The organism is Shewanella sp. SP1S2-4 (assembly GCF_031932075.1).
Classification (GTDB): domain Bacteria; phylum Pseudomonadota; class Gammaproteobacteria; order Enterobacterales; family Shewanellaceae; genus Shewanella; species Shewanella baltica.
Genome location: NZ_JAUOET010000008.1, coordinates 1 through 57671 on the forward strand (window position 1 = coordinate 1; position 57671 = coordinate 57671).

At 46.3% G+C, this 57671-nt stretch carries 54 protein-coding genes and 3 tRNA genes; 33 read left to right on the forward strand and 24 right to left on the reverse strand.

The genetic code is table 11. From position 1 onward, the window contains the following. Window positions 1-708: 708 nt before the first annotated feature. Window positions 709-1560 carry a CDP-diacylglycerol--serine O-phosphatidyltransferase gene (pssA, locus tag Q4Q52_RS09710; protein ID WP_311990490.1) on the reverse strand — a complete coding sequence of 284 codons (852 nt, stop codon included), beginning with the start codon at window positions 1558-1560 and terminating at the stop codon, window positions 709-711. Between the two features lie 94 nt (window positions 1561-1654). On the opposite strand from pssA, the gene Q4Q52_RS09715 reads away from it, so the two are divergent. Then, complete coding sequence (locus Q4Q52_RS09715) at window positions 1655-2122, forward strand: DUF4124 domain-containing protein (protein WP_006080594.1); 468 nt, start codon at window positions 1655-1657, stop codon at window positions 2120-2122. A 270-nt stretch (window positions 2123-2392) separates the two neighbouring features. Here the strand turns inward: Q4Q52_RS09715 and clpB are convergent, their stop codons facing one another. The 3 genes from clpB to rluD form a co-directional block, all read right to left on the reverse strand. Next, a complete protein-coding gene (gene clpB / locus Q4Q52_RS09720; RefSeq protein WP_105249964.1) occupies window positions 2393-4966 on the reverse strand; it encodes an ATP-dependent chaperone ClpB in 2574 nt (857 codons plus the stop codon). 199 nt (window positions 4967-5165) lie between these two features. After that, a complete protein-coding gene (gene pgeF / locus Q4Q52_RS09725) occupies window positions 5166-5900 on the reverse strand; it encodes a peptidoglycan editing factor PgeF (protein ID WP_311990491.1) in 735 nt (244 codons plus the stop codon). After that, on the reverse strand, window positions 5901-6875 hold the full coding sequence (rluD, locus tag Q4Q52_RS09730) for a 23S rRNA pseudouridine(1911/1915/1917) synthase RluD (protein WP_105249966.1): 975 nt from the start codon (window positions 6873-6875) through the stop codon (window positions 5901-5903). A gap of 122 nt (window positions 6876-6997) precedes the next feature. Here rluD and Q4Q52_RS09735 point away from each other — a divergent pair, with 122 nt between their 5' ends. The 6 genes from Q4Q52_RS09735 (at window position 6998) to hmpA (ending at window position 11625) form a co-directional block, all read left to right on the forward strand. Further along, on the forward strand, window positions 6998-7759 hold the full coding sequence (locus Q4Q52_RS09735; protein ID WP_006085778.1) for an outer membrane protein assembly factor BamD: 762 nt from the start codon (window positions 6998-7000) through the stop codon (window positions 7757-7759). Window positions 7760-7988: 229 nt separating this feature from the next. Further along, window positions 7989-8064, forward strand: a tRNA-Phe gene (locus tag Q4Q52_RS09740). A 54-nt stretch (window positions 8065-8118) separates the two neighbouring features. After that, a tRNA-Leu gene (locus Q4Q52_RS09745) sits at window positions 8119-8205 on the forward strand. A gap of 86 nt (window positions 8206-8291) precedes the next feature. Further along, window positions 8292-8378: transfer RNA gene (locus Q4Q52_RS09750), tRNA-Leu, on the forward strand. Between the two features lie 166 nt (window positions 8379-8544). Beyond that, complete coding sequence (locus Q4Q52_RS09755; RefSeq protein ID WP_220592229.1) at window positions 8545-10170, forward strand: methyl-accepting chemotaxis protein; 1626 nt, start codon at window positions 8545-8547, stop codon at window positions 10168-10170. A gap of 261 nt (window positions 10171-10431) precedes the next feature. Next, entirely contained in the window at window positions 10432-11625 is a 1194-nt protein-coding gene (hmpA, locus tag Q4Q52_RS09760; protein WP_311990492.1) for an NO-inducible flavohemoprotein, read from the forward strand. 165 nt (window positions 11626-11790) lie between these two features. Here the strand turns inward: hmpA and Q4Q52_RS09765 are convergent, their stop codons facing one another. Further along, window positions 11791-12498: a 16S rRNA pseudouridine(516) synthase gene (locus Q4Q52_RS09765; RefSeq protein ID WP_311990493.1), complete on the reverse strand. Its 708-nt coding sequence runs from the start codon at window positions 12496-12498 to the stop codon at window positions 11791-11793. A 161-nt stretch (window positions 12499-12659) separates the two neighbouring features. On the opposite strand from Q4Q52_RS09765, the gene Q4Q52_RS09770 reads away from it, so the two are divergent. Beyond that, window positions 12660-13586 (forward strand): TPR end-of-group domain-containing protein, encoded by a 927-nt coding sequence (locus Q4Q52_RS09770; RefSeq protein ID WP_311990494.1) that lies wholly within the window; start codon window positions 12660-12662, stop codon window positions 13584-13586. A 123-nt stretch (window positions 13587-13709) separates the two neighbouring features. On the opposite strand, the gene Q4Q52_RS09775 is transcribed toward Q4Q52_RS09770, so the two are convergent. Next, entirely contained in the window at window positions 13710-14333 is a 624-nt protein-coding gene (locus tag Q4Q52_RS09775) for a metalloregulator ArsR/SmtB family transcription factor (RefSeq protein WP_311990495.1), read from the reverse strand. Window positions 14334-14480: 147 nt separating this feature from the next. Between Q4Q52_RS09775 and Q4Q52_RS09780 the strand changes: the two genes are divergently transcribed. Beyond that, window positions 14481-15095, forward strand: a complete 615-nt coding sequence (locus tag Q4Q52_RS09780) for an NADPH-dependent FMN reductase (protein ID WP_259562774.1) — start codon at window positions 14481-14483, stop codon at window positions 15093-15095. Between the two features lie 56 nt (window positions 15096-15151). Beyond that, entirely contained in the window at window positions 15152-15568 is a 417-nt protein-coding gene (locus Q4Q52_RS09785) for a VOC family protein (protein ID WP_259513272.1), read from the forward strand. A 109-nt stretch (window positions 15569-15677) separates the two neighbouring features. On the opposite strand, the gene Q4Q52_RS09790 is transcribed toward Q4Q52_RS09785, so the two are convergent. Further along, window positions 15678-16004, reverse strand: a complete 327-nt coding sequence (locus Q4Q52_RS09790) for a DUF1971 domain-containing protein (RefSeq protein WP_311990496.1) — start codon at window positions 16002-16004, stop codon at window positions 15678-15680. 279 nt (window positions 16005-16283) lie between these two features. Between Q4Q52_RS09790 and Q4Q52_RS09795 the strand changes: the two genes are divergently transcribed. Continuing rightward, the gene (locus Q4Q52_RS09795; RefSeq protein WP_311990497.1) at window positions 16284-16754 is read left to right on the forward strand and encodes a YcxB family protein; all 471 of its coding nucleotides are present in this window, start codon (window positions 16284-16286) and stop codon (window positions 16752-16754) included. A gap of 73 nt (window positions 16755-16827) precedes the next feature. On the opposite strand, the gene Q4Q52_RS09800 is transcribed toward Q4Q52_RS09795, so the two are convergent. After that, the gene (locus tag Q4Q52_RS09800) at window positions 16828-17391 is read right to left on the reverse strand and encodes an acetate uptake transporter (RefSeq protein ID WP_006085788.1); all 564 of its coding nucleotides are present in this window, start codon (window positions 17389-17391) and stop codon (window positions 16828-16830) included. 780 nt (window positions 17392-18171) lie between these two features. On the opposite strand from Q4Q52_RS09800, the gene Q4Q52_RS09805 reads away from it, so the two are divergent. From Q4Q52_RS09805 to Q4Q52_RS22205, 6 genes are all read left to right on the forward strand, one after another. Next, the gene (locus tag Q4Q52_RS09805) at window positions 18172-18408 is read left to right on the forward strand and encodes a hypothetical protein (RefSeq protein WP_012088493.1); all 237 of its coding nucleotides are present in this window, start codon (window positions 18172-18174) and stop codon (window positions 18406-18408) included. A 363-nt stretch (window positions 18409-18771) separates the two neighbouring features. Next, entirely contained in the window at window positions 18772-19635 is an 864-nt protein-coding gene (locus Q4Q52_RS09810) for a MipA/OmpV family protein (RefSeq protein WP_311990498.1), read from the forward strand. A 5-nt stretch (window positions 19636-19640) separates the two neighbouring features. Continuing rightward, a complete protein-coding gene (locus tag Q4Q52_RS09815) occupies window positions 19641-20051 on the forward strand; it encodes a DUF3019 domain-containing protein (protein WP_028759258.1) in 411 nt (136 codons plus the stop codon). After that, window positions 20051-20764 (forward strand): response regulator, encoded by a 714-nt coding sequence (locus Q4Q52_RS09820; protein ID WP_006080570.1) that lies wholly within the window; start codon window positions 20051-20053, stop codon window positions 20762-20764. Before Q4Q52_RS09815 ends, Q4Q52_RS09820 begins: the two co-directional genes overlap by 1 nt. A 372-nt stretch (window positions 20765-21136) precedes the next feature. Beyond that, window positions 21137-21205 carry an AgrD family cyclic lactone autoinducer peptide gene (locus Q4Q52_RS22200; protein ID WP_373317072.1) on the forward strand — a complete coding sequence of 23 codons (69 nt, stop codon included), beginning with the start codon at window positions 21137-21139 and terminating at the stop codon, window positions 21203-21205. A gap of 137 nt (window positions 21206-21342) precedes the next feature. Then, on the forward strand, window positions 21343-22044 hold the full coding sequence (locus tag Q4Q52_RS22205) for a sensor histidine kinase (RefSeq protein ID WP_409373418.1): 702 nt from the start codon (window positions 21343-21345) through the stop codon (window positions 22042-22044). Window positions 22045-22174: 130 nt separating this feature from the next. On the opposite strand, the gene Q4Q52_RS09830 is transcribed toward Q4Q52_RS22205, so the two are convergent. Beyond that, window positions 22175-22480 (reverse strand): DUF1289 domain-containing protein, encoded by a 306-nt coding sequence (locus tag Q4Q52_RS09830; protein WP_006085794.1) that lies wholly within the window; start codon window positions 22478-22480, stop codon window positions 22175-22177. A gap of 205 nt (window positions 22481-22685) precedes the next feature. On the opposite strand from Q4Q52_RS09830, the gene Q4Q52_RS09835 reads away from it, so the two are divergent. Then, a complete protein-coding gene (locus Q4Q52_RS09835; RefSeq protein WP_006085795.1) occupies window positions 22686-23222 on the forward strand; it encodes a DUF4136 domain-containing protein in 537 nt (178 codons plus the stop codon). Window positions 23223-23315: 93 nt separating this feature from the next. Here Q4Q52_RS09835 and cysM read toward each other — a convergent pair whose 3' ends face one another. After that, complete coding sequence (cysM, locus tag Q4Q52_RS09840) at window positions 23316-24197, reverse strand: cysteine synthase CysM (RefSeq protein ID WP_311905249.1); 882 nt, start codon at window positions 24195-24197, stop codon at window positions 23316-23318. Window positions 24198-24405: 208 nt separating this feature from the next. Between cysM and cysP the strand changes: the two genes are divergently transcribed. The 4 genes from cysP (at window position 24406) to Q4Q52_RS09860 (ending at window position 28457) form a co-directional block, all read left to right on the forward strand. Next, on the forward strand, window positions 24406-25413 hold the full coding sequence (gene cysP, locus Q4Q52_RS09845; RefSeq protein WP_311898942.1) for a thiosulfate ABC transporter substrate-binding protein CysP: 1008 nt from the start codon (window positions 24406-24408) through the stop codon (window positions 25411-25413). A 195-nt stretch (window positions 25414-25608) separates the two neighbouring features. Continuing rightward, on the forward strand, window positions 25609-26454 hold the full coding sequence (gene cysT, locus Q4Q52_RS09850; RefSeq protein ID WP_012088487.1) for a sulfate/thiosulfate ABC transporter permease CysT: 846 nt from the start codon (window positions 25609-25611) through the stop codon (window positions 26452-26454). A gap of 9 nt (window positions 26455-26463) precedes the next feature. Next, window positions 26464-27330 carry a sulfate ABC transporter permease subunit CysW gene (cysW, locus tag Q4Q52_RS09855; protein WP_011846041.1) on the forward strand — a complete coding sequence of 289 codons (867 nt, stop codon included), beginning with the start codon at window positions 26464-26466 and terminating at the stop codon, window positions 27328-27330. After that, entirely contained in the window at window positions 27327-28457 is a 1131-nt protein-coding gene (locus Q4Q52_RS09860; RefSeq protein ID WP_311905099.1) for a TOBE-like domain-containing protein, read from the forward strand. Before cysW ends, Q4Q52_RS09860 begins: the two co-directional genes overlap by 4 nt. A 352-nt stretch (window positions 28458-28809) precedes the next feature. Here Q4Q52_RS09860 and Q4Q52_RS09865 read toward each other — a convergent pair whose 3' ends face one another. The 4 genes from Q4Q52_RS09865 to Q4Q52_RS09880 all read right to left on the reverse strand — a co-directional run bounded on the left by Q4Q52_RS09865 (window position 28810) and on the right by Q4Q52_RS09880 (window position 32746). After that, window positions 28810-29445 (reverse strand): DUF2625 family protein, encoded by a 636-nt coding sequence (locus Q4Q52_RS09865; RefSeq protein ID WP_311889509.1) that lies wholly within the window; start codon window positions 29443-29445, stop codon window positions 28810-28812. A 135-nt stretch (window positions 29446-29580) separates the two neighbouring features. Further along, on the reverse strand, window positions 29581-31092 hold the full coding sequence (locus tag Q4Q52_RS09870; RefSeq protein ID WP_311990500.1) for an AAA family ATPase: 1512 nt from the start codon (window positions 31090-31092) through the stop codon (window positions 29581-29583). 126 nt (window positions 31093-31218) lie between these two features. Next, a complete protein-coding gene (locus Q4Q52_RS09875) occupies window positions 31219-32364 on the reverse strand; it encodes an HlyD family secretion protein (RefSeq protein WP_311990501.1) in 1146 nt (381 codons plus the stop codon). Window position 32365: 1 nt separating this feature from the next. Then, complete coding sequence (locus tag Q4Q52_RS09880) at window positions 32366-32746, reverse strand: DUF3302 domain-containing protein (protein ID WP_106651780.1); 381 nt, start codon at window positions 32744-32746, stop codon at window positions 32366-32368. Between the two features lie 266 nt (window positions 32747-33012). Here Q4Q52_RS09880 and purT point away from each other — a divergent pair, with 266 nt between their 5' ends. From purT to Q4Q52_RS09900, 4 genes are all read left to right on the forward strand, one after another. Further along, window positions 33013-34188 carry a formate-dependent phosphoribosylglycinamide formyltransferase gene (gene purT / locus Q4Q52_RS09885; RefSeq protein WP_006085805.1) on the forward strand — a complete coding sequence of 392 codons (1176 nt, stop codon included), beginning with the start codon at window positions 33013-33015 and terminating at the stop codon, window positions 34186-34188. A gap of 364 nt (window positions 34189-34552) precedes the next feature. Then, entirely contained in the window at window positions 34553-36277 is a 1725-nt protein-coding gene (locus tag Q4Q52_RS09890; protein WP_311990502.1) for a pseudouridine synthase, read from the forward strand. A 170-nt stretch (window positions 36278-36447) separates the two neighbouring features. Then, window positions 36448-37908 (forward strand): DUF3142 domain-containing protein, encoded by a 1461-nt coding sequence (locus tag Q4Q52_RS09895; RefSeq protein WP_311990503.1) that lies wholly within the window; start codon window positions 36448-36450, stop codon window positions 37906-37908. Then, a complete protein-coding gene (locus tag Q4Q52_RS09900; protein WP_311990504.1) occupies window positions 37898-40174 on the forward strand; it encodes a hypothetical protein in 2277 nt (758 codons plus the stop codon). The genes Q4Q52_RS09895 and Q4Q52_RS09900 overlap by 11 nt, the downstream gene beginning before the upstream one ends. A 61-nt stretch (window positions 40175-40235) precedes the next feature. Here the strand turns inward: Q4Q52_RS09900 and Q4Q52_RS09905 are convergent, their stop codons facing one another. The 5 genes from Q4Q52_RS09905 to Q4Q52_RS09925 all read right to left on the reverse strand — a co-directional run bounded on the left by Q4Q52_RS09905 (window position 40236) and on the right by Q4Q52_RS09925 (window position 44474). Continuing rightward, the gene (locus Q4Q52_RS09905; protein ID WP_311990505.1) at window positions 40236-41189 is read right to left on the reverse strand and encodes a D-2-hydroxyacid dehydrogenase; all 954 of its coding nucleotides are present in this window, start codon (window positions 41187-41189) and stop codon (window positions 40236-40238) included. Window positions 41190-41224: 35 nt separating this feature from the next. Further along, window positions 41225-41857, reverse strand: coding sequence for a porin family protein (locus Q4Q52_RS09910; protein WP_311990506.1), 633 nt, complete (start codon window positions 41855-41857; stop codon window positions 41225-41227). Between the two features lie 41 nt (window positions 41858-41898). Continuing rightward, window positions 41899-42687 (reverse strand): co-chaperone DjlA, encoded by a 789-nt coding sequence (gene djlA / locus Q4Q52_RS09915; RefSeq protein ID WP_311990507.1) that lies wholly within the window; start codon window positions 42685-42687, stop codon window positions 41899-41901. Window positions 42688-42756: 69 nt separating this feature from the next. Continuing rightward, window positions 42757-43434 (reverse strand): N-acetylmuramate alpha-1-phosphate uridylyltransferase MurU, encoded by a 678-nt coding sequence (murU, locus tag Q4Q52_RS09920; RefSeq protein ID WP_311990508.1) that lies wholly within the window; start codon window positions 43432-43434, stop codon window positions 42757-42759. Beyond that, a complete protein-coding gene (locus Q4Q52_RS09925; RefSeq protein WP_311990509.1) occupies window positions 43431-44474 on the reverse strand; it encodes a phosphotransferase in 1044 nt (347 codons plus the stop codon). Before Q4Q52_RS09925 ends, murU begins: the two co-directional genes overlap by 4 nt. Window positions 44475-44633: 159 nt before the next feature. On the opposite strand from Q4Q52_RS09925, the gene lptD reads away from it, so the two are divergent. From lptD to Q4Q52_RS09960, 7 genes are all read left to right on the forward strand, one after another. After that, on the forward strand, window positions 44634-46931 hold the full coding sequence (gene lptD, locus Q4Q52_RS09930) for an LPS assembly protein LptD (RefSeq protein ID WP_311990510.1): 2298 nt from the start codon (window positions 44634-44636) through the stop codon (window positions 46929-46931). Between the two features lie 243 nt (window positions 46932-47174). Further along, on the forward strand, window positions 47175-48479 hold the full coding sequence (surA, locus tag Q4Q52_RS09935) for a peptidylprolyl isomerase SurA (RefSeq protein WP_311990511.1): 1305 nt from the start codon (window positions 47175-47177) through the stop codon (window positions 48477-48479). 6 nt (window positions 48480-48485) lie between these two features. Beyond that, on the forward strand, window positions 48486-49472 hold the full coding sequence (gene pdxA, locus Q4Q52_RS09940; RefSeq protein WP_311889521.1) for a 4-hydroxythreonine-4-phosphate dehydrogenase PdxA: 987 nt from the start codon (window positions 48486-48488) through the stop codon (window positions 49470-49472). A gap of 15 nt (window positions 49473-49487) precedes the next feature. Continuing rightward, entirely contained in the window at window positions 49488-50294 is an 807-nt protein-coding gene (gene rsmA / locus Q4Q52_RS09945) for a 16S rRNA (adenine(1518)-N(6)/adenine(1519)-N(6))-dimethyltransferase RsmA (RefSeq protein WP_006085825.1), read from the forward strand. 48 nt (window positions 50295-50342) lie between these two features. After that, window positions 50343-50723, forward strand: coding sequence for a Co2+/Mg2+ efflux protein ApaG (gene apaG / locus Q4Q52_RS09950; protein WP_311990513.1), 381 nt, complete (start codon window positions 50343-50345; stop codon window positions 50721-50723). A 21-nt stretch (window positions 50724-50744) separates the two neighbouring features. Next, the gene (locus Q4Q52_RS09955; RefSeq protein ID WP_311990514.1) at window positions 50745-51569 is read left to right on the forward strand and encodes a symmetrical bis(5'-nucleosyl)-tetraphosphatase; all 825 of its coding nucleotides are present in this window, start codon (window positions 50745-50747) and stop codon (window positions 51567-51569) included. A gap of 96 nt (window positions 51570-51665) precedes the next feature. After that, entirely contained in the window at window positions 51666-53687 is a 2022-nt protein-coding gene (locus Q4Q52_RS09960) for a methyl-accepting chemotaxis protein (protein WP_259522828.1), read from the forward strand. Window positions 53688-53996: 309 nt separating this feature from the next. Here Q4Q52_RS09960 and Q4Q52_RS09965 read toward each other — a convergent pair whose 3' ends face one another. The 5 genes from Q4Q52_RS09965 to cgtA form a co-directional block, all read right to left on the reverse strand. Further along, entirely contained in the window at window positions 53997-54410 is a 414-nt protein-coding gene (locus Q4Q52_RS09965; RefSeq protein ID WP_006080534.1) for a DUF3718 domain-containing protein, read from the reverse strand. A gap of 222 nt (window positions 54411-54632) precedes the next feature. After that, the gene (gene folA / locus Q4Q52_RS09970; protein WP_006085830.1) at window positions 54633-55115 is read right to left on the reverse strand and encodes a type 3 dihydrofolate reductase; all 483 of its coding nucleotides are present in this window, start codon (window positions 55113-55115) and stop codon (window positions 54633-54635) included. A gap of 27 nt (window positions 55116-55142) precedes the next feature. Next, entirely contained in the window at window positions 55143-55616 is a 474-nt protein-coding gene (locus Q4Q52_RS09975; protein ID WP_311898960.1) for a threonine/serine exporter family protein, read from the reverse strand. Beyond that, window positions 55613-56374 (reverse strand): threonine/serine exporter family protein, encoded by a 762-nt coding sequence (locus Q4Q52_RS09980; protein WP_311989066.1) that lies wholly within the window; start codon window positions 56372-56374, stop codon window positions 55613-55615. Before Q4Q52_RS09980 ends, Q4Q52_RS09975 begins: the two co-directional genes overlap by 4 nt. A gap of 27 nt (window positions 56375-56401) precedes the next feature. Continuing rightward, window positions 56402-57571 (reverse strand): Obg family GTPase CgtA, encoded by a 1170-nt coding sequence (cgtA, locus tag Q4Q52_RS09985; RefSeq protein WP_311989067.1) that lies wholly within the window; start codon window positions 57569-57571, stop codon window positions 56402-56404. Between the last annotated feature and the right edge of the window lie 100 nt (window positions 57572-57671).

Sequence of the window (57671 nt, forward strand, 5' to 3'; positions counted from 1 at the left end):
TTCCGTCTTGCGACTTCAGCGGCTCAATGAATTCTGTCATTTGTTTCCGCTTTTAAAAAAGCGAAACCCAAATTATGTACATATTGCTATGAACACTCATTCATTGATTTAATTCTTTGATTACTCACTCGAAAGTAAAGTAATTTCGATTAACTCAACACCTGTGAGTGTCCACACAGATTTCTTGTTTTATCTTGTTAAAGAGCAACTCAATATCCGTAAGAGGACGTGAGTACCACACTGAGCGCCGAACGCTTCCAGTTGACTAGGGCTGCGTATTCTACGCATTTTCCGTTTCGCGTCAAGGAGTTTTTACAAACTTTCTCAACACTCATCAATCAGTAAACTCATCGATGAACTGTCACATCAGGCTGCTTAACGCTGTCTGCCGTGTCAGTGGATGCGCATTATAGGGAGCAGAAGATTTTGTGCAAGGGCTTTTTTAACAATCAGCGCCAAGCGAATGAATAACCACCAAACTGCAGAAATATACTGCAATATTGAGCAATATCGCTGTTTGGGTTGATAAGTCTGGCAGAAGAAATAGCCTATTGCTGGGGTTTTAATAGATTGAATGGGCATAAACAGAAGTTGATAGCAATTTTTAGCTATATCTATCAGCAAACCTCTAAAAACGTTATGCCCTGTGTGATGCCTTACTCTTGTTCGCAGCTAGCTAATGATAAGCAATGATCAAAAGCACGAACCCTAAGATTTATGCTCATCTTGTTTCTCTTTCTCGAGATCTGTTACACCATGAGTTTGTGCTGCGGCTTGGGCCGAGGGAACCGTCTCTACATTCGCCGCGACATCATCTCCAACAACGTGGGCGACTTTGAGTTTTCTCACCGTTCTGATAGTAATGATCGGGCCTGAAATCGCATATAAGTAGAAGCCGACACATAAAATCAATGCAGGTTGCACCGACACCACCACAAACACACCGACGACCAGTAAGATCACGATAAAGTTAACCTTGCCGCGCCAGTCAATTTCTTTAAAGGAGTGATAGCGGAAATTGCTGACCATCAGTAAACCGGTTGCTGCCGTAACAAGGGCCGCAATCCAACTGATGTTTCTTCCATCGAGGCTGTATTGGTTACCAAGCCAAATACTGCCAGCAATAACAGCGGCGGCAGCCGGGCTGGCGAGACCTTGAAAATAACGCTTATCGGCAACGCCAACTTGCGTATTAAATCGAGCAAGCCTGAGTGCTGCACCTGCGCAATAGATAAATGCGGCCAGCCAACCAATTTTACCTAAGTCAGCTAAGGCCCAATTGTAGGCGAGTAGTGCTGGCGCCATTCCGAAGGACACCATATCGGCCATACTGTCGTACTCAGCACCAAAATCACTTTGGGTATTAGTCAGTCTTGCCACTCGTCCATCGAGCCCATCACTAATCATGGCAATAAAAATGGCTATCGCTGCGGCTTCAAAGTTAGCATTCATGGAAGCAATTACGGCATAAAAGCCAGAAAATAAACCCGCGGTGGTAAAAAGGTTCGGTAATAAATAGATACCTTTATTCTTTACTGTTTGATTTGAAGAATTTTGCATACACTTATTACGCTAGTTCAGTGAAGAGAAGTTAGCTTTCAAGATAACATATTTTATTATCATGTCGATGAGAGACCAGTTAGGGATGATTTCGATGTTAAAAGTGAACACGTTCAGCACTATGCTATGCCGCTGGTTTTGGCTCGGCCTTTTCATTGGCCCCGTTTCTGCGGGCGTTATCTATACTTGGGTCGACGAAAATGGGGTGACGCATTACAGCCAACAAGCCCCGCAACAAGAAAACATCAAAGCAGAAAAGCTCTACAGTGAAGATTTAGAGCAGGCGAAAGTGGGTTTTATCGCACCGGTAAAGAAAGCAGAAGCCACTTCTGAAGCCAATGAATTAGAAAAGTCAGCGGCGCTGATCAAAGAGAAAGATGCTAAACAGGCTCAATCCATTTGTGAGAGTGCTAAACACAATTTAGATATTCTCACAACGCACACTAAGCTTATCCGCCAAACTTCCGATTCGGGTGAATCTGTCGCTATGACAGAGGAAGACCGCCAAGCCTCGATTGCTCAGCAACAGGAAAGAATCAAACTCTTCTGTGATAAGAAGTAGCCAAATTTACTATGCCACTACATTAACGAACAACGATTAACGCTGATGCAATAAAAAAGGAGCCGAGTTAAAAACTCGGCTCCTTTCGTTTTAGTACTTGAAGCGGGAGCGATACTGACTAAGAAAGCGCTATCTCTTATTGCAAGATAGTTTATTTCAAGCTCGTTCATTCAAGAACGCTTATTTCAGTTCGCCTATTTCAACCTATCCAACTTCAAGCTTGCTGTTAACGTATCGCATTCAAACAACACACTAAGTTACAGCTACTGGTTATTGCTCGAACACTAATTCGCCACCCGCACAGCTAACCTTGATCGGTTTACCCGGTAACAAGTCGCCACGCAGTAATTTCTGCGCCAGCGGGTTTTCGACTTCTTGCTGCAATGCCCGTTTCAACGGTCTTGCGCCATACACAGGATCGAAACCAATTTCCGCAATCAGTGATAATGCGTCGTCGGTGATTTCCAATGTATAGTCCTTTTCCGCCAAACGTTGGCGTAAGGAAGCAATCTGTATCGAAGCAATACGCTTGATATTGGCAGCATCCAATGGATGGAACACCACAGATTCATCGATACGGTTTAAAAACTCGGGTCTGAAACTGTGAGTGACCACATTCATTACCGCCGCTTTCATCTCTGCATAGGTCACTTGACCAAATCCTTCTTGGATAATGTCAGAGCCTAAGTTCGAGGTCATGATGATCACTGTATTTCTAAAATCTACAGTACGACCTTGACCATCGGTTAAGCGTCCATCATCAAGCACTTGCAGTAAGATGTTAAACACATCGGGATGCGCTTTCTCGACTTCGTCGAGCAATATCACCGAATACGGTTTACGACGAACGGCTTCCGTTAAGTAACCGCCCTCTTCATAACCTACGTATCCTGGAGGCGCACCCACTAAACGCGATACTGAGTGTTTCTCCATAAACTCAGACATATCAATGCGCACTAAAGCCGATTCGGTATCAAATAAGAACCTCGCCAGTGATTTACACAGCTCAGTTTTACCTACACCTGTTGGGCCTAAGAACAGGAACGAGCCAATCGGGCGATTTGGATCCGCCAGACCCGCGCGGCTACGACGAATCGCATTCGCGACCGCATCGACGGCTTCGTTTTGGCCGATCACTCGTTCATGCAGTGCCACTTCCATTTGCAGTAATTTTTCGCGCTCGCCTTCAAGCATTTTCGATACGGGTATTCCCGTCGCTTTCGACAATACTTCGGCGATTTCGAACTCAGTAACCTTGTTACGCAATAACGTCATGTCCTGCATTTCGGCTTGCGATGCCAAATCGAGCTGTTTTTCAAGCTCAGGAATACGACCGTATTGCAGCTCAGACATCCGAGTTAAATCACCCGCACGACGCGCCACTTCTAAATCCATTCGAGCCTGTTCGAGGTCGGCTTTTATGTGCTGAGTGCCCGCTAATGCGGCTTTTTCAGTACGCCAGATTTCGTTCAACTCTGAAGCTTTCGCTTCAACGTCACGTAATTCCTCTTGCAGATGGTCAAGCCTGCGACGACTCGCCTCATCATTTTCTTTGGCTAACGCCTGCTCCTCCAGTTTGAGCTGGATAGCACGACGTTCGAGCCTGTCGAGTGACTCAGGTTTTGAGTCCATTTGCATACGGATACTCGATGCCGCTTCATCGATCAAATCGATCGCTTTATCAGGTAACTTACGGTCCGACACATAACGGTGCGACATGGTCGCTGCCGCCACAATCGCCGGATCGGTAATTTCCACATGGTGATGCAGCTCGTAACGTTCTTTCAGGCCACGCAAAATAGCAATGGTGTCTTCAACGCTTGGCTCATCCACCAGCACTTTTTGGAAACGTCGTTCAAGCGCCGCATCTTTTTCAATATACTGTCGATACTCATCAAGCGTTGTCGCACCCACACAGTGCAAGTCACCACGCGCTAACGCAGGTTTGAGCATGTTACCCGCATCCATTGCGCCTTCACCTTTACCGGCGCCGACCATAGTATGCAGCTCGTCGATGAAGAGGATCACTTGACCTTCTTCCTGTGACAACTCATTAAGTACCGCTTTTAAACGCTCTTCGAACTCACCACGATATTTAGCACCCGCAATCAATGAGCCCATATCGAGGGATAAGACACGCTTATTTTTAATGCCCTCGGGGACTTCACCATTAACGATACGCTGGGCGAGTCCTTCAACAATCGCCGTTTTACCCACACCCGGTTCACCGATAAGGACGGGGTTATTTTTACTGCGACGTTGTAACACTTGGATCGTACGGCGAATTTCATCGTCACGGCCGATCACAGGATCTAACTTGCCTTGTTCGGCTCGCTCGGTGAGATCGATAGTAAACTTCTTCAACGCTTGGCGTTGATCTTCAGCGTTCGGATCATCCACTTTTTGGCCGCCGCGCATTTGTTCAATGGTTTGCTCCATCAACTCTTTGGTCGCGCCGGCTTTTTTCAGCGCTTGCGCAAGGGCATCGGCACCTTCTAACGCAGCTAATACAAATAATTCGCTAGAGATATATTTGTCTTTACGCTTTTGCGCCAATTTATCACACAGGTTTAATAAACGGATTAAACCTTGGGATAATTGCACATCGCCGCCAGTCCCTTCAACTTGAGGTAAGCGTTCCAGCTCTTGACTCAAGAGCGATCGCAGCGCACTCACTCGAATGCCAGCTTGGGTCAATAAGGGATGGATTGAACCTGAATCTTGGTTCAACAATGCCATCATCAAATGCAGCGGTTCAATAAACTGATGATCACGCCCAAGTGCGAGTGACTGGGCATCAGAAATGGCAAGCTGAAATTTATTGGTCATACGATCGAGTCGCATACAGCCTCCTAACACTCATACAGTAGAGATATGCCAATCCACAAGATATCTTGCCAATTTAGTGGCTTTAAAATCAGTACCGCTAATGGAGAGATCTCAATAGGATTGGTATTACATTTCGTTAGTTAAAAGATGGGGGCTATTTAGCCAAATTCAAGCGAATAACGCGCAAATAAATACAAACTGTAGGGGAATTAGCTTAAGACTTAAGCCAGATCAATGAAGCCATGCGTCCCGTCACCTTATCGCGACGATAAGAGAAGTAATCCGTGTCGCTGACTGTGCAGATATCTGCGCTATAAATATGGTTTATCCCGAGTAAACTCAAGCGTAATTTAGCCAAGCCAATAATATCGGCAAGATACTTGTTACCACTTGGAATAAAACACGCTGCCGACTGCGAATGTAAAGTACAAAAAGCTTGCTGTACTTCAACGCCGACTTCAAATTTTTGTGGACCAATTGCCGGGCCGAGGTAGGCAATCAACTCATCCATAGGTGAACTAAACTGCGCCGCGGTGGCCTCAATCACGCCATCACATAAACCACGCCAACCGGCATGAGCTGCAGCCACTTCGGTTCCCGCTTGATTACACAACAACACAGGTAAACAATCGGCAGTCATTATAGCGCAAACTAGGCTCGCGGTTCGGCTGTAACAGGCATCGGCAATCGGTGTATCCACAGCAGGAGCTAAGCTCAGCCCGTCTAAATTAAGCACATGAGTACCATGCACTTGCTCGAGCCAGACAGGCTCAGCGGTTAACGCTAATTGTTTGCAGAGTAATTCACGATTAGCCATCACCAGCTCAGGCGCATCACCGACGTGCAGTCCAAGATTCAAACTGTCATAGGGATGCACGCTCACACCGCCATGACGATTTGTCATAGCGATGCCGACATTAGCGGGAACAGGCCAATCGTGATTAAACACTTACAAATACTCGATAGGATGCTCGACTGTGTCTTGACGCAGTGCTTTCGTCAAAATCACCATGTCTTCAGGAATTGGCGCGTGCCAGCTCATGATTTCACAACTCACAGGGTGCGCTAATTCAAGACGCACAGCGTGCAGAGCTTGGCGCTTGAAGTTTTTCAGAATATCAAAAAACTCTGGGCTGGCCCATTTCGGCGGTTTTGGACGACCACCATACACAGGATCGCCCACTAATACGTGGCCTATGTATTCCATGTGCACACGAATTTGGTGAGTACGACCAGATTCAAGGCGCAATCTTAGACGAGTGTGATTACGGAATTTTTCCGCCACACGATAATGCGTCACAGCAGGTTTACCTGAGTGATGCACCGCCATATGAGTACGTTTCGTTGGATGACGACCAATCGGCTCATCCACAGTACCGCCACCTGTCATAGTCCCCATCACAATCGCTTCGTATTCACGAGTGATTTCACGGGCCTGCAAGGCGGCAACTAAATGGGTTTGCGCTTCAACGGTTTTGGCTACAACCATTAAACCTGTAGTATCCTTGTCCAGACGGTGCACAATACCAGCACGTGGTACATGCTCAATATCGGGACAATGGTGCAATAGTGCATTCATCAAAGTGCCATCGGCATTGCCTGCACCAGGGTGAACCACGAGTCCCGCTTGCTTGTTGATCACAATAATGTCGTCATCTTCATAGACGATATCCAGATCAATGGCCTGTGCCGCTGCGTGAACTTCTTCTTCAAGAGTGGCATCTATGAGTATCTGTTGCAGCTCATAAACTTTCTCTCGGGGCTTATTAACGACAACGCCGTCAACATAAACTGCATCAGATAGGATCCATTCCTTGATGCGCGTGCGCGAGTAATCTGGGAACAACTCTGCTAGGGCCTGATCTAATCTCAGTCCAGTTTGTGTTGCCGAAATCTCGCTTTTTAGATTAATCTCTTGTGTCATAGGAACCGTATCCCCATTTAGGGGTCAAAAAATGTGTGCTATCTGTTACAATCGGATGTTTTCTATTTTATAGTGAAATGGAAAAATTCTTAACTACAACTTAAAAAGAATTGAATTCAAGTATGTATAAATTTTCCAAAGGCGTTACCTTAGTCCTATTTTCACTAGCGTTATCAGCCTGTAGCAGCAGCCCTGATGATAACGATATTGCCGCCAAAACGTCACCTGATGTGCTTTACACTCAGGCAAGAACCTCTATGGAACTTGGCAATTACTCTAAAGCTGTCCGTTCTTTGGAGGCGTTAGACTCACGCTTTCCCTTCGGACCTCACAAAACTCAAGTCCAATTAGACCTGATTTATGCTTACTACAAAATGGACGATGTCGCTTCGGGGATTGCGAACATAGACAGATTTATCCGTCTTAATCCTACCCACCCTGATATTGACTATGTGTTCTATATGCGTGGTTTAGTGAACATGCAAGCCGACAACTATTTGTTCCACGATATGCTTAATATCGACCGCACCGATCGTGATCCTAAAAATGCTCAAGATGCTTTCAAAGATTTTGATCGTCTTATCAAAACTTACCCTAACAGCAAATATGCCGCCGATGCGCAAAAACGCATGTTAGCGTTGAAGAATCGCTTAGCAAGATATTCAATCCAAGTTGCCGAATATTATCTCAAGATGAATGCATGGAGCGCCGCAGCAATCCGAGCACAATCTGTAATGGAAACATATCCTGGCACCCCTTCAAATGAACGGGCATTAGAGATAATGATAGAAGCTTATGGCGAATTAGGTCAGAGCAAGCTGAAGCAAAACGTGCTCATGGTAATGCAAGCTAACTATCCAAACAATGAAATCTTATCAAACTAGCCGAGAATGCCCCTTTAATAGGGGCATTTTTTTGCTTTGCTAGCCAAGATAACCCATCACTGGATATTGCTAAGTCCCCAGCGTGGATAGTGGTTTGACTATTTTTAGCTCGCCACTTGCAGCGTAAATGACACTTTCGTGTAAATCTTATCCAACCGAGTCACTTTTTACGTTATTTAGTAAAAATCTATTGACTCAAAACCCGAAAAGCCTTTAAATTGCGCCCGTCGCCCGAATAGCTCAGTCGGTAGAGCAGAGGATTGAAAATCCTCGTGTCCCTGGTTCGATTCCGGGTTCGGGCACCATCTTTAAATTGGTTGCTACAGCGACTAATGTTAGAGAACTGCAATAGGTACAGTGCAGGTGTGGTGGAATTGGTAGACACGCCAGCTTCAGGTGCTGGTGCTCGCAAGGGCGTGGAGGTTCAAGTCCTCTCACCTGTACCAAATTGCAGTTCAACGAGTGAAACAAAGCATTAAGATTGTTTCTTTGGTTTTAAGATTACTCATTCGATGAAATTTCGGATAGCCATGCAGATGTGGTGGAATTGGTAGACACGCCAGCTTCAGGTGCTGGTGCTCGCAAGGGCGTGGAGGTTCAAGTCCTCTCATCTGTACCAACATTTAAACCTCGCTTAGCGAGGTTTTTTTGTATCTAAAACAAAATAAATCCTCTGTTACTCTCCCCTCTTTCCGCTGATTTGCTATACCTAATGTTACAGACTCATCGTAGGGATAGCTCGAGCTCTGCCTAAAGGACTCTTTAGTTCACTGAGGCTATCCCATATGAACGGTCTACAAATAAAACAAAAAATGTTTATCGGTATTTTGGTCCCCCTTGCAATGTTACTGACGATTGGTTTTCTCGCCATTAATATGATGGGCAACATTGAGTCGGGTGTTGAACGTATCTATAACGACAGAGTGGTGCCGCTGGACGATTTAAAAGTCATTGCCGATAAATATGCGGTCGATGTTATCGATGCGGTCAACAAGGCGAACGCGGGTGGTTTCACCGCCTCGCAAGCGGCTGAAGCGCTAGACAGTGCCAAATCGACTATTACTCAGCATTGGCAAAAATACCTATCTACCGAGCTTACCTCAGAAGAATCCAGACTAGTAAAACAAGCCGAAGTGCTGTTCTCTCCCGCCAATCAACAGATTGATACCCTGATCTCACGCTTAAGAGGATTAAATGGTGATGTTTCAAGCCAACTCTCAGCCAATATCCTGCCGCTGTACCAAGCTATCGATCCCATTAGTAACCAAATATCTGAACTGATTGCACTGCAAATCCGCGTAGCGGGCGAAGAAAAAGAGAGTGTAAATGCCATCTACCAATCTTCAATCACTATTTTTGTAGCATTAGCCTGTACCGCCATGATTGTCAGTATTGTGATTGGGCTCTGGGTGAATCAAAGCGTGATGAATCCCATTAATGACATCCTCGGTAAATTAAAGATGATCCATCAAGACTCTGATCTCACCGTCAGATTCACCACTTTTAATCACGATGAGCTAGGGCAAATATCCACTAGCCTCACCCAAGTAATTGAACACTTACGGGGGATTCTTCATTCCATTGCCGAGGCGGCAACTACGGTCAACAGTTCGGCAAATGAGTTAAGTAGCTTCACCCAAGCCACCAATAAACGAATGCAACAGCAACAAGCCGAAACGGAGCAGACTGCAACGGCCATGAATGAGATGACGGCCACCGTTGCCGAAGTCGCCCAAAGCGCATCTGCCGCAGCGGATTCAGCCAAAGATGCCGATACCTATGCCGCTAACGGCAATAATATTGTGATGCAATCGATTAGCAGTATGTCGCAGCTTTCTGATCAAATTCAAAAAACGGCGCAGGTCATTGGATTTTTATCTAATGAAAGCCAAAATATCGGCCGCGTACTCGATGTGATTAAGAGCATTGCCGAACAAACCAATTTACTGGCACTCAATGCCGCCATTGAAGCCGCACGGGCGGGAGAGCAAGGCCGCGGCTTTGCGGTCGTGGCCGATGAAGTGCGCACCCTAGCGCAACGCACTCAAAAATCGACTCAAGAAATTGAGGCCATGATTGCCACCCTACAACAAGGGGTTAAAGAAGCCGTCAGCGCCATGGAAATCGGTATCAATCAAGTAGATGATGCCAATGATAAAGCCAATCAGGCGGGTCAAGCACTGAAAGAAATTGTCACCTCAGTAGACAGCATCACCGAGCTGAATACCCACATTGCGACCGCAGCTGAAGAGCAAAGTAGCGTTGCCGAGAGTATTAATCGCAGCATTATTGCCATCAGCGATATCGCCGAGCATTCCACAGCTTCGGCGGCTGAATTAAGTGAATCTGTGATTAATTTGACTAAGCTTGCCAGCAGCATGCGCAATCAAGTGAGCGCATTTAAGCTCTAATTTAACTCAATCAACCACCAAACGACTGCAACCATTTTTGCTGTTGCAGTCAAACTCCCCTCTATTTACATCATATGTAACCCATTGAAATAGAATATCCGTTTCATTATTTCTCGATTTAATTTCTCCTTTTATTGAACACTTCAAATGATCTCAGCCTCGTTATCGATAGCACAGATAGCGATAATCTCTATTGATCCAAATCAAATAGATCTTTAAAATCATAAAACATTCATAATATTTACACGTTAAGGATTTTCTATGTTGGACAGCCGTACTATCCAAGTTATCAAGAGCACCATTCCCTTACTCGAATCAGCAGGCCCTGCGCTGACGACCCATTTTTATCAACGCATGTTCAAACATAATCCTGAACTAAAAGATGTATTTAATTTGGCGCACCAACATTCTGGTGGTCAGCCTGTAGCCCTGTTCAATGCCGTCGCAGCCTATGCGAAAAATATCGAAAACTTAGCGGTACTGAGTTCAACGGTCGAACGCATTGCCCAAAAACATACGGGGTTTTTGATCAAACCTGAGCAATATGCGATCGTCGGCGGCCATTTATTGGCAACGCTTAAAGAATTAGGGGGCGATGCGGTAACAGAAGAAGTGTTAGAAGCTTGGGCACAGGCCTATGGATTTTTAGCCAACATTTTTATTCAGCGAGAAGCACAGATTTATCAAGCGCATGCAGAACAAGATGGTGGCTGGTTGGGTGAGCGTCAGTTTATTATTAGTGCGAAAAATACCGAGTCAGCAGTCATCACCTCCTTCATATTGACGCCCGCAGATGGCAAGCCAGTTAAAGATTTTATTCCCGGTCAGTATTTAAGTTTGAAGCTAACACACCCGAATTTGGCATATGAAGAAATCCGCCAATATTCCTTATCCGATGCGCCTAATGGCACCAGCTACCGCATCAGTGTGAAACGCGAACTCGGCGGCCAAGTGTCGAACCTGCTGCATGATGCGATACACGTCGGCGACAAAATCGCGGTAATGCCACCCGCGGGAGACTTTACCCTAGAAGTCGCAGCGGACACGCCGGTAGTACTTATTTCAGCTGGTGTAGGCCAAACACCGATGAAAAGTATGCTCAATCAATTACTCAAGCTGCAACATCCAAGTACTATCACTTGGCTGCATGCCTGTGAGCAAGGCGCCGTACACGGGTTTAAACAGGCGATTCACACCAAGCGCCAACAACATCATAATCTGACGAGTCATGTTTGGTATCGTGAGCCAGCCCCAACCGATAAGTTGGGTGATGATTATGATTTCGAAGGGCAAATGGAGTTAAGTAAAGTCGCCGAGTTGCTGCTTCCACACGCACGTTATTATTTCTGCGGCCCCCTTGGATTCATGTCAGCCATCAAGCAACAACTACTAGCTCTGGGTGTCGCGGCAGAAAACATGCACTATGAAGTGTTCGGCCCCCACGCCGATCTTTAATGGCATGGCACGGACTTGAGGGCATTCACGCTCAGGTCCGTTTGACTGCTTAGCTTTTGCACTTAGCTTTTGTACTTAGCTTTTATGCTTAGCTTTCATTGTTAGCATGGCAAACAATAACGATAAGAACGATGAATGCCTGATGTGCTTTTCTGTTCATCATTTTTAACGGATAGAGGCCACTTCAGCAGCAGTGAGTGCGCGACTTTCACCCGGTGCCAGCTTTTCATCCAACACAATATCGCCTATCGACAATCGATGCAGGCCAACAACCGGATTGCGGAACCGACCAAACATCCGTTTGATTTGATGATACTTACCTTCATGTAAAGTCACTTCAGCCACGTTATCAGCGAGGATAACCAGCTTAGCGGGTTGGGTTATAATATCTTCAAAGCCAAAATACATCCCTTCGGCAAATGCAGCGATGTATTCTTCGGTTATGGGATTCGCTAAGGTAACCCGATACACTTTGTCGACCTTGTGTGTGGGTGACATCAACGCATCAGACCAGCGGCTGTCATTGGTCAATAACAACAAACCCGAAGAGTTTAAATCTAGTCTGCCGGCGATATGCAACTCATCACGGGCTTCGCAATCAAGCAAATCAATCACAGTTTTATGCTGAGTATCTTTGGTGGCACTTACTACACCTATCGGCTTGTGGAGCATCACATAGACGGGCGCATTGGCCTGCAGTATGTGCTCATCGAGTTGGATGCGGGAAAACTCATCCACTTGCCTATCCATATCTTTCACTATCAATCCATCGACGCACACTCGGCCCGATAATAGCAGTTCACGCACCGCTTTACGGTGAGTGTGTAACTGGATACAAAGATAACGATCGAGTCGGCCGCGCTTAGATTGCATAACACCACAAATGACGAAATATGAATGAGATAGCCATTCTAGCAGGATGCAAGTTCGGCTCATAGCAAGCCGAACTAGAGGGGCATCACAAAGGCTATTCTGGGCTAAATTGGATCGAACGAGGTAAAATTTGTTAAGCTAGGCGCTCAATTCATCTTACTGTGAGTGGTTACCGCATCAAAAACTTATCCGCAAGTCCCGCTTTAATACGTTCGAACCTGCTATTTTTAGCCTTATTTTTAGTGACGCTAGCGAGCTCTTTTTTCGCCCAAGCGAGCGATACAGTTAATCACCCAAAAGCGGCTCGCACTTCTGCTATCCATGATAAACCGCTGATCGAGCGTTACGTCCTCGATGAACTTAAATCCCTTAGACACGATCAACAGGATCTCGAGCGTCGTCTCACCATCGACATCACCGACCGCGAACTCGCCGTAGCTGACAAATCGATGAATTACGCCAATGTCACTGTGACTTACTTCTTCTACATCATCGCGGGTGTCGCCTCGTTAGTCGCCTTTATCGGTTGGCAATCCCTGCGAGAAATCAAAACGCACACCGCCAAACTGGCTGCTAACCAGCTGCAGAGTATTGCCGAACAATACGAAGAAAAATTCAAAGTACTTGAGCAAGAACTCAAGCGTAAGAGCCGTACTATCACGGACAATAATCGCGAGATTGAGATTATCAATGAAATCCATAACCTCTGGCTACGGGCGCAAAGTGCGCAAACGCCAGAGCAGAAAATTGAAGTCTATGATGAAATTCTCACGATTCGACCAGGGGATTTAGAAGCGCTGACCTACAAGGCCGACGCCGCAATGGAAATGCGCGAATTTAACTGGGCACAAAGCCTGTGTAATCGCGTTCTGGAAGTTGATCCAACAAACGCCCACGCTTTTTATCAAAGAGCTTGTGCTTTTGCGTGCTTAGGGGTTGAAGATAGAGCGATTTCTGATTTAGAGCGCGCCATTCATAACAGTGCATCCTTCAAGGAACTGGCCTTAGATGAGGCGGATTTCTCACAACTTAAAGGACATGCTCGCTTCGAGACCTTACTGGCCTATCACGAACCTGAAAAGCCCTAAGTTCTAAGTTCTAAGTTCTAAGTTCTAAGCTTTAAACTCCGCACTAACGCTTGATATACCGTTAGCACTTAGTGGCGTTTTATCCTAAAGATAAAGCGCCATAATTGAGCGGCTTAAGTCCCACTAGTGAGAAATAGCCTCAATCTTATATGCACAGCGGCGTGCACCTTCGATGATATGTTCTTCGCGGCTCACCACCGCGATATCGGCGAATAACTGCTGGAAAAGTTGCAACTCTGAGCGACAAAAGTTCAAACACTTAGTCGCTGCGGCGCAGATAGGACAATGATTTTCGAGTAAAAAATACACGCCATCTACCTGTTCCATCGTCGCCATATAACCTTCGTTCGAACGTAATTTCGCAAGGATGGCCAAACGTGTCGGAATATCTGTCGCCCCTTCCATAGCGGCACGATATTGGGTTAACGCACTTTGCTCCCTGTAATCAATAAGCTTATCCAAGCCTTGGTCGCCAAAGATCATTTTCACCGAATCAATAAGCTGCACCGTCAATTCCTCATGGCGATCGGCAAAGTGACTGCGGCTCTGTTCAGTTAATCTCCAGTAACGCGTTGGGCGACCACGACCTTCAACTCTATCTTCGATGTCCACATCGCCTGCGTCTTCCAATGCCTGAAGATGTTGACGCACGCCCATCGTCGTTAACGCCAATTCCTCCGCTAAGGTTTTAGCGGTAAGCGGGCCATGTAACTTGAGCAATTGAATAATCTTATCAGTGGTTTTCATCTGAACTCTCCGATGTTAGCCAGCGCATTATCTCCGATCCAGTACCGCTTTAACAGATTAAATAAACTTTTTTATTTACTTTATCCTTTACAAGATTAAATAAAGTAATTACCTTATAAATAATTTATAAACAAATAGGTTTACTTAATGAAATTACTCATCATCAGCACCAGCCAAAGACCCGACTCCCAAAGTGCTAAAGTCGGTCGCTACATTGCAGAAAGCAGTTTCTCATCTCCCCATGCTATGGGTTACGCCAGCATACATCACTTAGAGTTATGCCAATTTAACCTGCCGTTTTGGGATGGAGAGGAAGACAACAAAGGGGAGCACTGGCCCGAAATAGAAAAAAACGTCGACGAAGCCGATGCGCTGGTGCTTATCACCCCTGAATGGGGCGGCATGGCATCGCCACTACTGAAGAACTTTTTATTGATGTGTACTCGCGAAGAAACCGCCCATAAACCGGCACTGTTAATTTCTGTATCGAACGGGATTGGTGGTACCTATCCCATCGTTGAAGTGAAGATGAATGCACTCAAAAACAATAAATTAGTGCCTATTCCCGATCACTTGATCATCCGTAATGTCAGCCATGTACTCAATGCCATACCCGAGGGAGCCCGCGATATCGCACTCAGGGAAAGAGTGCAGTACAGCTTGTATATGCTGCATCAATACGCCCAAGCATTAGCGCCCATTCGTCAACAACATGCCGGACAAGCGTACCCAAAGCAGCAGGAATACTGTTACGGTATGTAAGCGGCTTGAGATTTTAACCACCAGCAACAGACTAAAATCATTACAAGGAACGCATTATGATTCATTTAGAGCATATCAACTTAGTCGTAGACGACATCCCCGCAGCACTGCGCTTTTATCAAGCGGCTTTTCCCCACTGGCGTGTTCGTGGTGGCGATAAAGGCACTTGGTACGGCAAACCTCGCAATTGGATTCATTTTGGCGATGATTATCAATACATTGCTTTTAGTGACAATGGTGAGGGAGAAAACCGAGATTTAACGGGTCATCAAATTGGACTGGCGCATTTTGCCTTTGTCACCGACAACTTAGATGCTGTGATAGCAAGATTGACCCAAGCAGGCTTCCCGATTGCCAAAGATGGCATGGAAGATCCCTATCGGCGTAATATTTACTTCTTTGACGCCCATGGTTTTGAAGTGGAATTTGTCGAGTATATAACTGATATTCCGGCGGAGCGAAATCGCTATTAGCGTAAATCGTTATTAAAAAAGTGGCCAACTGCAGCCGCGAACCGTGCGAATTGGACTGAGTGTTAGTTGCTAGATGTTAGGTGCTAGGAGCTAGACACTATTCACTTCGCTAGGATTGTTGCTGCGCCACTATGGCGGAATCTTTATGGGCATAAAAGTGGAGTCTGAACTGGGTATCTTCGGTCAGTAGCTCCACTTTGTGCCAATACTCGGGATGAGAAATGGCCGTTTCACCGGCGCGAATGATGATCTCTTTATCTAACTCGCCTCTACTGCCCGTAAAGCCATAGAACTTTAAGCTGCCCGTTAGCACTTGGATCTGCCCATACACGCCAGCCTTAGTATTATGCATGTGCAACAACATGTTAGGGACGTTGTCACGGCTGAAAACCGGCGTTGATTTGTAATTAACAAAATCTTTAGGGACTAAGGCCATTATGCTTTCGCACTCCTTGAGGGACTCATGGGATCGAATAACGCTGACGTCAAGACTAATATAGCCGTTGCAGCATTTCTGTCCAACTCAAAGTGTTAGCTTCATCGAGGAGATCCTTCCAACATTGGCATAGGACACGACAGCACACTTACCCATACTCACGCGAGCGACCTTAGCGCTTTATACACAACAACTTTATGCATTCGTTACTTTAGTTACTTTTATCACTGTAATCGCTACACTAGCCCGCATTAAGCAGCACCTAAAATAGATGACATTATGCCGACGCCCTATTCTTACTCAACGACCTATATTTTAGATAAAGCCCATTTCGATGAGTGCTATACCCAATCTGTCGTGCCTGATCCCACGCTCAAACCTTACTACAAAGCCATAGGGTTGGCCCTGATAGGTATCGCGCTGATCTTCGCTGACATTAGCCTCTATTTAGCTTACTTTTTCGTTGGACTCGGCGTTATCGATGCGCTCAATGTGAAGTATCACAAGGCATGGTGGTTAATGCGTCAAATGATGAGTAAAGCGGCCAGCAATGAGGTCACGCTCACCATTGATGAGCAAGGGATTCACACTCAATCCATGTCAGTGACCAGCCAAATTTTATGGACCGACATTTACCGGATTAAAGAAACTGAAAAAGGCTTCTTGATCACGCACAAGGCAGGCACGAGTTATGTATCCTTGCGTAGCTTAGATGATGCGGCTGCGGCCTATATTAGAACTAAAATCTAGTCCCGCTAAAAAACACCCATAAAAAAAGGCTGATCTGCATCAGCCTTTTTCACTACCATCCATCGCTGAATCGTTACTTTTTCAATTCTCCAACCGGTAAAATCGTACGGCCATACTCATTATTGAGCACCTGCGCCATCGCAAAATAAATCGCACTCGCACCACAGATGATCCCTTCAAAGCCAGCAATAGTGCCAATCAAGGCGCTGCCCGTGAAATCACGCGCCGCTAATAGGAAAAATAAGACAGTCAAAGAAGCAAACACAAATTGCTTAGCTCGTGGATAACGTAAAGAACCCACAAACATAAATGCGGTGAATATGCCCCAAAGCGTTAAATACCAGCCCATAAAATACGTTGGACTCGCCGCAATGCCCGCATTAGGCATTAGGATTAATCCCACTAATGTTAACCAAAACAACCCGTAAGAGGTAAATGCCGTCGTACCGAAAGTATCGCCGCGCATAAAACACATAATACCCACAATCACTTGACCAATGCCGCCGTAAAAAATCCCCATGGCTAAGATCATAGAATCAATAGGGAAATATCCCGCGTTATGGATGTTTAACAAAATCGTTGTCATACCAAAGCCCATTAAACCTAATGGCGCTGGATTAGCCAGTTTTGTAGACACAGAGTTCCCCTAGAGAAAAATCAATAATTCAATAAAAATCAACGGCATTAACCGCAGACTTTATGTTCACGCACCTGCGAGAGCCGCGCATTCTAGAGGATAGCCATAACCTTGGCAACGAAATCATTTAAAATGAATAAGTAGCAATAAATACAAAATAAAAACATACACTTAAAATAAAAAATGTTAAAAATATACCGAATCCTAAGTTTGATTAAAAATTAATTCTTTTCAATTCAATATTCTAGGAAGAAAGTCGGCTACAACCTGCGTCATATCGCATTTTATGCAATTTTTTATAACTTCTGCATAGTTTGGTATTAAGCGCCCTTAAAACCTTAATCAAAATGAGGGCTAAAACAGCAAGAATACTGCACTTAATCGCAAATAAGTGGTTAAGGTGATGTAAGTGGCACTTTGGGAAAAAACCAACTCTGGGATGCCAGATTTAGCCTATTTTAGCCTACGAAGCTAATGCAGGAGTTAAGCACAACTCACTCTGCACATAACCTTTGCACAAAGCCCTTTGCGCTGAAGCCAAACTCAACAGGTTCATCTGTTGGGAGAATGGCTAAATCGAAGTCAATGGCTCTGCACTTAAGCTGGTCATTTACTTGAAGCGAATCAAGGGAAAACAAGCTAAAAATCCTTAACCCAAAAAGGTAAAAATTATTTATATCTAAAACAGAATAGCAGTGATAAATTGCTGATGTTGGCGCAGTGGTATTAAGAGAATGCTTCTTAATCTGTAGTTAACAATACATAACTAAAGGAAATAAAATGAATAAGTTATCAGCTGTTTTCACCCTGTTGGCATTAGTGAGCTTCACGACCTTTGCTGACGACTCATCTTTACCGCCTGCACCAGCAGCCGATATCGCTCAGCTGAAAGAAGTGTGCCAGCAGATGGCCTCTGAAGATCAAGTCGAGAATGCAGAGCTAAAACAATATGTGCTTGATTGTGTAAACGATCAACTGACAGAAATGGGCTACAAGTCGGTTACTGAGGTTAATTAATCTTCATTCTAATCTCTGTGTTATTACAGCAAAGCGCGTTTTTCAGCTTCATTCAATGCCATTCACATCTGCGAATGGCATTATTATTTTCAAGCAACACAGCTATTCAGCTCACAATTAATATCATTTCCGTTACAGACGAAACGTATCGAATACAAAACTTAACATCCACAATTAACCGTATGAAAGCCACCAAAATAGGCTTTTAGCATGACTATCAAGGTATTGTGCGATCTACAAATTTACTATTTAATTGATAGCTGTATCATTTTGCATCCCTGCGAATGAAACCACTGTTGAATTGGGCATAAAATGCTAATCTATTTTCCTGTATTATTAACCTCAGCCCTTAATCGTTAAATCATGTATCGCATCCTTTTTGTCCTCATTACAAGTTTAAGTATTTTGCCTTCTGTCGGAATGGCGAAAGAAATCTGCGCATCAGAAAATCAATGCATTGAGATGAACAACTGGGATCTAGGCGTCGCCATTGGCTGGGGACAAAAAAGCAATCCACTCAAGGATTTTGACGATATTCCACTGTTCTTTATTCCTACAGTGGCCTATTACGGCGAACACTGGTTCTTCGATAATGGTAATTTAGGCTACACCTTAGCCGAGCAAGAAAGCTTCACGTTCAATCTAGTGACCAGTTATAGCTTAGATAGAGCCTACTTCTATCAATGGGACCCATCAAATATCTTTTTGAATCGTGGTACTCAAGTTGAAGCCAAAGCCATAAATAGTATGACTTTGTCGACTGAGCCCGAGCCTGAGTTTAATTCCTTAGAGACGCGGAACTTCACCCTACTTGGTGGTGCCGAAGCATTCATCTATACACGGCTCGGTATTATTAGATTGGCGTACACTCATGATATGTTTAATGTTCATCAAGGTTCGGAAGCACAAATAAAATGGACCTATGGCTGGGATTACGACCGTTTCATTTTTGAGTTTGCATTGGTATTTGATTGGAAAAGCCAAGATGTAGTGGATTATTATTACAGCGTTAGACCCAGTGAAAACGCCTATTGGAGCGAAAGATATCAAGCAAAATCAGGTTGGGATAAAGGTGCGGAAATGACGGCCCGTTACATATTAACTGACAATTGGGATCTACTGTTGGCAGTTCGTTACACTCTAATTGCCGATGAGATTGCCGCCAGTCCCTTGTTAGACCAAGACTATAGCAGCACCTACTTTATCGGCGCTGCCTATAGGTTCTAACGTTAGTGACACTGCCTCAGTTAAGCTTGCTTTGCTTTATAGGTCTAAGCCTCGGCTTGATGGGCCAAAGTTCAGCACAAGCCAAAACTCGCGACTCGGCACTCAAACTCACACCCGAAATTTGCATCACAAGTTCAGAAACTGAGGCCTGTGACGTCTATATAGAACTACAGTGGGAACTCGCTAAAGATGAGCTTATCTGTATCTTGTCCGACAACGCTGCCTACCCCAAATGGTGCAGTGATTCAGTTTCAACCCATACGTTAAGCATGAAAATCCACACTATGACGGATATTCAATTTGTCATGGTGAGTAAAGACAGTAACCAAACTTTGGCTGGTGCCAAACTTAAAATCACTTCTGCATCACAACCTCAGGTTCGCAGACGTTACCGCAACCCTTGGAGTTTATTTTAATGACAAGCCCACAATCGAACCACAGAGTATTATTGGTTGAAGACGACGTTCGCCTAGCAAACTTGATTGTAGATTACCTAAAATCCCATGGTATGCATGTTGAAGTTGAACGCCGTGGCGATACAGTGCTAACACGATTAATCAATTACAAGCCAGATATCATACTGTTAGACATTATGTTACCGGGCATGGATGGCCTCACCCTGTGTGAGAAACTGCCCGATTATTTTGCAGGTCCAATCCTATTGATGAGCGCACTTGGCTCAAGTGAAGATCAAATCAAAGGACTAGAACTCGGTGCCGATGACTATGTAGTCAAGCCTGTCGATCCTGCTCTGTTAGTTGCGCGGATCAACAACTTACTTCGCCGTCAGAATCAGCCACCACAGGCAGAATCACACTGTCTAACCTTCGGTAAATTGAGTATCGACCCGCATACCCATGCGATTCGTCTTAATGAAACTGAAATTGATCTCACCAGCCATGAATTCGAATTGCTGTGGTTACTGGCCTCACAAGCGGGCCAAGTGCTCAGCCGTCAGTATATTTATCAGTTGTTACTCAATATTGATTTCGATGGTAAAGATCGAAAAATTGACGTGCGGATCTCTAGATTACGTAAAAAACTCAACGATAATATTGAGACACCTTTCAGAATTAAAACCGTTTGGGGACAAGGTTATCTCTTTGCTCCTGAAGCTTGGAATAACTAAGCACAAATACAGTGAAACGTCTCTTTATCAGTTTATATCTGCTACTCAGTCTCAGCGTGCTTGGGATTGGCTGGACACTCGACAGCCTGTGGCAGAAGAATGTTGATGACAATAATGCCCTCGATGCGCCATTAGTGGCCTTGGCGCAATTGTTAGCGGAACTGCCTCCCGATACCCGCCAAAGGTATCTGGAGGCGATCCCAGCCAATCCTGTTATGCCGTTGCAATTGCTCAGTGCCGATCAAGTAGCGCTGGCAGACAATCAAGCGCTAAGCACAAGCAAGGTGTTCACTACCACGACCAATGACGATATTCTGCTGCAATTTATCCGAGTCGGCGATCAAGTCTTAATGGCAGGGCCGCTGGACATCGATCCTAGAGGCAACCTTCGCAGCCTGTTCACCCTGTTCTTTTATTTATCACTCGCCCTCGTTGCGCTAATTTGGGTTGGCCCGCTTTCTCGGGATTTGAGCATACTACGTAAGGCCACTAAAGAGTTTGGCGAAGCGAAATGGGACACGCGAATTACTCTATCAAATCGTTCCCAAGTTAAACCCTTAGCCAATACCTTTAATGAAATGGCGCGGCATATTAGTGCCTTGATAGAAAACCAAAAACACCTGTCTAATGCGGTATCCCATGAGATCCGCACGCCGCTGGCGAGGCTCAAATTCGCCCTTGCACTCATGCCCATGTATTGTCAGCCTGATTCGGACGAACAAAAGCGCCAAGACTTTCTCGATGAAATGCAGCTCGATATCAAAGAAATGGAAGACTTGCTTCAGGAACTGCTAACCTACGCCAGTTTAGAGTCCCAGCGAGAAGGTATCCAGTTGGATGAATACGATCTAATTAATCTCATCAATCAAAGCATTAAGCGCCTAGAAACCTTAAGTCCAACGCCTATTATCTTAAAGACAGAAGTCGAAAAACTGCCCTTGTTTGGAGAGCCGGCATTGATTGAACGTGCGCTGCAAAATTTACTGACCAATGCCCAACGCTTTGCCCGTACTGAAATCATTATTGAAGTAAAGCAGACACAGCACAGGGTCAATTTAAGTGTGAGTAACGACGGCGAACCTATCCCCTCGGTGGATTTACCGAAAGTGTTCGAGCCTTTTTATCGCAGCCAATCGGTGCAAAATGGCAATAAAGGGCATGGTTTGGGGCTTGCGATCATCAAACGGATTATGCAGCGACACCAGGGGAATGTCAGCGTCACCAGCGATGAGCAACATACCCGATTTAATTTAATCTGGCCGAAGAAGCGCAAGCTGTAATAGGGATTGGGATAGGGATTAAACGGCTGCGCATCTGTTATTCATCTAACGCGCTAATTCTACAAGCGAGTAAAACAAGTCAGTTAAACAAGACTATTTAACTGGCCTATTTAACTTGCAATTCAAAATATTAGTCTAGCTCGAAGCCACCAAAATCGAGATCGGCTTCGGGCTCAGGCTCAAAATTCAACTGCGGATTTAACGCCGCCCTTTCTTGCTCAATTTGCGCTTGCCGTGCTTTCATCATCGCCAACTGGCGACGGCGTTTACGTTGAGTGCACAGCCGAATGACATCGTACTTTTGCGCATCTGAAAACGTTAACCAATTGAATCTTTCGTCACGGCTTCGCAGGCAACCATTACAGTAACCGCGCGCATCGGTTTGACACACACCAATACAGGGACTGGGGATATCAAAAAAGGCTAACTGTTCCATAACCCGCCGCTATTCCTCTGTCAAAATGAGCTGTTCTCAAATGAAGCATACTCAGATGAACCATTGTTAAACGACACCTGCGCAAAACGAAGCTGCCGAATGGCGTTTAAAGCGATTCAAATACAACACACTTATCTAAAGTACTTGCAGAAACAACCTTAATCAAGGCACATTGAACAGAGTTTGTACAACTTGGAGCACTATCATGGGATACCGTCACTTTGCCAGTCTGCTCGTCGCTGTTGCCTTATTAAGCGCCTGCAGCAGTAAACCGAAAAACGATTACGATCTCAATTACGACTTCAGCACACTGCACAGCTTTACCCAGCTAACGCCACAGCCCACAGACGACCCGCTCAGCGCCCAGCGCATTCAAGTCGAAATTAACAACCAGTTGACTCAAAAAGGCTTTGTCGAAAATACCCAAGCCCCCGACTTTAACGTCGCCTACGCCCTACTGACCCAAGATAAACCTAAGGATTCAGGGTTATCGATTGGATTAGGCACAGGCACATTCGGCCGTTCAGGGGGCATAGGAATTGGCACTAGCGTTGGGGTACCACTGGGTAGTGATACCGCTAAAATTCAAACTATTCAGATAGATATTGTCGACCCTAAAACCAAAACACTCATTTGGCGTGGTAGCGACAGTTATGATTTCGATGCAGGCGGCAATGAGAAAGCCCAAGATACCGCCAAAGCCGTTAGCCGAATTTTGGCGCAGTTCCCACCGACAAAATGATCAAGGCTGAGTGAGTAAAAATGGGCGAATTCCGCCCATTTTTATTAATGAAGAATGCTTGTCGTCAAATAACTTAGGCGAAATATCTTGGACTCAGGAAAAAAGCCCTGATGAAAGGTAACGATCGCCCCTATCACAAACAATCGCCACGACCACTGAATCTGGATATTGTCTCGCTATCTCCAGCGCAGCATACACAGCACCGCCAGAGCTAACGCCGGCACAAATCCCTTCTTCTCGCGCTAAGGCTCTCGCCATGGCTTTTGCATCTTGCTCTTCAACATCCATGACTAAATCTACACGGGATGCATCGAAAATTCCCGGCAAGTAGGCCTGCGGCCAACGGCGGATCCCCGGAATGCTACTGCCATCGGCGGGCTGAAGGCCAACAATCGTGATGTCAGGATTACAGCTTTTAAGGTATTTAGACACGCCCATTATGGTGCCAGTTGTCCCCATGCTAGAGACAAAGTGAGTGATTTTACCTTGACTCTGTTGCCAGATTTCCGGACCTGTGGTGAGGAAGTGCGCATTCGCGTTATCTTGGTTATTAAACTGATCCAGCACCTTGCCTTTACCTTCGGTTTGTAACTGCAGTGCCAAATCCCGCGCCGTCTCCATGTTATCCACCAGCATGAGTTCTGCGCCATAAGCTTGCATCGCATCCTTACGCTCTTGGGTCGAATTTTCGGGCATAATCAGGATCATCTTGTAGCCTTTGATCGCCGCCGCCATCGCTAGCGCAATCCCAGTATTGCCACTTGTCGCCTCGATGAGCGTATCACCCGGGCGGATCTCTTGACGCAGTTCGGCCTGAATGATCATATTGAGTGCTGCACGATCCTTCACTGAACCCGCTGGGTTATTACCTTCCAACTTTAACAGTACAGTGGAGGTGCCACAGTTAAGCCGCTGCAAGCGAACCAGCGGAGTTTGCCCGATACAGGCTTCAATTGTCGGAAAGTCAGACACTATGATTATCCTTTACTTGATAAAACAACTAAGCGTTAGCCTATTCTAAGTGGGTTAGCATGCACAAACACAGTGAAAATGATCTATGGCATACAATAAATCGCTCATACTTATTCAAAAAAGTTCTATTTAACTGACTTCTTATAAATAATTACTTCAACTACTCTATATGTCATAACGCTGACAAAGTTGCCAGTTCAAGGAGTAGCAAATGCAAATAAAAGTGATAAAGGCCCTACTGGGAACGCTCTTTCTGGGAACGTCACTCAATGTGGCTGCCGCAGATCAAACCCTGCTGAATTCTTCTTACGATATCGCGCGGGAATTATTCAGTGCCTACAACCCCGTTTTCGCCAAACATTGGCAAGAGAAAACAGGTAAAACCGTCGAGATTAAACAATCCCATGCTGGATCATCGGCACAGGCACGCTCAATTCTGCAAGGATTGCCAGCAGATGTGGTGACGTTTAACCAAGTGACAGACGTACAGGTACTCCATGACCGCGGTAAATTGATCCCAGAAAATTGGCAACAATTACTGCCTAACGCCAGTTCACCTTACTATTCCACCATCGCATTTTTGGTACGCAAAGGTAACCCAAAACAGATCAGCGACTGGGGCGATTTAGCAAGAGATGACGTTAAACTGGTCTTCCCTAACCCTAAAACCTCTGGTAATGCGCGCTACACCTATTTAGCCGCATTAGGTTATGCCCAAAAAAGCTTTGGTAAAGATAATCAGGCTTCACTGGATCAATTCCTGAAAAAATTCCTCGCCAACGTAGCCGTGTTTGATACTGGCGGTCGTGGTGCAACTACCTCATTTGTAGAACGCGGTATCGGTGATGTGCTGATTACGTTTGAATCGGAAGTGAACAACATCCGCCAGCAGTATGGTGCGGACGATTACCAAGTTATTGTACCAAAAACATCGATTCTGGCTGAGTTTCCCGTCGCAGTGGTAGAGAAAAATGCTAAGCGCAACGGCACACAGGAGCTAGCGACTGAGTATTTGAATTATCTCTACAGCGAAGAATCACAACGACTATTGGCCAGCTTCAACTATCGTGTACACAACGAAAAGGTTCAGGCAGAGTTCGCTAAGCAGTTTCCTACGGTTGACCTACTGACTGTTGAGCAAATCATCGGTGGTTGGGATAATGCCATGAAAACGCAGTTTGCTAACGGTGCAAAACTCGATGAGTTACTCAAGCGCTAATTTCAGCTTGATGCTATAAAAGGTTAACATTGCAACCCGGGCTCAGTCCCGGGTTAAGCAATTTTAGCGCATTGACGAGTGATGATTTTCAAGCAGCGAAGACGAATTCAATAGTCTTTAACTCAGACAGCCGATCGCTGACGGCAAATACAGCGTATTGGATTAACTCAATTAACCTGACCGGGTGATTATTCTGTGATTTTTAATAACGGGCGTTTACGCCATAAGCGGGTTCTTCCAGGTTTTACCATCAGCTTAGGTGTGTCCCTACTGTTTGTCAGCCTGATTTTATTATTGCCAACCACTGGGCTGATTATGCAGACCAGTTCAATGAGCTTGTCCGAATACTGGGGCGTCATCACAGATCCTCGGGTGCTGGCGAGTTACCGAGTCACCATACTATCGGCGCTCGCGGCATCGCTATTTAACTGCCTTTTCGGATTGTTACTCGCATGGGTGCTAGTACGTTATGAATTCCCCGGCAAACGCATCTTAGATGCATTGGTAGATTTGCCCTTTGCGTTGCCGACAGCCGTTGCAGGCATCACCTTAGCGACCCTGTATGCGGAAAACGGCCAAATCGGTAGTGTATTGGCAGAACTGGGTATAAAAGTCGCCTACACCCCGCTGGGCATAGTGGTCGCGATGATTTTCACCAGTATTCCCTTTGTGGTGCGTACCGTACAACCGGTTCTCGAAGAATTATCCCACGATGAAGAAGAAGCGGGCATGACCCTTGGCGCCTCGGATCGCGCGGTATTCTGGCGGATCATTTTGCCGTCATTGTGGCCAGCCTTGATGGTCGGGACGGCACTGTCTTTTACCCGTAGCCTAGGTGAGTTTGGTGCCGTTATATTTATCGCGGGCAACATGCCCTATATCAGTGAAATCACATCGTTAATGATCTTTGTCCGCCTGCAGGAGTTTGATTTTGCCGGCGCCAGTGCCATTGCCTCTGTGGTGCTGATGACCTCACTACTGCTATTACTGCTAATAAACCTGTGGCAGGCGCGTTATCTGCGCCGCATTCATGGACGATAAGGAGCAAACATGAACTCATTTAAGCCCTTAAGAGTCGGTGAAGCACCTCTTATCAAGTGGAGCCTGATTACCCTCGCGGTGTTCTTAGGCTTGCTATTGTTGCTATTGCCGCTGGTGAGTATTTTTCAGCAAGCGTTTGTCGGAGGTTGGGAGCGTTATATTGGTCACTTAACTCAGCCAGATTCGCTGCATGCGATAGGTTTGACGCTGATGGTTGCGGCGCTCACCGTCCCCATCAATTTAGTGTTCGGGATCATGCTGGCGTGGAGCGTAACTCGGTTTGAATACCCCGGTCGCAAGTTATTAATCACGCTAATTGATATTCCGTTTGCGGTATCCCCTGTCGTCGCAGGTTTGCTCTATTTGCTACTCTATGGCAACAGTGGTTGGCTGGGCGAATGGCTCTATGAGCACGATCTGCAGATCATGTTTGCTTGGCCGGGAATACTGTTAGTCACCATTTTTGTCACATGTCCCTTTGTCGCCAGAGAACTCATTCCATTGATGCAACAACAGGGCGCATCGGAAGAAGAAGCCGCAGTGATCCTCGGTGCCTCATGGTGGCAACTCTTCCGCAGAGTGACACTCCCTAATATCAAGTGGGCACTGATTTACGGTGTGATCCTCACCAATGCCAGAGCCGTGGGCGAATTTGGTGCCGTTGCTGTCGTGTCTGGCAACATTCGCGGCGAAACCAATACCTTACCCTTACATGTGCAATTATTGTATGAAGATTATCAGGCCGAAGCCGCCTTTGCGAGCGCGTCATTACTCGCCCTGATTGCACTAGTTACCCTAATGCTAAAAGCCGTCGTTGAATGGCGACAACAACGCAGTTTATCCGCCAATGACAATAAAGAGCAGAGCCAACTATGAGTATTCGTCTTACTAATATTTCCAAGAAATTTGGCAAGTTTCAGGCGCTTTCCCCGCTGGATCTTGATATTCAAGAAGGGGAAATGATTGGTCTGCTGGGACCATCTGGTTCAGGTAAAACCACGTTATTGCGGATTATTGCTGGGCTCGAGGGAGCCGATAGCGGCCAAATTCAATTCGGCAACCGAGATGTCACTCAAGTGCATGTGCGTGAAAGACGCGTGGGTTTTGTGTTTCAAAACTACGCGCTGTTTCGCCATATGACGGTCGCCGATAACGTCGCCTTTGGACTCGAAGTCATGCCGAAAAAACAAAGGCCTTCGGCGGCAGAAATTCATAAGCGAGTGACACAACTGCTAGAAACAGTACAACTAGGCCACCTCGCACAGCGCTATCCTGAACAACTCTCGGGAGGACAAAAACAGCGCATTGCATTGGCCCGCGCACTGGCGACCCAACCAGAAGTCTTGCTACTGGATGAACCCTTTGGCGCCTTAGATGCTAAAGTGCGTAAAGAACTACGCCGCTGGCTACGCAGCCTGCATGATGAATTGAAATTCACCAGCGTGTTTGTGACCCACGATCAGGATGAGGCGCTTGAGCTCTCAGATAGAGTGGTAGTGATGAGCAATGGTCATATAGAGCAGATTAATACACCTGCTGAGCTATACTCACACCCCAATAGTCGCTTTGTGTTTGATTTTCTTGGTAACGTCAATGTCTTTGAAGCCAGTTGGCAACAAAAACGTTGGGAAAATGGTCAAGCATTTTTAACACCTCCAGAACAGCCAGCACTGCAGCAAGATGGTGTTCTCTATGTACGCAGTCACGAATTAGCGCTGTCAAATAAGCCCAATAGTCAGGCCAATTTGCCGTTCAATATTGTCGCCATGACCCCCATTGGCGCCGAAGTAAGACTGGAATTAGCCCCACACGGCTGGCATAGCGAAGAACTGTGGGAAGCCAAATTCACCCACCATAATCTGCAGGAACTCGGGTTGCAAAAAGGCAGTGTAGTTTACGCTACCCCAAGAACAGCTTACTTCTTTGGTGCGCAGGGTGAGAGTTCACCGACGCGTCTAAGTTGGCCATTCCTGACTCCGGGCAGTCTCGCCTTTGATATCTAATCATCAAGGTTGAAATCAGCAATATTAGCGGTATCACTGGGCAGTGATACCGCCAAAATTCAAACCATTCAGAGAGATATTGTCGACACAAAAAGCAAAGCATTCATTTGGTGTGATAGCGACTGCTTTGATTTTTGATGCAAGCGGTAACGAGAAAACCCAAGATACAGCCAAAACCGTCAGCTAGATCTTGGCGCTGTCCCCTCCGAAGTTAATTATGGATGGCATATACAGCCCATCCATGTTGAATCAATAGAGCTGATAAGCAAATTTATATCTAGTAATCAACACATTAGATGTTTATAACAAATAATTGTTGCAAAAGTACTCATAAAATCAGCGGGTAAACGAATTAACTAACCGAGGTTAATAATTCCAATTTCAACCTATACATTTCATCAACTGACACCACTTTCACGCTACTTATTTCAATAGAACCTTCTTTCGCCCATAAAAATGGATAAAAGCTCAGGCATTTATCTGTAGCTATCTGTGAATAGTTTTTTTGAAAGCGCTCTTTACCTAAACTCGCATAAAACTCATTGATTCTCTTTGTAACTGACCATTGAAAAAAATCTGTGAACCCGATTTCTAACCCTTCCCAATGAATTGAATCTGGCGACCAATAGTATATATTTCCAACATCTGCGCCTAACCCGCCGCCGTTGATAGCAAAAAATCCACCAACTACGTCATTCGCCACTAACAGATAATGTGCACTTCTATCCCAATCAGTAAGGTTTCTAGACAATCTTTCATGTCCAGAGCCGAAAAATCGAATCCATCCATTGTCGATCAAAATCCCACCGGTTTCGTAGGCAATAGCCCCTAATACCGAACGAGTCGATATCTGAAGGGATTCAAGTACTTCAACCCGATCCTTTGAAGGCGGCAGTATTTCTACACAATGCTCTGCACCAGCAACCATTTCATTGACTACTTTTATGCCAGAGTCTTCGATATCAATCAGTTCATATACACTTTTCAATCTCTTATCCTTGTATCACTAATATCCATTAAAACGACTCATCATTCATAACAGTACCTTGGGAATGTCGAAAATAACTAAGCCAATATAGCGTTTAAAAATGCTAGTTAGCACCCATGGTACCAAGCAAAAATCTTACTCATGGGCATTCACAGTTCGACCTGCGGCCCATTGCCTAAGCGCATTGATTTTATCGCTCATGACCACAGATAAAGGCCGTGTTTTGCTGAGTTCTTCAAGTAATAGCACTTGATCAACACTGCGCTCAACGCTTCTTGCGGTATACATAGCTGCAATTACAGCTTGTTCGATTTCGGCGCCGGAAAATCCTTGGCTGCGGGCCGATAATTGAGCGAGATCTAAGCTCGCCACATCGATTCCACGGCGCTGACAGTGGATTAAGAAGATGGCTTTGCGTATAGCTTCGTCGGGTAAATCGACAAAGAAGATTTCATCCATCCTGCCCTTTCGCATCAATTCTGGCGGCAGAGCTTGAATGTCATTGGCGGTCGCCACCACAAACACTTCAGATTTACGCTCCGCCATCCAAGTGAGTAAGGTGCCGAGTATCCGCGTCGATGTGCCCTCATCGCTGCTACTGCCGCTTAAGCCTTTTTCAATTTCATCTATCCAAAGCACGCAGGGCGACATCATGTCAGCAAGCTCCAGTGCATGCCGTAGATTCTTCTCAGTTTCACCTATGTATTTGTTATATAGGGCTGCTATATCGAGTCTGAGCAAAGGTCGTTGCCAAACGCCCGCAACCGCCTTAGCCGCGAGGCTCTTACCACTGCCCTGCACACCCAGCAGCAAAATCCCCTTGGGCGCATCGAGCGCCTTAGTGTGTTGAACAGAAGTCGGCTTATCGGCTTGGCGAAGGGTGCTGACTGCCGCGATAGGTACACGTTGCTTGAGCCATTTTTTTAGATTATGCAGCCCGGCGATCTGCGAGAAATCACTGGTGTCGTATTCAAATTGCAGCACACCATTTAAGTCGAGTAACTGAAACTTGGCTTTATTGATGGCATCGATATCAGACAAGGTAATAGCACCATCATCAACTATGGCTTTGCGCACCAGACGGCGGGCATCGTCTAAGGTCACGCCCCGCAGATTCTCTGCCAATTTGACTACAGCGGTATCATCGACCAATAACGGCGTGCCTTGGTGACGAATTTTATCGACCTCAAGGTAAATCAGGTTTTGCAATTGCACTGTGCTTGGCAAGGTTAATTGAAAATAGGCGCAATAACGTTTGATTTCGGGCGGGATATCAAAGGCATGGCTCACTAGCACTAATGTGTGTTGCAGTGTCTCGTATTCGAGGGCGATTTCTTTGAGTAAACGGACATTCTTTGGCGCATCAATCACAAAGGGATGAAAGTCGCACAGCACATAAATCCCCTGCTGCGAGGTTGATTTAATTTGCCCAAGCAAATCTGTGGGTTCACTATTAAACTTTTGCGCCGCCATAGGTTTATCGACCCGTGCTAAACCTTGGGTAATGCTCCAAGTAAACACAGGTTGATAAAGCACACTGGCGACCCGCTTAAGTAGCTCGACCACGCGATATTCTTCATAGGTTTCAATCACTACGATTGGCGTATTGGAGCGCAGCACTGAGGTTAAATCGCGAATATCTTGCATGTCTTTCACATTCCTTTTAATTAACCTAAAAATTGCCACAAAAAAGTCCAGCGAACTGGACTTTACACCAACCTTTACACTGAACTGAGCAAAGCACTCAACAAACAAGATTTAACGGTTTAGGTACTAATGTCCATCAAAAAATAAGTAATTCAACCACCCTTGCATCCTGAGTAATACCTTACGCATTACAGCCACATGATGAAAGTGCTCAGTGTAAATAGCAACTTGACCTGACACTCCAGCAGGGAACTCTTTACGAATAGCATCGTCATCTATATCGATAAGAACAACCACTCGACCATTTTGAAACAGGCGACTGGAGGACGCTAATACGCCACCCATTTGGATCTCACCTTCAGCCATTGCGGGTAGCACTTTCGCCACTTTGCCTTTAAACACTTTCCCTGGCGCGGCATCGAGAATAATCTCGGCCTCATCGCCTTCTTTCAGGCGCAGTAGGGAATTCTGCCAAAAGGCTCCGGCAAAATAACGTTGCTCGTCAGGGATAAAGCTCATCACGGGACGTAATGGTAAAGGCACAGCCATAGCCCCTGAACGGAGCGCCATTTGGGTGACGATACCATCAGCGGGTGCCCGTACTATGGTCTGTTCTAAATCATAGAGTGCGCTCGCTAAATCTCCCTGCAAGCCAGCCACTTTAGTATTAACGCCATCAATATTAGACTCATAGGCGAGCCTCATCCGTAACTCTTCTGATCTAGCGGCAGTTAACTGCGCTTCAGAGGCAAGATACAGTTGGCGTTTATTATCCAATTCTAATGCGGTAAAGGGAGAGTTAGCGCCTCCTTTTCGATGACCGCTTTCATAGCGTTCATAGGCGGATTTATTGCGATCTTTATCAGCATTGACTCGCTCAACATTAGCTTTAGCCGATTCCAATGCGGCGGCGAGCTGTGGCACTTCTAACTCGGCAGCGACTAACGCGGCACGCTTACGCTTTACTACGGCCTCAAAGGGGGTGGAATCAATTCGGAAAAGTACATCTCCTTGTTTAACAGGAGTATTTGGCTGCACTTCAACACGAGTCACTAACCCTTTTACCGCAGGGGTAATAGGAATGGTGACAAAATATTCCCGAGCAAAACGTGAATAAGGATGGTTATAGTTCATTAGCAGTATTAAGGCACCAATGAGCACCACGCCCCCCAAAACGGCAGTAGGCACAGTCCATTTAGTCAGCGGGATTTTAAACACTTTAAAAATAACAATACAGATGGCGGCATAGGTCAGTATCAGCAATAGATCCATTTTAGACCTCGACTTTATTGGTAGTATTCGGCTCTTCAACAGCGGCGCTTGCTTGTTCTAATTGCTCAAGTCTCGCTTGTAACGCTATTACCGTCTGACGTAAAGTGCCCACATCCTCCTCTAACGCCTGTTCTCGTTTCATCACAGTACCAAATCCCCAGCCACGATCTTCTCGATATAAGGTGGCCCAGATCCATAAAAATGGCCAAATAGCATGTAACGTAAATAAACTCACCCACCCAGCAATATGCAGGGCATCTTGCTGTGGGTGATTACGCTTTTTGGCAATTTCGTATGGAATATCATGGATAGCAATCACACCATAAAAAATAACGACAACCACAAAAAATAAAATCCCTAACGCAAAGTAGTCTAAAAACATTTGAATCCCCTCAATCATCATGATCACTAATCAAACAAACACAGTTGAATATCTCAAGGCTAAAATTAACAACTAAACAACATTATAGAACAACAAAAAACAATCACTTCCAGCCAAGTCAAATTGAATCGTGTTAACACCAAACCCAGTGATCTAAAGCACACTTGTTTATTTACATCATGCTCTAATGTGCCGTTCGCGTTAAACTCATGGCTAAATTGCGCGCCATGACGCAATCCCTACAACTGCGAATAAAGGAATCACACATGATAGGCACTCCCTACACTGAGGGCGCACGACGCGCCATGTTGCTCGGCTGCGGTGAACTTGGCAAAGAAGTGGCCATTGAACTGCAACGCTTAGGCGTTGAAGTGATTGGCGTTGATCGTTACGCCAACGCCCCCGCCATGCAAGTCGCGCATCGCTCCCATGTGATCAATATGCTCGATGCCAACGCCCTGCGTGCAGTTATCGAGTTAGAAAAACCGCACTTAGTTATCCCAGAGATTGAAGCCATCGCCACCCAAACCTTAGTGGACATGGAAGCCGAAGGGGTAAATATCATCCCGACAGCCCGGGCGACTAAACTCACTATGGACAGAGAAGGCATTCGTCGCCTCGCCGCTGAGACCTTAGGTTTACCTACTTCTCCGTATTTTTTCTGCGATACTGAAACCGAATTTAATCAAGCAATTAGCGAAATCGGTGTGCCCTGTGTGGTTAAGCCAGTCATGAGCTCATCGGGCAAAGGTCAGAGCGTTATTCGCGATATCGCCCTCAGCCATAAAGCATGGCAATACGCCCAAGAAGGTGGCCGCGCTGGCGGCGGGCGCGTGATAGTGGAAGGTTTTATTCCCTTTGATTATGAAATCACCCTGTTAACCATTAGCGCAGTCAATGGCATTCATTTTTGTGCGCCGATTGGCCACAGACAAGAAGATGGCGATTACCGTGAGTCATGGCAGCCACAAGCCATGTCCGATGAAGTGCTAGCAAAATCCCAAGCGATTGCGAGCAAAGTCGTCGAAGCCCTTGGCGGTTATGGATTATTTGGCGTAGAGCTGTTTGTTAAAGGCCATGAAGTGTATTTCTCTGAGGTCTCACCAAGGCCACATGACACAGGTCTAGTGACACTCATCAGCCAAGACTTATCGGAATTTGCCCTGCATGTTAGAGCCATTCTGGGTCTGCCAATCCCCAATATCCATCAGCATGGGCCAAGCGCCTCGGCGGTGATTTTGGCCGAAGGCACCTCAAGCAATATTCGCTACCAAGGTATTGCCGCTGCATTAGAGGCGGTCAACACTCAACTCAGATTATTTGCCAAACCCGACATTGATGGCCGCCGCCGCTTAGGTGTCGCGCTTGCCCGTGATATCGATATCGACAGCGCAGTCAGCAAAGCACTCGATAGCGCCAGTAAAGTGAAGGTCATCTTTTAAGCGGGTTTAGCTGCTTAAAATTGGCTTCAAGCACAAGCTACAAATCAAAGGGAAATGCGCTTCAACGCCATTTCCCTTTTTCAATGCACACAGTACAGCATCCAGAACCTTTACCAATAAAAAGTGACCCACCCAAACCGACAGAGTAAACTAGCACCCTTGTCTTGTGGCCTAAGATTGCACGCTAAGCAGAACAAGCCCTGTGGTACGAGTTTAATTTCGGGCGAGTTGTTCAGAGTAATTTATTGCGAGCGCTGATTAAGACGATTGATTTCGAGCTGTGGCTTAATTCGAGCGTGATCTAAGTAAACTCCAGCAGCAAAAAAACCATTAGTAATAGAAACCAATAGTAGTAGAAATCCATATGCAGCTTCAGCCTTCTTGCTTTACCTCTTTCACACAAGCCATTGATGCCTATGCCCTGCCGCAACGTTTTACTTTTCCTTTCTATTACGAACCGCATCCATTATGCGTGCTTGCAGCCAACGAATTACAACACCACCTCGAGACTCAGCACGACTGGCAACATAACTTTGGCCTAACGGGTGAGTTAACTGGCGCCATTGGCAAGATGTTCGGCGTATTGCTGGTACAAAATCCGCAAGGTGAAGTCGGCTATTTATCTGCATTTTCGGGCAAATTAGCCGAGCAAAACCATTGGCCACGCTTTGTTCCACCTGTGTTTGATATGCTGGCTAAGGACAATTTTTTCCACGCCGAAAATCTGCAAATCAACCAAATTAACGAGCAGCTGTTTGCAGTAGAAAACCATCCCGACATTCCGAGGCTATCAACCGAGCTAGAAACTGAACAAGCTCAAGCGCAAGCCGAACTTGACGCCCACAGACAAGTGATGATCGATAGCCGCCAATCTCGCAAGGCGCAGCGTAATCAACTCGCAGCCCAATTGGCTGCCAATCCGACTGATGAGACCTTGCGTGAAAACGCAATAACTGAAGCAAAGCTCAGCCAGGAAAGCATCAGTGAAAAGAATCAGTTAAGAGATATTAAACGCTATTGGGATGAACGTATTCATACCATCAGCCAAGCGCTAAGCCAACTGACAGATGAGCGCGATGCGTTACGACAACAGCGTAAGCGGCTCTCGGCGGCGCTGCAGCAAAAGCTGTTTGAGCAGTATCGATTTCTCAATATTAAAGGCACAGAAAAGAGTCTGAACGGCATATTTAATGGCACGGTTGAGTTAACCCCGCCCGCAGGCTCGGGCGAATGTGCCGCGCCTAAGTTGTTACATTACGCCTTTAAACATGACCTTAAACCATTGGCGATTGCCGAGTTTTGGTGGGGCGCGCCGCCAAAATCAGAAATCCGCCAGCATAAGCAGTTTTATCCCGCCTGCCTGCGAAAATGCCAACCTATTCTTGGACATATGCTCGAAGGACTCGTGGTTGATGAGAATCCTCTGCTTACCAACCCCGCCGAAGGCAAAACCTTAGCCATCCTCTACCAAGACGATGCGATGGCGATTGTGAATAAACCCGCCGAGTTTTTATCCGTGCCCGGCAAAGAAATTGAAGACTCAGTGTATTCGCGTATGCGCCAAACCTTCCCCCATACCACAGGGCCACTTATCGTCCATCGACTCGATATGTCGACCTCGGGATTAATGGTGATCGCGCTGACAAAAGAGGCCCATAAACAGCTGCAAAAACAATTTATCCAGCGCACTGTGACTAAACGTTATGTAGCACTTTTAGCGGGAATGCCTGCGGTAATGGCAAATAAGCAGGCGACGGGTCACATCTCTTTACCCTTGCGTGGCGATTTAGACGATAGACCGAGACAACTCGTTTGCCACGAGTTTGGTAAAGCAGCCGAAACCCATTGGGAATTGAGCCAACTTGATGAAATGGCACGTACAGCCCGCGTATATCTGTATCCAAAAACAGGCAGAACCCATCAACTCAGGGTTCACTGCGCCCACTCAGAGGGGCTAAATACACCGATTGTCGGTGACGACCTCTACGGCACTCGCGCCAATCGCCTGCATCTGCATGCGGATTTATTGATGCTTCAGCATCCCGTTACCCGTGAACGGATGCGCTTTCAGGTCGATCCTGATTTTTGAGACCTGAGTTCTATATTGATTAACAAGGCACCAAAGGAAGAACCAAGCTTAGGGCGTGATATCTGTGCTTGAAGACTAAGATTTGATGCAGGCTCTTTGACCGCAATGTAAAAGCGGGCTTTTTCGGGCATAGTAATGCCTCACTCAAAAACGGAACCGATAGCAATACTATGGGCATAGGCAATCTGGTTAAAAACATTAGCCGAAATCAATGGCTGTTATTCGCTTTGCTGAGCACCACTCTATTCGTAAGCGCCTGTCAGCCCGCATCGGAACCGAGTGAACTCAAGACAACCCCAGATGCCAGTCATACAGCAGAAGTCACCTCAGCAACCGCAATGCCTCGTGCTCCGCTCACCCAGGAAGTCTATATCTGGCAGCGCCAATGGCGCCCCGCCAATCAAACGGCATTAGTGCAAAGCCAAGGAGCATTCCAAGGATTGCGCATTTTAGCGCTGCAAGCACATCCAAAACCCAATGGCGCAGACATTTGGTTTGAAGTCGCGGTCAATCATGCTTGGCTACAGGCAGATCCTAGACCCAAAATCGCCGTGATTCGCTTAGATGGTCAGTTCGTGCATTTAAATGATGAACAAGTGATCCGTAAAATCAGCCAAGTACTGACAGATTGGCAGGCAAAAGGCACGCACATAGCCGGAGTTGAAATCGATCACGACAGCGCTAGCAGCAAACTGCCCGCCTATCGGGATTTTCTTAAAAAGCTTAAAGCGCAGTTACCTGCTGACCTTAAACTCAGCATTACCGCCCTGCCCGCTTGGCTCAATAGCGCCAATTTCCCCGCATTACTCACCAATATCGATGAACTCGTGCTGCAAATTCACAGCGTGAGCGACCCACGCCTCGGGCTATTCGATGCGACTCAAGGTTGGCAGTGGGTGCAGCAACTTTCAAATATCAGCACTGTGCCTTACCTTATTGCACTCCCCGCCTATGGTTCGGCGGTCATCAGTACAGCTTCAGGTTATAAAGTTGAAAGTGAAACACCGCTGCGCGATCAACTCAAATCAGTCAATGTAGTACAGGAACTGATGGCCGAACCTCTAGTATTACAAGCCTTTGTGCAAAAACTACACACTCAAAAAGATGCCAAACTCAGAGGCATTATCTGGTTTCGGCTGCCGCTGGAAGGGGATAAAAGAGTTTGGCCACTCAACACCTTAATCGCCGTTGCGCAGCAAGGTAAACTTGCCTCCAAGATTGAACTAGTGATCTCAAGCGATAACGATACCCAAATGACATTAGCCACTGAAAATAAGACTAAAAACCAAGAAATCCTCAAGCCACAGCTATTCCAACTGAGCTTAATTAATCGCGGTAATATTGCTGGCGACATTCCCGCGACTTTGTCCCTAGCGGGACAAGCTTGCAGCGGGTATGATGCGCAAAATGGCTATCGCGTAATTCAAAAAAATGGGCTGTTGGTCTGGCAGTGGCGAGCTGACAATACCGCCGCGTTGGCGCCGACTGAAACAGCTCCAAGCGCGACGAACATGCCAATGCCGCAAGCAAACAAACAAACTCAAAAACACATGCTCAACCCTGGCGGCCAGAAAGTGATAGGCTGGGCACGTTGTGAGTCATTATATTTACAGGGAATTTATGCGCCATAAGCCAAAATCATCATCCACAATGGCAACATCCAATCGGGCTTTTATGCTTAAAAAGACCACACTTATCTGTTTAAGCCTATTTTCGCCAATGCTCTTGGCCTGCGGCCCCGATTTCCCTTTGCAATTGACTCAAGACAGGCAAAGTAATCTCAGTTATTTACCGCAAACCTCTTTCAGCCAGCAGCTTACCGCCCTCGCAAAACCTTTGCCTTGGCAGTATCAAGATGCGCCAGCCGCGCAGGAATATCTGTGGGATGAAGTGCATAGCCGTTATCTGTCACAAACTCGCGCTTTTGAAAACAGCGAATTAAGTGAAGCCCATTTGATCTTAGTGAACACACTAAGGGATGCGACAGGCCCAATCGAGGCCGAACAAATGGCTGCGAAGTTGGATAAGGATCTGCCCCAAGCGCTGACCTGGTACACCTTAGGCGCCGTGGCGTTTGAGGCAAAGGATTATGATAGAGCGAGTCACTATTTCAGCAAAATCATTCAATTACCAGAAAGTGAACGCGCATCTCGCAGCCTGTGGGCACTCTATTCGCTGTCGCGTATTGAGCTTATCTTAAGTAAAACCTCGGCGGATCCAGAGCACTTTAATCGTGCCAACGCTTACCTGACTCAATTGCAAGCCGAAGTCACCCAAGGCACCGCCGATCCCCTGCGTTTGAGCTTAGCAAGCCTGGGCGAGCAAGCCTATATTCTGCTTCACCAAGGCCTACCGCAAATAGCCAATCAAAGTGCAGATGATACTGAGCTACAAATGATGCTTAACCCTGATGCACTGAATAAGGCGATTGAGCTCTATGCCACCCAATCAGTACAGGGCGATAGCGGCGGTTATGATTCTTTATTGATGTTAAGCCGCACCTTGATGGGGAAAGACATTGCTGAGCTGAAACCGTTGCTGCAACAGACAAGCGTGCAGCAGTTATTGATTGCCTATTGGCAAAGCAGCACCAATGAATTTGCCTACGATGGCCAGCTTTCAGAAATGGGCTCAAAGGTAGCTGAAATCCTCAAAGTGTTTCCAACCGATGGTTTACAGCTCAACCATGGCGATAAATTAGCGGCAATTTATTACCAGTTAGGGGATTACGCTAGTGCTGAGCGCCTATTGACGCTCGCGAAACCCAGCGGCCTCACTTGGTGGCTAACCGCTAAATTAATGCTACAAAAGGGCGATCAAGCAGAGGCGGCCAAGGCCTATGCTCAGGCGGCGCGTCACTTCCCCAAACAATCCAATGAAGCATTAGCAACAGTTGATGCCAAAGAGACTCAGCAGCAAGCCATTAATGCCGATGAAGATAAAGCCACTTACTGCCGTATTCGCGCTGAGCAAGGCGTGTTATCCCTAGAGCGCGGCGAATATGTCGATGCGCTCAATCACTTACTCGCCAGCGGCGACGAATACTGGCAAGACATCGCCTATGTGGCGGAGCGCGTGCTCACCACGGCTGAACTTAAGTTATTTGTCGATGAGCATGTGCCGCTTATCGCCTTCGAATACCCTAAAGATAGCGACTGGTACGATAACATTGAGCCGATTAACAATCGCTTACGCTATTTACTGGGCCGCAGATTATTACGTGAAGGCGCAATCGCCGAAGCGCCCACTTATTTCCCTAATCCTAATCTTAATGCCAGCGCCCTTGCCTACGGCACTGAGCTGAACGCGGCGAAAAATGCAACAGGCATTGATAGCGCTAAGGCCTATTGGGCTGCTGCCGAACTTGCCCGCCATCAAGGTATGGAAATTTTAGGGTTTGAATTAGCCCCGGATTACTCTATATACCAAGGGGTATTCGATCTAAGCGATTGGAATGAACCGAGCAAATTGGCCGAAAAAGAACAGTTGCGGTTAAGCGCCAGCCAAGCCGTTCCCGATAAACGCTTTCATTATCGTTACACGGCGGCGGAACTGGCCAACAAGGCATCGGATCATGTTCCCCACAACAGCCAAGCCTATGCCGCGCTACTCTGCCAAGCGACTGGATGGATATTGTATCGAGATCAAGAACTTGCCCTACGCTACTACAAAAAATACGTCGCCAACGGCCCCTTTGTGCCTTGGGCCGAAAACTTTGGTATGCAGTGTGAAACGCCCGATTTTGACGGGGCAGAAAAACGAGCACAGGCCCATGAAATTGCAGAATGGAACGCCCTGTATCACAAGCTGAAAAAGCCCGTCGTATTTGGCGTATTAGCCATCACGGGCTTATTGGGTGTGTGGTGGGTGCGTAGAAGAAAGACTAAAAATAACTAACCATTCAGGTCTTTCTCTCTTAACGTCGATATGATGAAAAGAGAGAAAGACGCATACCGCTTTACTTGTTCACACAGTTACTCACTTCACCCTGCAAATAACCGTGCACATTCGCCACGGCAATATTGAGTAGACTTTGTCTCGCTTCCTTAGTCGCCCACGCATTATGGGGACTAATGCTGATATTCGGCGCATGCAACAAGGGATTATCCGCGCTGGGCGGCTCGGTCGATAATACATCGACACCGGCAAATAAGCAGTTTTGCAAAAGCGCAGCAGCAAGCGCGGCCTCATCAATTAATCCACCGCGCGCCGTATTAATAAGCAGCGCATTAGGCTTCATCAAAGCAAGAGTTTGTTGATTGATAAATTGCTCAGTTTCAGGGGTAAGTGGGCAATGCAGCGAGATAATATCTGATTCGCTCAGCACAGTATCACGCGGTACCCAAGTGGCACCTTGGGGCAAGTCTTTGATAACTGAGCGCGTATTGACGAGCACTTTCATCCCAAATGCAAGGGCGAGCGTCCCAACCTGCTGGCCAATATCACCGTAACCTATTAAGCCTAAAGTCTTGCCTTTTAAGGATTGCAGCGGCATTAAGGTGAAACAAAAATCTTGGCAGTTCACCCACTGACCATCAACCACAGCTTGATGATGGGCAGCCACGGCTTGGGTGTGATGCAGTATATGGGCAAACACCATCTGCGCTACGGCATCGGGCGCATAGGCGGGCACATTCGTAACCACTATGCCTTGCGCTTTAGCTGCCGCTATATCAACAACGTTAGTACCCGTTGCCAATACGCCTATGTATTTCAGTGCCGGAAGTTGCGCCAGAGTCTTAGCATTAAGCGGCGTTTTATTGGTGAGAATGATCTCAGCGCCTTGGGCACGTGCGACAATATCAGCGCCAGCGGTGCGGGGAAAACACGCAAACTCGCCTAATTCAGTCAAGGATTGCCAACTGAGATCGCCAGGATTTAAAGTTTCGCCATCGAGTACTACTATCTTCATGTCGCTAAATCTCCTTTTAAAACGATGTGTTAGTGCTAAAAGCTGACTTTGAGCCCAAGGTTAGCCTGCGCCTGCCACATCACATCCGACGTAATGTGCCATAGGCATTCATCTTCATTGCAAAACAACGAACTGTCGCTGTTGATAAACGTCGCGTAACCGCGGATATCTGCAAACAAACCAAAGTGTTGAGTGACTTGATACTCTACCCCACCGCCAATCCCCATAGAGAAACGCGTTTCACTCGACCAAGCGTCAGGCAGCATGCGGGTGATCCCTGCACTTGCGGTGACGTAGGGTCGAATATCGCCACGGGGGAAATATAAAGTGCCACCTAAGTGGATATAATCTAAGTCTAACGAGGTAAGACGATCGGGCGTAAACAAACCGCCACTTTTGAGTTCAGAGGCTTGGTGACTGTATAAAAGATAAATATTACCGGGATCATTCGTGCCAATGCCCAGCATCAGGCCGTAATGGCTTGATTCCTCGACCTTCACATTTTTCTTGTCGCCCGTTTGATCTGCGTTGATGTCAATTTGATTAACATCAAATTGACCGCCACCCAGACTATAACCGCCAAAAGGTGCGACAAACACCTCGGCCTGCGTGGACATAGTCACAGGGAGCAAACTCGCCAACAGCAATAGGCTATACGTGTTTTTCATAATGAATTCCTTATCTTTTACACAATCCAAAGCAATCAAGACTAACGCATACCGCGCTCAGACTTGACTCTGTCATAGGCCGCTTGAATATCCTGTGCCTTACGATTTGCCAACTCCATCATTTCCGGCGGCAATCCCTTAGCGACTAACTTATCGGGATGATGTTCGTTCATCAACTTACGGTAAGCTCGCTTAACTTCTTGGTCGCTGGCTTCGTTAGTAATCCCCAGCAAACTGTAAGCATCGGTAATCGATGTTTTGTTGCCACCTGAGGACTGATGAAAGCGAAACTCCGCCTGCCAGCGCTTCAGTAATTCATCTAACTGTGCTCGACCATAACCTAACTCTTGGGCAATCGTCATCAAGATAGCGTGTTCAGCGGGATCCAGTTCACCGTCGGACAATGCCGTTTGGATCTGAATTTCGATGAACATCTGCACTAACTCTTTGCGGCCCATGGTAATAACACGGAAAGCTTGTAGGCTGCTACGCAGATCAAAATCCGCCGATTTCCCCTCGCGAAACGCCTGCTGCGCTTCTTTACGGGCTTCACCAGTTAAGCGCATTTGATCCATTAACAAGGTCGCGATGCGAATATCGGTTTCAGTCACCTGTCCCGACGCTTTCGCCACATGCCCCATCACCGCAAAGGTGGTATTAAAGAAGATAGCTTGGCGATTCTTAGCCTGCCCTAGCACTTGTCGAAACCCCACGCCAGAAGCCGCGCGCTTATCGTAAAGATGACCGAGCCACAAACCTAGCAGTGCACCAAAAATACGGCCGAACATAAAACCAATGACAAATCCAAAAAACTTACCCCAAAGCCGCATCTTATTTCCTGATTTCTATTATGTATTTGATGTGCCAGCGAAATCCTATGGATAAGCCAACACGGATATTTAGGTATTGCTTTGTAATCTGAGTTCGAGCCCTTGCAAGCGTGCTATCGTGCCAACATCGCACCAAAGTCCCTCAAACAGCCCGCCACTGACTCGGCCTTGAGCCATTTGTGCTCTCAACAACGGACCGAGTGCAAACGCCCCCTGCGGCGTCTGATTAAACAGCGACGGCCGATAAATGCCCATGCCAGAGAAAGTGTACTTAGTCTCACCAAGCTCCTGCACTCGATTGCCATCCAAGGCGAAATCGCCATTTGGATGCTGCTCAGGATTAGGCACTAGCCAGAGATGGGCGAGCGTATCGGCAGCAAGTTCAGTCATTGTCGGTAAGGCATCGATAAACACATCACCATTAATGACCCAAAAGGGTTCATCACTTTCACCCTCACACAATAAAGGCAAAGCCCGTTTAATGCCGCCGCCGGTTTCAAGCGCACTCTCTTCGGCGCTATAGCGAATTCGCACCCCAAAAGCGCTACCATCGCCCAGCGCCTCGACTAATTTATGTCCTAGCCAAGCATGGTTGATGACGATATCGACTATGCCTAACGCAGCAAGTTTTTCAATATGATAAACAATCAACGGTTTACCTAATACTGGCACCATAGGTTTAGGCATATTGTCCGTTAACGGCCGTAACCTCTCACCTCGTCCGGCGGCCAAGATCATGGCTTTCATTGCTTAACCTCAGATAAAGACTGGCTAGCTGTAAACGCAGGCAACACGCGACGAGTCAACCAGTGTGCAAATGGCACGAGTTCGGGATACTGCATGGCGATGTCGACAATATACGTTAATGTCAGTGGAATATCCGCCATATAGGCAGGTTTACTGTCGCGATAATTTAACCGTGCAAAAATCCCCACCGCCTTGATGTGTCGCTGCAAGCCCATGAGATCAAACCAAGTTTGATATTGCTCAACGGGGGTCTGTGTGGGAATGAAGCCTAGCGCGAGTGCTTGCTGATAATGGTATTGCATCAAGTCTGCGACTAACGGCTGCGGCCAGCGAATATAACAATCACGCAATAGCGATACCGCGTCGTAGGTCACAGGGCCGACGACAGCATCCTGAAAATCAATTACGCACAATTCGCCTGCTTGCAGCATAAGATTGCGGCTATGGAAATCCCTATGCATCCCCACGCTAGGCTGAGATAGCGCATTGTCGACAAGCAGATCGAAGCTATCGCTTAGCATTTGCAGCTCCGACTCGTCCAATGACAAATTAAGATGAGTGCCGAGTAGCCACTCAGTAAAGATGTGCAATTCACGGCGAACAAAGGCTTCATCGTACAGAGGTAAGGACTGAACTAGGCCGCTATCAAGATGCTGACTTGCAACCACAGAAGCCACTTGCGGCAGTAAATCGAGCGCCTGACGATAATAGTCAGCCACGTTTTGCACGTTAAGCACTGATAACAGCTGGGTATCGCCTAAGTCGCTCATCAGCATAAAACCTTGAGCAGCGTCGGCATGGATCACTTTTGGAACTGTCAATCCCACGGCGGCATAGGCATTAGATAAAGCGATAAAGGGTGCGATAGGCACCAGTTGTGGCGGTGAATCGGCGGCGATAAAGGTGGCATCGGGCGTCGTGATCCGAAAGTAACGTCTAAAACTTGCGTCACCGGAAATCAATACTGGTGTCACCTCATCGGAAAAATATGCATTCAGCCACTGATTTAGGGAAAGAAATCTCGGATCGGATAAAGTCATTTCATGGCTCTTAAAGAAAAATTGCTTTATTATAGCTGGCATATAATTTGGAAACAGCTAAGAAATTGAGAGATTTATTAAGCGGTGTTGCGTTTGTAAATTGCAACTTTCCCCATCCATACTTGTCCAGAATAAGAAATCATAATTACTGACCTAAAGATGCAGATCCGATACCTTCTGGCCCTGAGCCTGTTACCGCAATTAGTCCTGGCAGACGACTCTCCAACCGCTTCGGCATCTCAATGCTTAATCGAACCGCCAGTACCCCGTATCGTATCTCAAACCCAAGGGATGAGTGCGGCTGAACTCAACAAAATTCGTATTGTCTCTGATAACTCTGATGCAGAAATGGGCAAACAAGCCATTTTCCGTGGGGATGTGGTTTTTAGCCAAGGCGATAGACACATAGCAGCCGATGAGGCGATTCTAGATCAAGCGACTGAACAGTTTGATGCCAATGGTAATTTAGTTTTTCAAGACAGTAACTTCACTGTTACCGCCGAATCATTGCAAGCTCAAATGCGATCCAATCGTGCCACCCTTAAAGGGGCACAATATTGGCTGCATGGCCAACAGGTCCATGGCGATGCCGAAAAACTGCAGATCACCATCAATAACAATTTAATTTTAACCAATACTAACTTCACGACTTGTCCTCCCGACAATGTGTCTTGGCTGCTCGAAGCCGAAAAAATTAAGATCAACAGTGAAGAAGAATGGGGCGAAATTTGGAATGCCAAATTAAGAGTCGGCGGTGTGCCGGTATTCTACATTCCCTATATGACAGTGCCGGTTTCTGATAAACGTAAGTCGGGTTTCCTCTACCCCAGCTTTAGCACCAGTACTACCAATGGCGTCGAATTTTCAGCGCCCTATTACTGGAACATTGCCCCTGAATATGATTTAACCTTTACACCTAACTATATGTCTAACCGTGGATTATTCACTAAGACTGAGTTTGGTTATCTAGCCGGTGATGCCCAGAAAGGCCGAGTCAATTTTGAATACCTTGGCAACGATCAATTGATCAGTGGTAGTCCTAATCGCTACCTGTATAACTGGCAACATCAAGGGGCTATCGACAAAAATTGGCGTGTTTTAGCTAATTTTACTGACGTGTCAGACAACAACTATTTCAATGACTTAAAGTCAGATGTGAACCGTGCTACCGACAACCAATTGTCGCGCATAGGTGAAATCAGCTACTTCGAAAGTAACTGGGATATCAGCACTCGAGTCCAAGACATTAAAGTACTCGGTGAAGATGAAAAACCGTATCAGGTGATGCCTCAAGTCAACTTTAACTATCGCGCCGCCGATTTCTGGAACAATTTAGATTTTGGCTTTAATTCAGAGCTGACGAATTTTGCCCATCAAGACAACAATGTAAATACGGCGACGCGTTTACATATGGCGCCGAGCGTGACCCTACCAATTCACGGACCTTCGGGCTCACTCACCAGCCAAGTGAAGCTGATGCAAACTAATTATTGGCAACAGAATAACAATCCTAATGAAGAACTAGACGACACGGTAAGCCGTACCATTCCGCAGGTACGGATTAATGGTCAGATTAACTTCGAGCGTTTTACTGAGCTTTTCGATGAAAACTATCGCCAAACACTGGAACCGCAATTCCAATATCTTTATGTTGGCTACGAAGACCAACGCGGCATAGGAATTTACGATACGGCCCAATTACAGGATGACTATTTTGGTCTATTCCGTGATCGCCGCTTCTCGGGGCTAGATCGTATTTCCGATGCGAACCAAGTCACACTAGGTGTTACCACGCGTATCTTTGACAGTCATAACCAAGAGGCGACTAAATTCAGCCTAGGGCAAATTTTTTACCTGCAAGACAGTAAAGTCGGCTACGAAGACAATATTTTTGAATCAAATCAATCGACATCTGTACTCGCTGCCGAGTTAGATACCCGTTTGACGAATGATTGGTACATGGGTGCGGCGATTCAATACGACACCAACACCAGTGAAAATAAAAAAACGGAAGTCACCTTAGATTTCAGACCCGAAGCGAACAAATTGCTGCAATTTAGCTATCGCTACGTCCCCGATTTATTGAACTCCAATACCAATGATACTGTGAACATCTCCCAAGCGGGCGTTCGTGGCGCTTGGCCCATCAGTGACGATCTCTACTTCGTGGGTAATTGGTATTATGACTTAAACGAAAGCCGCAGCATTGAAACCTACACAGGTATTCAATACGAATCATGTTGTTATGCGGTGCGATTTAGTTATCACTATCGCATTAAAACTAACTATGACGACAACATAGGCTCTGCAGTTATCGACTCCCGTGAGCAGTTTGAAAGCGGCTTCTACCTGAATTTAGTCATTAAAGGACTCGGTGGTTCTGGCCCATTAGGCGTAACCGATATGCTCAATGACGGCCTGTTTAACTACAGAAAACCGCTTTATCTGAGGAATTAGCAAAGAATTGTGATAGATTGCTGAACCTCAACAAGGACTGAGAGTCCAAACAGGTTAATGAGTGCTTTATCGTTTGCCTTTTGCTAACGCTAATAAAAGCGGATCCTTCAGGTTTAACCATGCACTCAAATGCATCGCCAAAAAATTACATTAGGGCAACTCGCTGTAATTTCGATATAAATGGTAAAGTTATTTCAATTAAGCCGTCGAACCTGACCTTAGAACGTGCCAAGGATTTTGTGGATGAAACCCAGTAAACATCTGATTTTTGCTTTATTTGCACTCGCTATCAGCCAACCTACATTGGCCGCACCACAGCCACTCGACCGCGTTGCGGTCCAAATTAACGACGGCATAGTGCTCGAAAGTGAAATCACTAACATGATTGACACTGTTAAAGCCAATGCCAAAACGGCAAACCAATCGTTACCTTCTGACAGTGCCCTGCGCACTCAGGTGATTGAACGTTTGATTTTGACCCGTTTACAACTGCAAATGGCAGATCGTATTGGCCTGCATATTGGTGACTTACAATTAGACCAAGCGATTGAAAACATCGCACGCGAACAAAAAATATCTGTGGCGCAGATGCAACAGAAAATTGAAAGCGAAGGGTTAAGCTTCAGCCAATACCGCGAGCAGTTGCGCGAAGAAATCACCTTAGGTGAAATTCAACGTATTCAAGTACAACGTCGTATCCAAGTGTCACCACAGGAAATTACTAGCCTAGTCAAACTCATCCAAGAACAAGGGATGAAAGATGTGGAATACCAAATTGGCCACATCCTGATTGACGTGCCAAATAATCCTACCAGTGAACAACTGGAATCCTCGAGCAAACGTGCCAATATCGTTTTGGAGCGTTTAAAGAGTGGTGAAGATTTCCGTCGTACTGCTATCGCATCTTCTTCGGGCCCTAAAGCACTCGAAGGCGGTATTTGGGACTACATGAACATCAACGAAATGCCAACCCTGTTCGCCGAAGTGATCAACGGTGCGAAAACGGGTGACATTATCGGCCCGATTAAGAGTGGTGCAGGTTTCCATATCATTAAGATCATGGAGGCTCGCGGCCTACAAACCAAAGAAATTGAAGAAGTCAGAGCGCGCCACATTTTGCTCAAACCATCGCCAATTTTGTCGGAAGATCGTGCTAAAGCCATGCTTGAGCAATTCCTGAAGCAAATTCGCTCAGGTGAAGCTAAGTTTGAAGACCTAGCGCGTCAATATTCTGAAGATCCAGGTTCAGCCACTAAAGGCGGCGAATTAGGTTGGGCAGAGCCAAGCATTTACGTGCCAGAGTTCGCTCAAACCCTTAACAGTTTAAAAACCGACCAGATCAGCGAGCCATTCCGTACCACTCACGGTTGGCACATTACCCAGTTAGAAGAACGCAGAAAAACCGATGCCACGGATCAGTTCAACAGTAACCGTGCGCACCAGTTGATCTTCCGTCGCAAATTTAACGAAGAACTGCAAAACTGGCTAGACGAAATGCGTTCAGACGCATACATTGAAATCTTCCAGCCAGAGACCAATCGAGGTTAATGTTAATTGAGCACTAAACGTATTGCCGTTACCCCAGGTGAACCCGCAGGTATTGGCCCCGATTTAGTCGTACAACTCGCTCAGCAGGCTTGGCCTGCTGAGTTAGTCGTTTGTGCGGATCCAGAATTATTAACCAGCCGTGCTAAACGACTCGGTTTGCAAGTGACTTTCCGCCCTTACCTGCCAAATCAAGCGCCTAAACCGCAAGAAGCGGGCACATTAACCATTGCCCCCTTCAAGCTAGTGACCGAATCGATTTGCGGTCAGCTCGATGAGCAAAACAGCACTTATGTAGTTGAAACCTTGCGTTATGCGGGCGAGAAAAACATGAGCGGCGAGTTTGATGCTGTCGTGACAGGTCCGGTACACAAAGGCATTATCAATCAAGCGGGTATTTCCTTTAGTGGCCATACTGAGTTTTTTGCCCATCAAGCAAATTGCCCAGATGTGGTGATGATGCTGGCAACGCCGGGATTACAAGTGGCACTCGTGACCACACATATTCCACTGGCCTATGTTGCAAAAGCGATAACGCGTCAACGCCTACAGCATATTATCAAGATTTTACATGCCGATCTCATCAGCAAATTTGGCATAGTTTCACCGAAGATTTATGTTTGCGGCCTTAATCCACACGCAGGTGAAGACGGCCATTTAGGGCGTGAAGAAATCGACGTGATTATTCCTGCTCTCAACGAGTTGCGAGAAGAGTTCCAGATGAATATTGTCGGCCCATTACCCGCCGATACCCTGTTCCAACCTAAATATTTACAGGACGCCGATGTCGTCTTGGCCATGTACCATGACCAAGGACTTCCCGTTCTCAAGTCACAAGGATTTGGCAAATCGGTAAACATCACCTTAGGTTTACCCTATATTCGTACCTCGGTTGACCATGGTACGGCGCTCGATCTCGCGGGTACAGGCAAAGCCGATATTGGCAGCTTTGTGTGTGCTCTGAATAAAGCCATTGAGTTATCCTCAAAGAACTAAACGATTACATTATTAATGAGCAACAAAGTACATTTAGGCCACACGGCCAGAAAGCGTTTCGGACAAAACTTCCTTACCGACGGTAATGTGATTGACCGCATTGTGGGCGCAATTGCCCCCGATAATCACCATGTGATGGTCGAAATCGGCCCAGGCCTTGGTGCCTTAACCGAACCCGTAGCCGAAGCTGTAGATAACCTGACCGTCGTCGAACTTGACCGCGATCTAGTTGAACGCTTACATCATCACCCAGTCCTTAAAGATAAACTGACCATTCACCAAGGTGATGCACTGCAGTTTGATTTTGGTCAACTGAGTGTGCCTGGCAAAAAGATGAAAGTGTTTGGTAACTTACCTTACAACATTTCAACGCCGCTGATGTTCCACCTGTTCGAATTTGCCGAACAGATTGAAACCATGCACTTCATGCTGCAAAAAGAAGTGGTACTGCGTTTATCGGCAAGCCCAGGCTGTAAAGCCTATGGCCGTTTAACGGTAATGGCGCAATACTTCTGCCAAGTGGTTCCGGTTCTTGAAGTGCCGCCCCACAGCTTTACGCCCGCGCCTAAGGTCGACTCAGCAGTCGTACGCTTATTGCCATACGCTGTAAAGCCGTTCCCTTGCAAAGATGTGACCGTACTACGTCATCTTTGTACTACGGCGTTCAACATGCGTCGTAAGACTCTGCGTAATAACTTAAAGCACATGTTATCTGACGATGAGTTCGAGCAATTAGGGATTGACTCAAGTCAACGCCCAGAGCAGATTAGCGTGCAACAGTATGTTGCTATGGCTAACATGGTTTGTGATAAAAAAGCATAAATATATCAGGGCACTTAGGTGCCCTTATACCAAAGCCTAGGAACAAGAATGAGCGCATTGGACACCTCCATTCGGGTTGAAGTTAAAACTGAATATATAGAGCAGCAGTCCTCGCCCGAGGATGAAAAATACCTCTTCAGCTATACCATCACTATCATCAATTTAGGTGAACAGGCGGCTAAACTCGAAACCCGTCACTGGATAATCACAGATGCCAATGGCAATATCAGTGAAGTTCAAGGCGCCGGAGTTGTCGGTGAAACACCAACCATAGCGCCAAATACCGCCTATCAATACACCAGTGGCACAGTGCTCGATACCCCCCTTGGCATAATGCATGGCACTTATGGTATGGTCAGCGAATCGGGTGAGCATTTCCAAGCGACGATCCGTCCCTTCCGTTTAGCGACCCCAGGCTTACTACATTAATATCATTAGGAAAGGGGTACCGTGGCGCATTATTTTGTTGGTGATATTCAAGGCTGTTTCGCTGAATTACAAAAATTACTCGCTAAGGTCGATTTTAATCCCTCCCGTGATGAACTCTGGGCTGTAGGTGATCTTGTTGCTCGCGGACCAGATTCCTTAGCTACACTACGTTTTTTTCGTTCTTTAGGTGATTCCGCTAAAACGGTTTTAGGCAATCACGATCTCCACTTAATGGCGTTACACGGCAAGCTCAAACGCGCTAAGCCCAGCGATAATTTAACTGAAATTCTTGAATCGCCCGATATTTCAGCCTCAATTGACTGGCTGAGACAGCAACCCCTAATGCGTGAATTACCCGAATACCAACTCATCATGAGTCATGCGGGTGTACCACCGCAGTGGTCGCTTGAAGTATTAAGAGAAGAAGCCGCACTCGTCAGTTGCGCACTTAAACAAGATGATTATCTTGAGGCACTGATAAGCCAAATGTATTCGGATAGTGCCGAACAATGGGACCCAAGTGCAATTGGCATAGAGCGCCTACGTTACTGCATCAACGCATTAACACGCATGCGCTACCTCTATGTCGATGGCCGACTCGATTTTGACTGTAAACAACCTCCTGAAAACTGTACTAATCCACAACTCAAACCTTGGTTTGAGTTTGCTTCGCCCCTGCGCCAGAGTCACACCTTGGTTTTCGGCCATTGGGCAGCACTGATGGGCAATATCGGCGATACTAAATTAAAGGCTTTAGATACAGGTTGTTGCTGGGGTGAACACTTAACCCTATGGCATCTTGAAAAAGACCAAAAAATTACCCAAAAAAAGTTAAAAAAGAGTTAAACTAAAACAGCTTAAAGTCGATAACAGACTGAGCCGCCTAACCCTGAAATCGCCCTGTTTTCATTTGGAAAAATATAATAAAAATCGGAGTATCCTATGAAATTTAACGTAGCCACCAGAGTGATTGGCGGTTTTGGTATTGTCACGCTTTTGCTCGTGGTGCTGGGATTTACATCCTACCTCACCAACAACAGCCTAAAAGCCAGCTCGGCGATGATGCAAGAATTAAGCTTGCCAGCGCTTAAGTCGACCACTCACCTCAGTGAAACCTTGAGCGAGCAACAAAGACAAATCCTGATTGCTTATCACACGCCTAAATCGGCCAATATTCCCAGTATTCGTAAAGTGTTCGATGATCATGGCACTCAGTTCAAAAACGAAATAGCCAATGTCACTCAATTAGTGAAAAGTCAGCCAGCGCTCTCCTCCTTAATCAGTCAATTAAGCGGTAGCTTCTCAACCTTTGAGCAAGACAGCCTTGCCATGATCGCCGAACGTGAAGCTTCATTAAGCAAGCAAGAACAGTTAGTTAATCTAAAGAAAAAACTCGAAAATGCCGCCGATGATGCCTCATCGGAACTGCTCGATATTGTTGATTTAGAAAGCAGTCAAAATCCCGATGAGCAAAGTCTGGCCGCGTCAGCCAGCGCGATTGATACTAGCCTCGGGAATATCATCACCACTATCGCAGATTTAGTCACCAATGAAGAAGACAGTAAACATGAACTGATCTCTAAAGAACTTGACTACATTATCAGCGAAACCAAGAACAAACTTGAATATGTGAATCGTCACGGTCAAGGTATCGTCGATGCGGATACCTTAAGTTCAGTCACTAAAGATATTGAAAAAGTTTTAGCGCTCGTTACCGGCCCGCAATCTATGTTGCAGCTGAAATCGAGCCAGCTTTCCCATGCTAAAGAAGCTGTGCTCAAACTCGCTATTATCGAAAAAGACGTGAAAGTTATTAATTCCAACATGGATGATGTGAGTAATAACATCGAACTTGTTGCCGCAAACATGAGCAACGACACCATAGCTAAGATTGACTCTGCTAGCATACAAACAATGATTGTGGTGTTAGTTGCCATTGTTGTCGCTGTCATTGTGAGTTTTGCTGTAGTGAACCCGCTCAAACGCTCACTCAGCCAAGTGAACAATGCCCTTAACGTCTTAGCCTCAGGCAACCTTACCCATAAGCTGGATGACTCTGGACACGATGAATTTGCGGAGCTAGCGAAAAACTGCAACCGTCTCGTCGATAGCTTACGCAGTTTGATTATCGGTATCTTGGATAGGTCGAACCAACTGGCCGCGGCAGCTGAACAAACGTCAGCAATCACAGCGCAAACCACCTCAGGTATTCAAGAACAAAAAAGCCAAGTGGACCAAGTGGCCACTGCAACCACAGAACTGAGCTCTAGCGCGCAACAAGTGTCGTTAAGTGCCGATCAAGCCCTTGAGCAAATCAAGCAAGCCGACCAAGAAACTCAGCATATGCGCGCCATTGCCGAAGAGAACAAACTGACTATTTTGGCTTTAGCCGATGAAGTGGCAAAGGCAGGCGTTGTGATCAATAAAGTGCAGTCTGATAGCGCCTCAATTGGCTCAATTTTGGATGTGATCCGTGGCATTGCAGAGCAGACTAACCTACTCGCCCTTAACGCCGCCATTGAAGCTGCTAGAGCCGGTGAACAAGGTCGTGGTTTTGCGGTAGTTGCCGATGAAGTCCGTAGCTTAGCCTCACGTACTCAAGTATCGACCCGAGAGATCCAACAGATGATCGAAGTGTTGCAACAAGGTGCAGAGCAAGCCGTTGCCGCCATGGATATGGGACGTGCTCAGGCAAATGCCTGTGTTGAAAAAACTGAGCAAGCCAACATTGCCCTCGAAACCATTAGCCAGTCTGTGCATAAGGCCTATGACTCAGGCACTCATATCGCCCATGCTGCTCAAGAGCAGAATTTAGTGAGTCAGCAAGTGTCTGAGAAACTGGAGCATATTGCTGCCATTTCGGAAGAAACGGCTATCGGCGCAGATCAAACGGCTCAGTCTAGCCATCAAGTCGCCAAACTAGCCGAAGAGCTTCAAGCCTCAGTCGGCGAATTTAGAGTCTAAATGTTAATTGCTAAAATCTTCTAAACCAAGGGTCGCTTAGCGGCCCTTTTTTTGCGCCAAATTTACTTTCCCTATCATACCAATCACTCGGTCTGACCGACTTAGTGCAAATTAGGGCCATAAAAAATGCCGAACTTAAGTTCGGCATTTTTTCTGATTCAAGGCAAGATGTTTAATGCAAAGCGCTTAATACTAGACTCTTAACGCTAATGGCTTAAACCAATTGCTTAATACTCGTCACTTAATATTACTAAGCTGCAAATAGAGCTAAAGTGCCGCTAGTTCGGTGCAACGAGTCCAGCTCAGCGATTACTCTTCTTCGCCGCCCGCAGCAGCGCCAAGACGCTCTTTCACTGCAGCAGTGATAGGGCTATCACCATGACCGTTTGCTTCAGCCCAAGCTTGGATAGTCATACCATCGGCTTCAGCGACACTCAGTTCCGTCACTGACAAACGTTTAGCCACAAACTCACCGGCATCATTAGCACTCGCGCCGTAAGCGGTACGCAATAGACTTGCGCCATCGCAACTGATGCCACTGTAAATCTGACGTAGCTTAACGCGGCTTTCTTTTAATTTTTTACGTAAGCGGTTTTTATCGTTAGCTTTGACGTAATCGCAAATACTCGCGACAAGTGGATCAACGCCCGCAACAGCAGGGGTTGGTACAGTGATATAGCTAAATCCAATTAACGCAGCCAAGGCTACAGGCATAAGACGCATCCGATACTCCTTAATACTTTCTTATAGTTTTATTATCAATTTTGTATGGGCTGCATCTCGTCTCTCAAGGGTATTGACCTCTTGGCTTTAGCTCTCGTTCGAAATCTAGGATAACGAAATCGGCTATCTCTTCTTTCCGTGAAAACTAAATGTCCGATATGATGCAATACGTTAGATAAACTGACGTCCCATACACACAGGGTACACAACAGAGGCTGCAATTTAACATTTTTTTACCAAATTGATAAAGCGATATTCCAAACCATCCGCATTTATACTAGACAAAGATTCCGTTTCTTTCCAAGTTCCGTCATCCCAATGGGGGAAAAATGTATCGCCCTCAACCTCTAGCTTGATTTGCGTCAAATATAAGGTATCTGCGTAAGGTAATAACTCGGCATAAAGCTGTCCGCCACCAATCACCACTAACTCTTCACACTCGCCGGCGGCTTGTTTGGCTGCATCAAAAGAGGTCACACAAGTCACGCCCTCAATGACGAGATCCGTTTGACGTGAAATCACTATATTATGTCGACCAGGAAGGGGTCTACCAATGGACTCAAAGGTCTTACGCCCCATCACCACAGGCTTACCTAAAGTCATGGCTTTAAAGTGACGTAAATCTTCAGGAAGATGCCATGGCATTTTATTCTCTTTCCCTATGACTCGATTGTTTGCCATCGCGGCTATCATAGCAATGCGCATGCTCACTCCTGTTTTATTGAAATAGAATTATTGAATGACGGGGCGGGTTCTGAAATACAGCAAGCTCGGCATGGCTAGCCCCACAGCTAACGCCCCGAGAATAAAGACGGTTTTGAGGCCATTACTAATCACTTGTGCCGTCAGCTCAGGACTCACCTGCGACTGGGCAGTCAATTGCACTAAGGCAATGACAGTATTAAAAGCATAAGTACCTGGGATCATAGGAATAATGGCGGCGACAGCATACATTAAAGGGGGGGCTAAGTGGCGTTTTCCAAACCCTATGGTAATAATCCCGACGATAGCAGCCGCGGCAAAGGTGGCCCACTCAATTGGTAAACCAAACTGTAGCATTAAGGTGCGCGAGCTATGACCAATGGCTCCCGCTATAGCGCAATAGGCAAGAAATCGTTTAGGAACATTAAACACCATAGCAAATCCTACGGCGGGGATTGCTGAGAAAAAAGCATCGTGCAGCAGCGTTATCAGTAATTCCATCATAGGAAAATCCCGCCGATCTGCATCGCGATCGTAATCCCTATGACCGAAGAAACGGTCAATAAGGTCGCATGGCCCCAACGGGAAATGCCGACATTCATATGCCCTTTCACCATATCCGATATCGCATTGATCATCGGAAAACCAGGCACTAGCATTAGCACACTCGCTGCCATTGCTGCCTTAGGGGTTTCACTCAATTCAAACACATAGCCCGTTTGAGCCAACATGCTGGTGACAAAAGCGGTGACGGCAAAGTTAATCAATAAATTAAAATGCCGTTTAGCAATCGCTAAACGTACTGACATACCCACTGCTGCGGCAAAAAAGGTAATCACACACGAGATAAGATCACCATTAAACAGGTGACAAAAACTAGCACAAGACACGCCAATCATGAAGACAACTAAGCTTGGAGGATAGCTTTTAGGCTCAATCCGCGCCAAACGTTTACGCACTTCATTGGGGCCATACAGCCCTTTTTCAGCTAATAAACAGATGCGTTGCAATTCACAAACTATGGTCATATTAATGCCATGCTCACGAATGCGACGAGTCGTAGTGATGCATCGACCATGAACCAAACTGGTTAATACGAGGGAATTGGAGGAAATGGAGAGTTCTACGCTGGCAAGGCCTAAAGCCTGACCTAGACGCTGGCTGATTTCTTCAACTAAATCAGATTCTGCGCCGTAGGCCAGTAGCAATTGTGCAGCACGCACAACTTGCCGAGTAATATCATTTTGAGTATCTGCGTACACTGAACTCTCAAAATTAGGACGGTAAGATTATCTCTGGTAAATAACTTCTACGTCGTAGTCATCATCATCAAAGTCGTCGTCATCATCTTCATCAACATAGTCTTCATTTACAGAATCTAAGTTAGCTTGATGATAATTATCCCACTTGAACTCTACTTCACTGTCTGGGTCGATTTCATTGTCTTCTGGTGGCAGGCTCGCAATATAATCGAGGAGCTTTAATGCCAACTCATTAGTGCCGTCGCGGTTGTAGGCAGAAATCGTGTAAACGTCACCTTCCCAACCCATTTCTTTAACGATACGGTCAACCTTTTCTTGCAGCTCTTCTTCGAGCAGCAAATCGGTTTTGTTAAAGACTAACCAACGCGGCTTGCTCGCCAACTTTGGAGAATATTTCTCAAGCTCACCAACAATAGCGCGCGCAGACTCAACCGGATCGGTTCCGTCAATCGGCTCAATATCGATGATGTGCAGTAGAATACGACAACGCTCAAGATGCTTTAAGAAGCGAATACCTAAACCCGCACCATCGGCAGCACCTTCGATAAGACCTGGAATATCCGCAATCACAAAGCTTTGACCAGGACGTGGATTAACCACACCTAAGTTAGGCACTAGTGTTGTAAACGGATAATCAGCCACTTTCGGCGTTGCACGGGAAACCGCACGAATGAATGTCGACTTACCCGCGTTAGGCATGCCAAGCAAACCAACGTCAGCCAGCAGTAACAACTCTAATTTAAGGCTACGCACTTCACCCGGTGTTCCTAACGTCTTTTGACGTGGGGCACGGTTAGTACTGCTCTTAAAACGGGTGTTACCTAAACCATGGAAACCACCTTTGGCAACCAATAGCTTTTGACCGTGGGTCGTTAAATCCCCAAGGACTTCTTCAGTATCATGATCGACCGCGCGAGTACCAACAGGAACTTTTAAGATCAGATCTTTACCGCTGTGACCGGTACAATCACGGCCACGACCATTTTCGCCACGTTCAGCCATGTGAAAACGTTCAAAACGGAACTCGATCAAAGTGTTGAAGTTTTCGTCAGCTTGCAGGAAAACACTGCCGCCGTCGCCACCATCACCACCATCAGGACCACCATCAGGTACATACTTTTCGCGCCTAAAGCTAACACAACCGCTACCGCCGTCGCCTGCTTCGACCCTAATTACTGCCTCATCGACAAACTTCATACTTACTCCTGGCACCACTGAATGAAGCAATTATACCGTCTAACTTCATTGGTCGCCAAAAAACTCGAGATACTTTGCTCCCAATCTTACCTGTCAATGC

Excerpts from the sequence above, each read along its gene's own strand:
- surA (WP_311990511.1), top strand. The coding sequence starts at position 47,175 with ATGAAACCCAGTAAACATCTGATTTTTGCTTTATTTGCACTCGCTATC.
- Q4Q52_RS09890 (WP_311990502.1), top strand. The coding sequence starts at position 34,553 with ATGCAGCTTCAGCCTTCTTGCTTTACCTCTTTCACACAAGCCATTGAT.
- clpB (WP_105249964.1), bottom strand. The coding sequence starts at position 4,966 with ATGCGACTCGATCGTATGACCAATAAATTTCAGCTTGCCATTTCTGAT.
- folA (WP_006085830.1), bottom strand. The coding sequence starts at position 55,115 with ATGCGCATTGCTATGATAGCCGCGATGGCAAACAATCGAGTCATAGGG.
- Q4Q52_RS09795 (WP_311990497.1), top strand. The coding sequence starts at position 16,284 with ATGCCGACGCCCTATTCTTACTCAACGACCTATATTTTAGATAAAGCC.
- hmpA (WP_311990492.1), top strand. The coding sequence starts at position 10,432 with ATGTTGGACAGCCGTACTATCCAAGTTATCAAGAGCACCATTCCCTTA.
- Q4Q52_RS22205 (WP_409373418.1), top strand. The coding sequence starts at position 21,343 with ATGGCGCGGCATATTAGTGCCTTGATAGAAAACCAAAAACACCTGTCT.
- Q4Q52_RS09835 (WP_006085795.1), top strand. The coding sequence starts at position 22,686 with ATGGGATACCGTCACTTTGCCAGTCTGCTCGTCGCTGTTGCCTTATTA.
- Q4Q52_RS09775 (WP_311990495.1), bottom strand. The coding sequence starts at position 14,333 with ATGAAAACCACTGATAAGATTATTCAATTGCTCAAGTTACATGGCCCG.
- lptD (WP_311990510.1), top strand. The coding sequence starts at position 44,634 with ATGCAGATCCGATACCTTCTGGCCCTGAGCCTGTTACCGCAATTAGTC.
- Q4Q52_RS09870 (WP_311990500.1), bottom strand. The coding sequence starts at position 31,092 with ATGCAAGATATTCGCGATTTAACCTCAGTGCTGCGCTCCAATACGCCA.
- Q4Q52_RS09905 (WP_311990505.1), bottom strand. The coding sequence starts at position 41,189 with ATGAAGATAGTAGTACTCGATGGCGAAACTTTAAATCCTGGCGATCTC.
- Q4Q52_RS09900 (WP_311990504.1), top strand. The coding sequence starts at position 37,898 with ATGCGCCATAAGCCAAAATCATCATCCACAATGGCAACATCCAATCGG.
- Q4Q52_RS09965 (WP_006080534.1), bottom strand. The coding sequence starts at position 54,410 with ATGCGTCTTATGCCTGTAGCCTTGGCTGCGTTAATTGGATTTAGCTAT.
- Q4Q52_RS09925 (WP_311990509.1), bottom strand. The coding sequence starts at position 44,474 with ATGACTTTATCCGATCCGAGATTTCTTTCCCTAAATCAGTGGCTGAAT.
- cgtA (WP_311989067.1), bottom strand. The coding sequence starts at position 57,571 with ATGAAGTTTGTCGATGAGGCAGTAATTAGGGTCGAAGCAGGCGACGGC.
- Q4Q52_RS09765 (WP_311990493.1), bottom strand. The coding sequence starts at position 12,498 with ATGCAATCTAAGCGCGGCCGACTCGATCGTTATCTTTGTATCCAGTTA.
- Q4Q52_RS09785 (WP_259513272.1), top strand. The coding sequence starts at position 15,152 with ATGATTCATTTAGAGCATATCAACTTAGTCGTAGACGACATCCCCGCA.
- apaG (WP_311990513.1), top strand. The coding sequence starts at position 50,343 with ATGAGCGCATTGGACACCTCCATTCGGGTTGAAGTTAAAACTGAATAT.
- cysP (WP_311898942.1), top strand. The coding sequence starts at position 24,406 with ATGCAAATAAAAGTGATAAAGGCCCTACTGGGAACGCTCTTTCTGGGA.
- rluD (WP_105249966.1), bottom strand. The coding sequence starts at position 6,875 with ATGACACAAGAGATTAATCTAAAAAGCGAGATTTCGGCAACACAAACT.
- cysW (WP_011846041.1), top strand. The coding sequence starts at position 26,464 with ATGAACTCATTTAAGCCCTTAAGAGTCGGTGAAGCACCTCTTATCAAG.
- Q4Q52_RS09975 (WP_311898960.1), bottom strand. The coding sequence starts at position 55,616 with ATGATGGAATTACTGATAACGCTGCTGCACGATGCTTTTTTCTCAGCA.
- rsmA (WP_006085825.1), top strand. The coding sequence starts at position 49,488 with ATGAGCAACAAAGTACATTTAGGCCACACGGCCAGAAAGCGTTTCGGA.
- Q4Q52_RS09830 (WP_006085794.1), bottom strand. The coding sequence starts at position 22,480 with ATGGAACAGTTAGCCTTTTTTGATATCCCCAGTCCCTGTATTGGTGTG.
- Q4Q52_RS09880 (WP_106651780.1), bottom strand. The coding sequence starts at position 32,746 with ATGTTTTTAGACTACTTTGCGTTAGGGATTTTATTTTTTGTGGTTGTC.
- Q4Q52_RS09715 (WP_006080594.1), top strand. The coding sequence starts at position 1,655 with ATGTTAAAAGTGAACACGTTCAGCACTATGCTATGCCGCTGGTTTTGG.
- Q4Q52_RS09820 (WP_006080570.1), top strand. The coding sequence starts at position 20,051 with ATGACAAGCCCACAATCGAACCACAGAGTATTATTGGTTGAAGACGAC.
- purT (WP_006085805.1), top strand. The coding sequence starts at position 33,013 with ATGATAGGCACTCCCTACACTGAGGGCGCACGACGCGCCATGTTGCTC.
- Q4Q52_RS09810 (WP_311990498.1), top strand. The coding sequence starts at position 18,772 with ATGTATCGCATCCTTTTTGTCCTCATTACAAGTTTAAGTATTTTGCCT.
- murU (WP_311990508.1), bottom strand. The coding sequence starts at position 43,434 with ATGAAAGCCATGATCTTGGCCGCCGGACGAGGTGAGAGGTTACGGCCG.
- Q4Q52_RS09780 (WP_259562774.1), top strand. The coding sequence starts at position 14,481 with ATGAAATTACTCATCATCAGCACCAGCCAAAGACCCGACTCCCAAAGT.
- Q4Q52_RS09875 (WP_311990501.1), bottom strand. The coding sequence starts at position 32,364 with ATGGATCTATTGCTGATACTGACCTATGCCGCCATCTGTATTGTTATT.
- Q4Q52_RS09735 (WP_006085778.1), top strand. The coding sequence starts at position 6,998 with ATGTATAAATTTTCCAAAGGCGTTACCTTAGTCCTATTTTCACTAGCG.
- Q4Q52_RS09910 (WP_311990506.1), bottom strand. The coding sequence starts at position 41,857 with ATGAAAAACACGTATAGCCTATTGCTGTTGGCGAGTTTGCTCCCTGTG.
- Q4Q52_RS09790 (WP_311990496.1), bottom strand. The coding sequence starts at position 16,004 with ATGGCCTTAGTCCCTAAAGATTTTGTTAATTACAAATCAACGCCGGTT.
- Q4Q52_RS09755 (WP_220592229.1), top strand. The coding sequence starts at position 8,545 with ATGAACGGTCTACAAATAAAACAAAAAATGTTTATCGGTATTTTGGTC.
- Q4Q52_RS09805 (WP_012088493.1), top strand. The coding sequence starts at position 18,172 with ATGAATAAGTTATCAGCTGTTTTCACCCTGTTGGCATTAGTGAGCTTC.
- djlA (WP_311990507.1), bottom strand. The coding sequence starts at position 42,687 with ATGCGGCTTTGGGGTAAGTTTTTTGGATTTGTCATTGGTTTTATGTTC.
- Q4Q52_RS09860 (WP_311905099.1), top strand. The coding sequence starts at position 27,327 with ATGAGTATTCGTCTTACTAATATTTCCAAGAAATTTGGCAAGTTTCAG.
- Q4Q52_RS09895 (WP_311990503.1), top strand. The coding sequence starts at position 36,448 with ATGGGCATAGGCAATCTGGTTAAAAACATTAGCCGAAATCAATGGCTG.
- pssA (WP_311990490.1), bottom strand. The coding sequence starts at position 1,560 with ATGCAAAATTCTTCAAATCAAACAGTAAAGAATAAAGGTATCTATTTA.
- Q4Q52_RS09960 (WP_259522828.1), top strand. The coding sequence starts at position 51,666 with ATGAAATTTAACGTAGCCACCAGAGTGATTGGCGGTTTTGGTATTGTC.